Annotated in this window: 55 protein-coding genes; 37 read left to right on the top strand and 18 right to left on the bottom strand. The window is 70.4% G+C overall.

The features are described from left to right. The coding region (locus JHN45_RS17730) for an inositol monophosphatase family protein (RefSeq protein ID WP_307783126.1) at positions 1-416 on the top strand (416 nt) is incomplete at its 5' end. Between the two features lie 304 nt (positions 417-720). Here JHN45_RS17730 and JHN45_RS17725 read toward each other — a convergent pair. After that, positions 721-894: a hypothetical protein gene (locus JHN45_RS17725; RefSeq protein ID WP_019072956.1), complete on the bottom strand. Its 174-nt coding sequence runs from the start codon at positions 892-894 to the stop codon at positions 721-723. A gap of 415 nt (positions 895-1309) precedes the next feature. Here JHN45_RS17725 and JHN45_RS17720 point away from each other — a divergent pair, with 415 nt between their 5' ends. The 4 genes from JHN45_RS17720 (at position 1310) to JHN45_RS17705 (ending at position 4826) form a co-directional block, all read left to right on the top strand. Next, entirely contained in the window at positions 1310-1963 is a 654-nt protein-coding gene (locus JHN45_RS17720) for a response regulator transcription factor (RefSeq protein ID WP_010983842.1), read from the top strand. Between the two features lie 7 nt (positions 1964-1970). Then, positions 1971-3203 carry a HAMP domain-containing sensor histidine kinase gene (locus tag JHN45_RS17715; RefSeq protein WP_200717219.1) on the top strand — a complete coding sequence of 411 codons (1233 nt, stop codon included), beginning with the start codon at positions 1971-1973 and terminating at the stop codon, positions 3201-3203. A 395-nt stretch (positions 3204-3598) separates the two neighbouring features. Further along, positions 3599-3895: a DUF4193 domain-containing protein gene (locus JHN45_RS17710; RefSeq protein WP_005481602.1), complete on the top strand. Its 297-nt coding sequence runs from the start codon at positions 3599-3601 to the stop codon at positions 3893-3895. A gap of 13 nt (positions 3896-3908) precedes the next feature. Then, complete coding sequence (locus JHN45_RS17705; protein WP_200717220.1) at positions 3909-4826, top strand: hypothetical protein; 918 nt, start codon at positions 3909-3911, stop codon at positions 4824-4826. A 36-nt stretch (positions 4827-4862) separates the two neighbouring features. Here the strand turns inward: JHN45_RS17705 and JHN45_RS17700 are convergent, their stop codons facing one another. After that, the gene (locus JHN45_RS17700) at positions 4863-5327 is read right to left on the bottom strand and encodes a DUF3093 domain-containing protein (RefSeq protein ID WP_200717221.1); all 465 of its coding nucleotides are present in this window, start codon (positions 5325-5327) and stop codon (positions 4863-4865) included. A gap of 112 nt (positions 5328-5439) precedes the next feature. Between JHN45_RS17700 and JHN45_RS17695 the strand changes: the two genes are divergently transcribed. From JHN45_RS17695 to JHN45_RS17660, 8 genes are all read left to right on the top strand, one after another. Next, on the top strand, positions 5440-6024 hold the full coding sequence (locus JHN45_RS17695; protein WP_200716258.1) for a PaaI family thioesterase: 585 nt from the start codon (positions 5440-5442) through the stop codon (positions 6022-6024). Next, positions 6021-6542 carry a dUTP diphosphatase gene (gene dut, locus JHN45_RS17690; protein ID WP_019072962.1) on the top strand — a complete coding sequence of 174 codons (522 nt, stop codon included), beginning with the start codon at positions 6021-6023 and terminating at the stop codon, positions 6540-6542. Before JHN45_RS17695 ends, dut begins: the two co-directional genes overlap by 4 nt. 1 nt (position 6543) lies before the next feature. Then, entirely contained in the window at positions 6544-7296 is a 753-nt protein-coding gene (locus JHN45_RS17685) for a DUF3710 domain-containing protein (protein WP_019072963.1), read from the top strand. 157 nt (positions 7297-7453) lie between these two features. Further along, positions 7454-8635: an alginate lyase family protein gene (locus tag JHN45_RS17680; RefSeq protein WP_307783125.1), complete on the top strand. Its 1182-nt coding sequence runs from the start codon at positions 7454-7456 to the stop codon at positions 8633-8635. A 152-nt stretch (positions 8636-8787) separates the two neighbouring features. Beyond that, a complete protein-coding gene (locus tag JHN45_RS17675) occupies positions 8788-11358 on the top strand; it encodes a sensor histidine kinase KdpD (RefSeq protein WP_201049687.1) in 2571 nt (856 codons plus the stop codon). After that, a complete protein-coding gene (locus tag JHN45_RS17670; RefSeq protein ID WP_019061071.1) occupies positions 11355-12038 on the top strand; it encodes a response regulator in 684 nt (227 codons plus the stop codon). Before JHN45_RS17675 ends, JHN45_RS17670 begins: the two co-directional genes overlap by 4 nt. A gap of 45 nt (positions 12039-12083) precedes the next feature. Beyond that, entirely contained in the window at positions 12084-12482 is a 399-nt protein-coding gene (locus tag JHN45_RS17665; RefSeq protein WP_019072967.1) for an OB-fold nucleic acid binding domain-containing protein, read from the top strand. Between the two features lie 3 nt (positions 12483-12485). Next, on the top strand, positions 12486-13265 hold the full coding sequence (locus JHN45_RS17660; protein ID WP_201049686.1) for a DUF3159 domain-containing protein: 780 nt from the start codon (positions 12486-12488) through the stop codon (positions 13263-13265). Between the two features lie 86 nt (positions 13266-13351). Here the strand turns inward: JHN45_RS17660 and JHN45_RS17655 are convergent, their stop codons facing one another. Both JHN45_RS17655 and JHN45_RS17650 read right to left on the bottom strand, forming a co-directional pair. Beyond that, on the bottom strand, positions 13352-14029 hold the full coding sequence (locus tag JHN45_RS17655; protein ID WP_200716254.1) for a TrkA family potassium uptake protein: 678 nt from the start codon (positions 14027-14029) through the stop codon (positions 13352-13354). After that, complete coding sequence (locus JHN45_RS17650) at positions 14029-14700, bottom strand: TrkA family potassium uptake protein (protein ID WP_200716253.1); 672 nt, start codon at positions 14698-14700, stop codon at positions 14029-14031. Before JHN45_RS17650 ends, JHN45_RS17655 begins: the two co-directional genes overlap by 1 nt. A 381-nt stretch (positions 14701-15081) precedes the next feature. On the opposite strand from JHN45_RS17650, the gene JHN45_RS17645 reads away from it, so the two are divergent. The 3 genes from JHN45_RS17645 to JHN45_RS17635 all read left to right on the top strand — a co-directional run bounded on the left by JHN45_RS17645 (position 15082) and on the right by JHN45_RS17635 (position 19340). Next, entirely contained in the window at positions 15082-17133 is a 2052-nt protein-coding gene (locus JHN45_RS17645) for an APC family permease (protein ID WP_201049685.1), read from the top strand. Between the two features lie 128 nt (positions 17134-17261). Continuing rightward, on the top strand, positions 17262-18590 hold the full coding sequence (locus tag JHN45_RS17640) for a class I SAM-dependent RNA methyltransferase (protein WP_200717449.1): 1329 nt from the start codon (positions 17262-17264) through the stop codon (positions 18588-18590). A gap of 129 nt (positions 18591-18719) precedes the next feature. After that, positions 18720-19340 (top strand): hypothetical protein, encoded by a 621-nt coding sequence (locus tag JHN45_RS17635; RefSeq protein ID WP_201049684.1) that lies wholly within the window; start codon positions 18720-18722, stop codon positions 19338-19340. 182 nt (positions 19341-19522) lie between these two features. On the opposite strand, the gene JHN45_RS17630 is transcribed toward JHN45_RS17635, so the two are convergent. Both JHN45_RS17630 and JHN45_RS17625 read right to left on the bottom strand, forming a co-directional pair. Continuing rightward, complete coding sequence (locus JHN45_RS17630) at positions 19523-20416, bottom strand: hypothetical protein (protein WP_236583781.1); 894 nt, start codon at positions 20414-20416, stop codon at positions 19523-19525. 133 nt (positions 20417-20549) lie between these two features. Beyond that, positions 20550-20984 (bottom strand): MarR family winged helix-turn-helix transcriptional regulator, encoded by a 435-nt coding sequence (locus tag JHN45_RS17625; RefSeq protein ID WP_201049683.1) that lies wholly within the window; start codon positions 20982-20984, stop codon positions 20550-20552. 57 nt (positions 20985-21041) lie between these two features. Between JHN45_RS17625 and JHN45_RS17620 the strand changes: the two genes are divergently transcribed. Then, the gene (locus JHN45_RS17620) at positions 21042-21572 is read left to right on the top strand and encodes a DUF6790 family protein (RefSeq protein WP_201049682.1); all 531 of its coding nucleotides are present in this window, start codon (positions 21042-21044) and stop codon (positions 21570-21572) included. A gap of 54 nt (positions 21573-21626) precedes the next feature. Here the strand turns inward: JHN45_RS17620 and JHN45_RS17615 are convergent, their stop codons facing one another. Both JHN45_RS17615 and JHN45_RS17610 read right to left on the bottom strand, forming a co-directional pair. Further along, positions 21627-22280 (bottom strand): helix-turn-helix domain-containing protein, encoded by a 654-nt coding sequence (locus JHN45_RS17615; RefSeq protein ID WP_307783124.1) that lies wholly within the window; start codon positions 22278-22280, stop codon positions 21627-21629. Continuing rightward, entirely contained in the window at positions 22277-22960 is a 684-nt protein-coding gene (locus tag JHN45_RS17610) for a DUF998 domain-containing protein (protein ID WP_201049681.1), read from the bottom strand. The genes JHN45_RS17615 and JHN45_RS17610 overlap by 4 nt, the downstream gene beginning before the upstream one ends. 165 nt (positions 22961-23125) lie before the next feature. On the opposite strand from JHN45_RS17610, the gene JHN45_RS17605 reads away from it, so the two are divergent. The 4 genes from JHN45_RS17605 to JHN45_RS17590 all read left to right on the top strand — a co-directional run bounded on the left by JHN45_RS17605 (position 23126) and on the right by JHN45_RS17590 (position 27079). Further along, on the top strand, positions 23126-23713 hold the full coding sequence (locus JHN45_RS17605) for a hypothetical protein (protein ID WP_201049680.1): 588 nt from the start codon (positions 23126-23128) through the stop codon (positions 23711-23713). Between the two features lie 50 nt (positions 23714-23763). After that, positions 23764-24456, top strand: a complete 693-nt coding sequence (locus tag JHN45_RS17600) for an alpha/beta fold hydrolase (RefSeq protein WP_201049690.1) — start codon at positions 23764-23766, stop codon at positions 24454-24456. Between the two features lie 149 nt (positions 24457-24605). Beyond that, entirely contained in the window at positions 24606-26000 is a 1395-nt protein-coding gene (locus JHN45_RS17595) for a carotenoid oxygenase family protein (RefSeq protein ID WP_201049679.1), read from the top strand. Between the two features lie 119 nt (positions 26001-26119). Next, on the top strand, positions 26120-27079 hold the full coding sequence (locus JHN45_RS17590; RefSeq protein WP_201049678.1) for an RNA polymerase sigma factor: 960 nt from the start codon (positions 26120-26122) through the stop codon (positions 27077-27079). Here the strand turns inward: JHN45_RS17590 and JHN45_RS17585 are convergent. The 4 genes from JHN45_RS17585 to JHN45_RS17570 form a co-directional block, all read right to left on the bottom strand. After that, on the bottom strand, positions 27053-27649 hold the full coding sequence (locus JHN45_RS17585) for a cysteine hydrolase family protein (RefSeq protein ID WP_201049677.1): 597 nt from the start codon (positions 27647-27649) through the stop codon (positions 27053-27055). The genes JHN45_RS17590 and JHN45_RS17585 overlap by 27 nt on opposite strands. Next, positions 27646-29103 (bottom strand): MFS transporter, encoded by a 1458-nt coding sequence (locus tag JHN45_RS17580; RefSeq protein WP_201049676.1) that lies wholly within the window; start codon positions 29101-29103, stop codon positions 27646-27648. The genes JHN45_RS17585 and JHN45_RS17580 overlap by 4 nt, the downstream gene beginning before the upstream one ends. Beyond that, positions 29100-29570: a MarR family winged helix-turn-helix transcriptional regulator gene (locus JHN45_RS17575; RefSeq protein WP_200713637.1), complete on the bottom strand. Its 471-nt coding sequence runs from the start codon at positions 29568-29570 to the stop codon at positions 29100-29102. Before JHN45_RS17575 ends, JHN45_RS17580 begins: the two co-directional genes overlap by 4 nt. An 83-nt stretch (positions 29571-29653) precedes the next feature. Next, positions 29654-30544 carry an alpha/beta hydrolase gene (locus JHN45_RS17570; protein WP_201049675.1) on the bottom strand — a complete coding sequence of 297 codons (891 nt, stop codon included), beginning with the start codon at positions 30542-30544 and terminating at the stop codon, positions 29654-29656. Between the two features lie 146 nt (positions 30545-30690). Between JHN45_RS17570 and JHN45_RS17565 the strand changes: the two genes are divergently transcribed. Continuing rightward, entirely contained in the window at positions 30691-31563 is an 873-nt protein-coding gene (locus JHN45_RS17565; RefSeq protein WP_201049674.1) for a helix-turn-helix transcriptional regulator, read from the top strand. Here the strand turns inward: JHN45_RS17565 and JHN45_RS17560 are convergent. After that, positions 31551-32555, bottom strand: a complete 1005-nt coding sequence (locus JHN45_RS17560; RefSeq protein WP_201049673.1) for a D-glycerate dehydrogenase — start codon at positions 32553-32555, stop codon at positions 31551-31553. The two genes, JHN45_RS17565 and JHN45_RS17560, sit on opposite strands and share 13 nt — an antisense overlap. 124 nt (positions 32556-32679) lie before the next feature. After that, positions 32680-33594: a nitrogen assimilation transcriptional regulator NAC gene (nac, locus tag JHN45_RS17555; RefSeq protein WP_201049672.1), complete on the bottom strand. Its 915-nt coding sequence runs from the start codon at positions 33592-33594 to the stop codon at positions 32680-32682. A gap of 254 nt (positions 33595-33848) precedes the next feature. Here nac and JHN45_RS17550 point away from each other — a divergent pair, with 254 nt between their 5' ends. The 9 genes from JHN45_RS17550 (at position 33849) to JHN45_RS17510 (ending at position 41956) form a co-directional block, all read left to right on the top strand. Beyond that, entirely contained in the window at positions 33849-34631 is a 783-nt protein-coding gene (locus JHN45_RS17550) for a LamB/YcsF family protein (RefSeq protein ID WP_201049671.1), read from the top strand. 1 nt (position 34632) lies between these two features. After that, positions 34633-35373, top strand: coding sequence for an allophanate hydrolase subunit 1 (locus tag JHN45_RS17545; RefSeq protein WP_200713643.1), 741 nt, complete (start codon positions 34633-34635; stop codon positions 35371-35373). Further along, a complete protein-coding gene (locus JHN45_RS17540; RefSeq protein ID WP_236583779.1) occupies positions 35366-36421 on the top strand; it encodes a biotin-dependent carboxyltransferase family protein in 1056 nt (351 codons plus the stop codon). The genes JHN45_RS17545 and JHN45_RS17540 overlap by 8 nt, the downstream gene beginning before the upstream one ends. A 72-nt stretch (positions 36422-36493) precedes the next feature. Continuing rightward, positions 36494-37804, top strand: coding sequence for an MFS transporter (locus JHN45_RS17535; protein WP_201049670.1), 1311 nt, complete (start codon positions 36494-36496; stop codon positions 37802-37804). 71 nt (positions 37805-37875) lie between these two features. After that, complete coding sequence (locus JHN45_RS17530; RefSeq protein ID WP_200713645.1) at positions 37876-38619, top strand: SDR family oxidoreductase; 744 nt, start codon at positions 37876-37878, stop codon at positions 38617-38619. A gap of 4 nt (positions 38620-38623) precedes the next feature. Continuing rightward, a complete protein-coding gene (locus JHN45_RS17525) occupies positions 38624-39838 on the top strand; it encodes an aspartate transaminase (RefSeq protein ID WP_201049669.1) in 1215 nt (404 codons plus the stop codon). Between the two features lie 21 nt (positions 39839-39859). After that, positions 39860-40534, top strand: coding sequence for a 4-carboxy-4-hydroxy-2-oxoadipate aldolase/oxaloacetate decarboxylase (locus JHN45_RS17520; RefSeq protein WP_200713647.1), 675 nt, complete (start codon positions 39860-39862; stop codon positions 40532-40534). Positions 40535-40609: 75 nt separating this feature from the next. Beyond that, entirely contained in the window at positions 40610-41233 is a 624-nt protein-coding gene (locus tag JHN45_RS17515) for a hypothetical protein (RefSeq protein ID WP_201049668.1), read from the top strand. A 120-nt stretch (positions 41234-41353) separates the two neighbouring features. After that, on the top strand, positions 41354-41956 hold the full coding sequence (locus tag JHN45_RS17510) for a sigma-70 family RNA polymerase sigma factor (RefSeq protein ID WP_374195623.1): 603 nt from the start codon (positions 41354-41356) through the stop codon (positions 41954-41956). Here the strand turns inward: JHN45_RS17510 and JHN45_RS17505 are convergent. After that, positions 41939-42451: a MarR family winged helix-turn-helix transcriptional regulator gene (locus JHN45_RS17505; protein WP_200713649.1), complete on the bottom strand. Its 513-nt coding sequence runs from the start codon at positions 42449-42451 to the stop codon at positions 41939-41941. The genes JHN45_RS17510 and JHN45_RS17505 overlap by 18 nt on opposite strands. Before the next feature lie 113 nt (positions 42452-42564). Here JHN45_RS17505 and JHN45_RS17500 point away from each other — a divergent pair, with 113 nt between their 5' ends. Beyond that, positions 42565-43077, top strand: coding sequence for a YceI family protein (locus tag JHN45_RS17500; RefSeq protein ID WP_200713650.1), 513 nt, complete (start codon positions 42565-42567; stop codon positions 43075-43077). 7 nt (positions 43078-43084) lie between these two features. Here the strand turns inward: JHN45_RS17500 and JHN45_RS17495 are convergent, their stop codons facing one another. Continuing rightward, the gene (locus JHN45_RS17495) at positions 43085-44761 is read right to left on the bottom strand and encodes a hypothetical protein (RefSeq protein WP_201049667.1); all 1677 of its coding nucleotides are present in this window, start codon (positions 44759-44761) and stop codon (positions 43085-43087) included. A gap of 199 nt (positions 44762-44960) precedes the next feature. Further along, positions 44961-48989, bottom strand: coding sequence for a bifunctional nitrate reductase/sulfite reductase flavoprotein subunit alpha (locus tag JHN45_RS17490; protein WP_201049666.1), 4029 nt, complete (start codon positions 48987-48989; stop codon positions 44961-44963). Between the two features lie 198 nt (positions 48990-49187). Here JHN45_RS17490 and JHN45_RS17485 point away from each other — a divergent pair, with 198 nt between their 5' ends. The 4 genes from JHN45_RS17485 to JHN45_RS17470 all read left to right on the top strand — a co-directional run bounded on the left by JHN45_RS17485 (position 49188) and on the right by JHN45_RS17470 (position 51931). After that, positions 49188-49583, top strand: coding sequence for a cell division protein SepF (locus JHN45_RS17485; RefSeq protein ID WP_200689711.1), 396 nt, complete (start codon positions 49188-49190; stop codon positions 49581-49583). 100 nt (positions 49584-49683) lie between these two features. Further along, a complete protein-coding gene (locus JHN45_RS17480; protein WP_201049665.1) occupies positions 49684-50934 on the top strand; it encodes an AAA family ATPase in 1251 nt (416 codons plus the stop codon). Further along, entirely contained in the window at positions 50931-51257 is a 327-nt protein-coding gene (locus JHN45_RS17475; protein ID WP_019074832.1) for a nucleotide pyrophosphohydrolase, read from the top strand. Before JHN45_RS17480 ends, JHN45_RS17475 begins: the two co-directional genes overlap by 4 nt. Positions 51258-51457: 200 nt before the next feature. Further along, the gene (locus JHN45_RS17470) at positions 51458-51931 is read left to right on the top strand and encodes a DUF6099 family protein (protein ID WP_200713654.1); all 474 of its coding nucleotides are present in this window, start codon (positions 51458-51460) and stop codon (positions 51929-51931) included. A 32-nt stretch (positions 51932-51963) separates the two neighbouring features. On the opposite strand, the gene JHN45_RS17465 is transcribed toward JHN45_RS17470, so the two are convergent. Continuing rightward, positions 51964-52140 carry a hypothetical protein gene (locus JHN45_RS17465; protein WP_200713655.1) on the bottom strand — a complete coding sequence of 59 codons (177 nt, stop codon included), beginning with the start codon at positions 52138-52140 and terminating at the stop codon, positions 51964-51966. A gap of 244 nt (positions 52141-52384) precedes the next feature. Here JHN45_RS17465 and JHN45_RS17460 point away from each other — a divergent pair, with 244 nt between their 5' ends. Then, a complete protein-coding gene (locus tag JHN45_RS17460) occupies positions 52385-53308 on the top strand; it encodes an LLM class F420-dependent oxidoreductase (RefSeq protein ID WP_201049664.1) in 924 nt (307 codons plus the stop codon). Positions 53309-53352 lie beyond the last annotated feature (44 nt).

Below are 53352 nucleotides of genomic sequence, written 5' to 3'. Positions count from 1 at the left end.
GCGGCGGGGCGTGGGCCACGGGCGCGTGGGAGGGCGAACGCAGGCTCGCCTGCCGGCCCGCGCCGCCCCTCGAGCAGGCGTTGGTGTCGACCGGCTTCAACTACGTCACCGCGGTCAGGGTCCACCAGGCCGACGTGGCGCAGAAGCTGATCCCGCTGCTGCGGGACATCCGGCGGGGCGGCTCGGCGGCGGTCGACCTGTGCGATGTGGCCGCGGGCCGGCTGGACGGCTTCTACGAGCGGGGGCTGAACCCGTGGGACCTCGGCGCGGGGGACCTGATCGCCCGAGAGGCAGGCGCCTTGAGCGGTGGACGGCCCGGAGAGCGACCGGGGCGGGATCTGGCTGTCGTGGGGAGTCCGGGGGTGTTCGAGCCGCTTCAGGGGCTGCTGGAGGACTTTGGGGCTTGGCACGACTGAGGCGGTGTTGGGTAGGCGCCGCGTAGGTGGGCCGGCGTTGGGTAGGCGCCGTTCGCACCTCTTTTGGTTCGGTCGCCTTCGGGGCGCTGGGAGCCGGTGTCGAGAGGCCCACCGTGCTCGGCGCTGCGCGCCTCCGCGCGCTGGTCCTCTCGACACCGGCGCGCCCCTACGGCTCCCTCTCGGCCGGTGGCGTGGGGACAGTTCAAGTGGGTGGGCCCTTGCCCCGGGTTGTGGTGGGCCCGAACAGCAGCAAGACCCCGGCGCTGGATTCGCCGGGGTCCTGCTTTTCTGCTGTTTGCGCTGATCAGACGCTCGTCGCGCTGACCTCCACACCGTGGTCGGCGGCCAGGCGGCGCAGGTCGTCGAGCTCGGCCTGTTCCACCTCGACGAGGAAGTCGTCGCCCTCGTCACGAGCCCGCGTCAGGTCGGTCTCGGTCGCCCTTATGCGCTGCAGAAGTCCTGCGGTGAATGCGTCCATGCTGCGCCCCCTCGTCCTGGGTCGTGGGTCGGGTGGCACGGGGGTGTGCCGTTCGGAAGGGGCGATCACGTCTGCGGATGCGGGTGCCCAGCGCTGCCCTGGCTGGGCGGCGACGGTGCCGGACACCCACGCCCGCTCTGCGGAAGCGTTGGACGTACCACAAGGTGGCTTGCCACATGCAGAGCGTGATCGCGGGGTGTAAAGCCGTCCTCCCCGCGCTCCCTTCGGTGGAAACCTCAACCCATCGAGAAAATCCCGCATTCCCGGGCCTCATACCTGACCTTCATCTTGCGTCCGGCCGCCTTACAGCCGACTTATGGCCGAAAAGGGCAGGATGGAGGTCACACAGCCACGAAGACCCTGCCCGCGTGCGCCGAGACGCGCTACGCGGGTGGACAGAGGAAGGACAAGCGACGTGCGCGTACTCGTCGTCGAGGACGAGCAGCTGCTCGCCGATGCGGTGGCCACCGGACTGCGCCGGGAGGCCATGGCCGTCGACGTCGTGTACGACGGTGCGGCCGCCCTGGAGCGCATCGGCGTCAACGACTACGACGTGGTCGTCCTCGACCGCGACCTCCCGCTCGTGCACGGCGACGACGTCTGCCGCAAGATCGTCGAGCTCGGCATGCCCACCCGCGTGCTGATGCTCACGGCGTCCGGCGATGTCAGCGACCGCGTCGAGGGCCTGGAGATCGGCGCCGACGACTATCTGCCCAAGCCCTTCGCGTTCAGCGAGCTGACGGCACGCGTGCGTGCCCTCGGCCGCCGTACGAGCGTGCCGCTGCCGCCCGTCCTGGAGCGTGCTGGCATCAAGCTCGACCCGAACCGCCGCGAGGTGTTCCGCGACGGCAAGGAAGTCCAGCTGGCGCCCAAGGAGTTCGCCGTCCTGGAGGTGCTGCTGCGCAGCGAGGGCGCGGTCGTCTCCGCGGAGCAGCTGCTGGAGAAGGCGTGGGACGAGAACACGGATCCGTTCACCAATGTCGTGCGGGTGACGGTCATGACGCTGCGCCGCAAGCTCGGCGAGCCCCCGGTCATCGTCACCGTGCCCGGCTCCGGATACCGGATCTGAGTCCACTGTGGCGACGACCCCCGCGCCTCCCCAGGCGCCCCCGAAGCCCACGTGGGACCCCAGAAGGCCCGAACCGCCGTTCCCCTGGCTGCGCCCCACCATCCGTATACGGCTCACGTTGTTGTACGGCGGGATGTTCCTGATCGCCGGGATCCTGCTGCTGTCGATCATCTACCTGCTCGCGGCGCACGCGTTGAACGTGGGCAGTGAGCTGCCCTTCAAGGTCATCTCCGGCTCGGTCGGCAGCAGCACCTGCAACTTCCCGTCCGAGCCGTCGGCGACCACGCTCAACAACGCGATGAACGAGTGCGTCAACGAACAGCGCCAGCACGCCCTGGACGACCTGCTCAGCCGCTCCCTGCTGACCCTGCTCGGTCTCGCGATCATCGCCTTCGCCTTCGGGTACGCGATGGCGGGCCGGGTGCTGTCCCCGCTGGGCCGGATCACCCGGACCGCCCGCGCGGTGGCCGGCTCGGACCTGTCCCGCCGGATCGAGCTGGACGGCCCGGACGACGAGCTCAAGGAACTCGCGGACACCTTCGACGAGATGCTGGACCGGTTGCAGCGGGCCTTCACCGCGCAGCAGCGCTTCGTGGGGAACGCCTCGCACGAGCTGCGCACCCCGCTGGCGATCAACCGCACGCTCCTGGAAGTGCATCTGTCGGATCCTGGGGCCCCTGTCGAGCTGCAGCAGCTCGGCAAGACGCTGCTCGCCACCAACGAGCGCAGCGAGCAGCTCGTCGAAGGCCTGCTGCTGCTCGCCCGCAGCGACAACCAGATCGTCGAGCGCAAGCCCGTGGACCTCGCTGAGGTCGCCGAGCAGGCCGTCGACCAGGTCCATGGGGAGGCGAGCGCGAAGAACGTGGTCATCCGTGGCGAGCGCAAGCCGGTCGTCGTCCAGGGCAACGGCGTCCTCCTGGAGCGGATCGCCCTGAACCTCGTGCAGAACGCGGTGCGGTACAACGTGCCGGAGGACGGCTGGGTCGAGGTCACCACCGAGGTTCAGCACGGTCATGCGGTGCTGATCGTCTCGAACACGGGTCCGGTGGTCCCGGCGTACGAGGTCGACAACCTCTTCGAGCCCTTCAGACGGCTGCGTACGGAGCGAACGGGCAGCGACAAGGGTGTGGGCCTCGGTCTGTCGATCGCGCGGTCCGTGGCGCGCGCACACGGTGGCCATATCTCGGCCCAGCCCCGCGAGGGGGGTGGGCTCGTGATGCGAGTCACCCTGCCCATCTGAGATCATGTCGCCGACACACGAGGATGTTCGCTTTGCGCGGAATTTTCTGGCCGCATCTCCGGCACTCTTGTGTGTGATCGATCACAAGCACGATTTTCGGGGCATCTACTCTCCGTGATCATGCACCCTGTCGGAAAGCCGGGAAAATCCGGGTTTTCAGGGGTCTTGATCACGGGAAGTACACGGTGAGGTGCCTTTGAAGAGCGGCATGAGGACCGTGTACGGTCCCCTTCGCCATCCAAGCCGATCACTCTTGAGGGGTCCGGTTGGGTGTCGATTGAGTAACAGACCTTGATGTGAGGCAAAATCTCCGCCTCAGGTCGGGCACAAGTCCGGCCTCTCACGCGTTACGTGCGCTGGAGACACCGCAGACACCCAGAGGGGGAGAGCGCGACATGGCAACGGATTACGACACCCCACGCAAGACCGACGACGACGTCGACTCGGACAGCCTTGAAGAGCTCAAGGCGCGTAGGAACGACAAGTCGACTTCCGCAGTGGACGTCGACGAATTCGAGGCGGCCGAGGGCCTCGAACTGCCCGGAGCGGACCTCTCGAACGAAGAGCTGGCCGTCCGGGTGCTGCCCAAGCAGCAGGACGAGTTCACTTGCATGAGCTGCTTCCTGGTGCACCACCGCAGCCAGCTGGCCCGCGAGAAGAACGGCCAGCCGATCTGCCGCGACTGCGACTGAGGAGGGGTCGGCCGTGACTGGCTCGACCCCACCCTGGAAGCGCCGCTCCCTCAAGCCGGGAGCGGACGAAGGGCCGGCCGACGGCCCTCATGGCGCGCGTGACGACGAGCGGGGCTCATCCGAACAGGGATCAGCCTCGCTCGAACCGGCGGCCGACCGGGCTGACCTCCCGGTGCCCGCCGACGTTCCCGCAGCCGCCCCCGTCGCCAAACGACGGGCGGCGGTGATCCGGGACAAGGCCAGGGAAGGCGTCCGCAAGGGCGGCAGCCGGGCCAGGGCGGGCTTGGCGTACCTCGCCGACCGAATCATCGACATCGCCCCGAGGATCCCCGTACGGGACCTTGAGGCGCTTCGGCGACAGTTCCCGGGCCTCGGCCCCGAACAGCTCGCCGACAAGCTGGTGGCGGGCGCGGCGAACGCGACGTCGACCGTCGGCGCCGGGATCGGTGCCGCGGCGATGCTGCCCGTGCCACCCGCCATGCCCACCGAACTGGCCGCCGAGATCACCGGCGTCGCCGCGATCGAGCTGAAGCTGATCGCCGAGCTGTACGAGGTCTACGGCGTCCGTCCGCCCGGTGACCTGAGGCAGCGCAGCACCGCGTATCTGAACTCCTGGTCCGGGGAGCGCGGTATCGACGTGACCAAGCCGTCGACCATGAGCGCCGCGCTGAACGGCCACATGAAGCGCGAGTTGCGCCAGCAGATCATGAAACGCATGGTCCGCGACCTGCCGAACCTGATGCCCTTCATGGTCGGCGCCGCCGTCGGAGCGGTCATGAACCGCCGGGACACCAAGAAGCTCGCCGAACGCATCCGCAAGGACCTGCGCAAGGCCCAGGTGCCCTGGGACGCGCTGCCCGAACTGCCACCCCTGGAGACCCCGCCGGACCCGCTCAGGATGGGCGAGATCCCCAAGGAACTGGGTCGCTAGGGGCCCGGCCGGAGGGGGCCGGCCGGATGGCCGGTCCTAGACGGCTGCCGCCCGTGCCGCCTTCAGCGCCTCCGCCAGCCGCTCCGGCTCACGCGTCGACAGGTACAGGTACGGCGTTGGGTCGGCCGGGTCGGTGACCTCCACGCGCAGTGCCGTGGGGATGTAGGAGCGCAGCAGCAGGAAGGCGCGGGTGTCGGCCTTGTAGGTGCGCCAGGCGCGCGCCTCCTCCGGGTCCAGAATCTCCGCCTCGCCCAGGGCCGTCACCGGGATCTTCGCCTCGCCGGCGATCAGCGAGTCGCCCACGATCCGGATGCGGAGCGAGCCGTAGGAGCTGGCCGTGACCGCGGCGAAGGCGGTGCCGCCGACCAGGCCGCCGAGCAGCGGCAGGGTGCCGAAGGGCAGCAGGATCAGGGCGAAGGAGACGCCGACCAGGAACGAGATGAACCACCACGAACGGGGGGCGGTGAGGCGCTCGTCGTAGGGGGAGGCGGAAAGCTGCATGGAGCCAAGCTTGGCACGGTGTCGGGAACGTACCGGGAGCAGGGGGGCCAGCGCGTAGCGCTGTCAGGCAGGGTGGCGGTGGGTGACGGGCGGGCGGGTAAGGTCTGCGGCTGTGAGTGGTACTTCTCCAGCTCTTAAGCCTCCGTCCGACGCCGTGAAACCGGTGCGGCACCCTGACGCGCCCGCGCCCGGTGAGTTGCTGGGTGCCCACTACGAACAGTGTTTCGGGTGTGGCGGCGACCAGCCGCACGGGCTGCATCTGGCGGCGCGGGCCGGCGAGGGCGTGACCATCACCGCCGAGTTCACCGTGCGGGCCGCCCACCAGGGCGCCCCGGGCCTCGCGCACGGCGGAGTGCTCGCCAGCGCGCTGGACGAGACCCTCGGCTCGCTGAACTGGCTGCTGCGGACGATCGCCGTGACCGGCCGCCTGGAGACCGACTTCGTGCGGCCGGTTCCCGTGGACACCGTGCTGTACCTGGAGGCCGAGGTGACGGCCGTGGCGGGCCGGAAGATCTACTCGACCGCCACGGGACGCATCGGCGCTCCCGACGGGCCGGTCGCCGTCCGCGCGGACGCGCTCTTCATCGAGGTGAAGGTCGACCACTTCATCGACAACGGCCGCCCGCAGGAGATCCGGGCCGCCATGGACGACCCGGACCAGGTCCGGCGTACCCGTGCCTTCGAGGTGAACCCGTGAGCAGTGGCCGTAGTCCCCTGGACGTACTGATCCGGCGCGTCGACCCCGACGTACCGCTTCCGTCGTACGAGCACCCCGGTGACGCGGGCGCCGATCTGCGGACCACCGAGGGCCGGGAACTGAAGCCGGGTGAACGGGCCGTACTGCCCACGGGGGTGTCTGTCGCGCTCCCGGAGGGGTACGCGGCCTTCGTGCACCCTCGTTCGGGGCTCGCCGCCCGCTGCGGTGTCGCCCTAGTGAATGCCCCGGGGACGGTTGATGCCGGGTACCGTGGGGAGATCAAGGTGATCGTGGTGAATCTCGACCCGTACGAGTCGGTACGGTTCGAGCGCTTCGACCGGATCGCCCAGCTGGTCGTCCAGCAGGTCGAGAGGGTCCGCTTCCAGGAGGTCGCGGAACTTCCCGATTCGGCGCGGGCCGAGGGGGGCTTCGGGTCCACCGGCGGTCACGCCGCCGTGGGCGGCACCACGGGTGGGAATCGATACGCTTCGGTCGTATCCGACCGGGAAGGACAGTGACGTGTTCGGACGTCGCAAGAAGGGCACTGCCGCCGAGGACGCGGCGAGCGAGGCCGAGCAGGTCGTCGACGACGTCGACACTGAGGCGGACGCGGTGGAGCGCGTGAGGCTCGAACCGGAGCCCCGCCCCGACGGACCCTGGGACGACTCGGAGGTCGGCGATCCCGCCGAGGGCCGGGTGGACCTGGGCGGTCTGTTCGTGCCGGGAGTCGACGGCATGGAGTTGCGGGTCGAGGTCGCGGGTGACGCGATCGTCGCCGCCACCGTGGTCCTCAAGGACAGTGCCATCCAGTTGCAGGCCTTCGCCGCCCCCAAGCGCGAGGGCATCTGGGGTGAGGTCCGCGAGGAGATCGCCAGCGGCATCACCCAGCAGGGCGGAATCGTCGACGAGGTCGAGGGGCCGCTGGGCTGGGAGCTGCGCGCGCAGGTTCCGGTGCAGCTGCCGGACGGCACGGGCGGCTTCCAGGTGGTGCGGTTCGTCGGTGTGGACGGTTCGCGCTGGTTCCTGCGCGGGGTGATCTCCGGGCAGGGCGCGGTGCAGCCGCAGGCGGCCGGTCTGCTGGAGCAGATCTTCCGGGACACGGTCGTCGTGCGCGGCGAGGGCCCGATGGCGCCCCGCGACCCGATCGTCCTGAAGCTGCCGAACGACGCCCAGATGGTTCCCGAGGGCGTCCAGCAGGAGGAGGCGGGTTCCCGCTTCTCCGGCGGCATGGGCCAGTTGCAGCGCGGACCGGAGATTACCGAGGTGCGCTAGCCGGAACAGAAAGACACGAAAGGGTCGTACCCCTCCGGGGGTGCGGCCCTTCGTCGTGCGTGCGCTCTTGACGGCGTATTGGTCTGTACCTATGGTCTCGGCTCAACGCCCACGTTCATCAGGGTGCTCTTTGTTCACATACAAGAACGGAGTCACCGTGCGCCGCGCTGCCCTGCTCTCTGTCGTCACCGCGCTGGTCCTGGGCTTCTTCGCCCAGCCCGGCGCCACCGTCACCGCCCAGGCGGCCCCCGCCACCTTCGTCCACCCCGGAGTCGACGTCTCCAGGAGCCAACTGGACTTCGCCCGCACCGAGGTCCTCGCCGGCGCCCAGCCCTGGAAGGGCGCCTACGACCAGATGATGGCCAGCTCCTACGCCAGTCTGAGCCGGACCCCGAAGCCCAGAGCCGTCGTCGAGTGCGGCTCGTACTCCAACCCCAACTACGGCTGCACCGACGAACGCGAGGACGCGATAGCGGCCTACACCGACGCGCTCGCCTGGTACATCACCAAGGACGCGCGCTACGCCCAGAAGTCCATCGAGATCATGGACGCCTGGTCCGCCACGATCACCAGCCACACCAACAGCAACGCGCCCCTGCAGACCGGCTGGGCCGGCGCCTCCTGGCCCAAGGCCGCCGAGATCATCAAGTACACGTACACCGGGACCTGGACCAACTCGGCGCGCTTCGCGACCATGCTCCGCAACGTCTATCTCCCCGAGATCATCAACGGCTCCAATTCCAACGGGAACTGGGAGCTGACGATGATGGACGCGGCGATCGGCATCTCCGTCTTCCTCGAGGACAGGACGTCGTACGACAAGGCCATGGCGCTCTTCCGGACGCGCACGGCCGCGTACATCTACCTCGCCTCGGACGGCAGCGTGCCGAAGACCGTGCCGAGCCAGAACCTCGACACCACGGCGAAGATCGTCAGTTACTGGCAGGGCCAGTCGACCTTCGTCACCGGGCTCACCCAGGAGGCGTGCCGCGACTTCACGCACACCGGGTACGGCCTCTCCTCGATCTCGCACGTCGCCGAGACCAGCCGCATCCAGGGCACCGACCTCTACGGCACCGACGTCGGCGAGCGGCTGCGGCAGGCGCTCGGGTTCCAGGCCAAGTACCAGCTCGGGACGGCCGTGCCGAGTTGGCTGTGCGGCGGGTCGCTGACCCTCGGGCTCGGACCGGTCACCGAGGTCGGCTACAACGCCCTGCACAACCGTCTGGGCATCGCGATGACCAACACCCAGACCCTCACGCTCAACAACCGCCCGGCCGGCACCAACAACCTCTTCGTGGCCTGGGAGACCCTCACCCACGGCGACAACCCCAACTGAGCACCGCCACGCCCTGATGCCCGTACCGTGCCGTACGGGCATCAGGGTTGTGTCAAAGACGTCCTGGACCAGGCTCGCCACCCCTTTTGTCGGACTTATTGGCCGTAAAGTCGACGCTGCGTACACGGGTGTGACGGGAAGACAATGGGGCCATGGGACGCGGCAAGCTTCGGATCTACCTCGGTGCGGCACCGGGCGTCGGCAAGACGTACGCCATGCTGTCCGAGGCCCACCGCAGGGTGGAGCGGGGCACCGACTGCGTGGTCGCCTTCGTGGAGCACCACGGCCGGGCACGCACCGAGGTGATGCTGCACGGCCTGGAGCAGGTCCCGCGCGCGGAGCTGGCGTACCGGGGGACCGTCTTCACCGAGATGGACGTCGACGCCGTGCTGCGCCGGGCCCCCGCCGTCGCCCTGGTGGACGAACTCGCCCACACCAACATCCCGGGCTCCCGCAACACCAAGCGCTGGCAGGACATCGAGGAGCTCCTCGCCGCCGGCATCGACGTGGTGTCGACCGTCAACATCCAGCACCTGGAGTCCCTCGGCGACGTCGTCGAGTCGATCACCGGAGTACGCCAGCAGGAGACCGTGCCGGACGAGGTCGTCCGCCGGGCCGACCAGATCGAACTCGTCGACATGTCGCCACAGGCGCTGCGGCGGCGGATGGCGCACGGCAACATCTACCAGCCCGACAAGGTCGACGCGGCCCTCTCGAACTACTTCCGCCCCGGCAACCTCACCGCCCTGCGGGAACTGGCCCTCCTGTGGGTGGCCGACCGGGTCGACGAATACCTCCAGGAGTACCGCAGCGAGCACCAGGTCTCGGCCATCTGGGGCTCCCGCGAGCGGATCGTCGTAGGACTGACCGGCGGGCCGGAAGGGCGGACGCTGATACGGCGGGCCGCGCGGCTCGCCGAGAAGGGGGCCGGCGGCGAGGTGCTGGCCGTCTACATCTCCCGCAGCGACGGCCTGACCTCCGCCTCCCCGAAGGAACTCGCCCAGCAGCGCACCCTGATCGAGGACCTCGGCGGCACCTTCCACCACGTAGTGGGCGACGACATCCCGGCCGCGCTGCTCGACTTCGCGCGCGGGGTCAACGCCACCCAGATCGTGCTCGGCTCCTCGCGCCGCAAGACCTGGCAGTACGTCTTCGGGCCCGGCGTCGGCACCACGGTCGCCCGCGAGTCGGGTCCCGACCTGGACGTCCACATCGTCACCCACGAAGAGGTCGCCAAGGGGCGCGGACTGCCGGTGGCCCGGGGCGCGCGGCTCGGGCGGGCCCGGATCGTCTCGGGGTGGGTGGTCGGTGTCGTCGGGCCGGTGGGCCTCGCGCTCCTGCTGAACGCGATCCACCTCGGGCTCGCCAACGACATGCTGCTGTTCCTGTCGCTGACCGTCGCGGCGGCGCTGCTCGGCGGGCTGCTGCCGGCGCTGGTCTCGGCGGCCCTCGGGTCGTTCCTGCTGAACTACTACTACACGCCCCCGCTGCACCGGCTGACCATCGCCGACCCCAAGAACATCGTCGCCATCGCGATCTTCGTCGGCGTCGCCGTGTCCGTGGCCTCCGTCGTCGACCTCGCCGCGCGGCGCACCCAGCAGGCCGCCAGGCTGCGCGCCGAGTCGGAGATCCTGTCCTTCCTCGCGGGCAGCGTGCTGCGCGGCGAGACCAGCCTGGAGGCGCTCCTGGAGCGGGTCCGGGAGACCTTCGGCATGGAGTCCGTGGCGCTGCTGGAGCGCAAGAGCGACGTCGACCCCTGGACCTGCGCCGGCCGGGTCGGCGTCGGGGTGCCGCTGGAGCGGCCCGAGGACGGCGATGTGGACATGCCGGTCGGCGACCACATGGCCCTCGCGCTGACCGGCCGCGTACTGCCCGCCTCCGACCGCCGGGTGCTCGCCGCCTTCGCCGCGCAGGCCGCCGTCGTACTGGACCGCAGACGCCTCCGGGAGGAGGCCGACCAGGCCCGGGCCCTCGCCGAGGGCAACCGCATCCGTACGGCCCTCCTGGCGGCCGTGAGCCACGATCTGCGGACCCCGCTGGCCGGCATCAAGGCGGCCGTCTCCTCCCTGCGCTCCGACGACGTGGCCTGGTCCGAGGAGGACCAGGCCGAGCTGCTGGAGGGCATCGAGGCGGGCGCCGACCGGCTCGACCACCTCGTGGGCAACCTCCTCGACATGTCCCGCCTCCAGACGGGCACAGTCACGCCGATCGTCCGGGAGATCGACCTCGACGAGGTGGTGCCCATGGCCTTGGTCGGGGTCCCCGAGGGCAGCGCCGAACTCGACATCCCGGAGACGCTGCCCATGGTCGCCGTGGACCCCGGGCTGCTGGAGCGGGCGGTGGCCAACCTGGTCGAGAACGCGGTCAAGTACAGCCCGCCCGACCGACCCGTCCTGGTGTCCGCCAGCGCCATCGCCGACCGGGTGGAGGTCCGGGTGGTCGACCGCGGCCCCGGAGTCCCGGACGAGGCCAAGGACCGCATATTCGAGCCGTTCCAGCGCTACGGCGACGCCCCGCGCGGTGCCGGAGTCGGGCTCGGCCTCGCCGTGGCGCGTGGCTTCACCGAGGCCATGAACGGCACCCTGAACGCCGAGGACACACCCGGCGGCGGCCTCACCATGGTCCTCACGCTCCGCGCGGCGAAAGGCGTCGTGGAAGACGCGTATGACGGGCACGACGGGCATGACGTGAAAGACGTACAACCGGAAAGGCAGGTCTCATGACCAGGGTCCTCGTGGTCGAGGATGAGCCGCAGATCGTGCGGGCCCTCGTGATCAACCTCAAGGCGCGGAAGTACGAGGTCGACGCGGCGGCCGACGGGAAGACCGCGCTCGATCTCGCCGCCTCCCGCCACCCCGACGTGGTCGTCCTCGACCTGGGGCTGCCCGACATGGACGGCGTCGAGGTGATCAGGGGGCTGCGCGGCTGGACCCGGGTGCCGATCCTGGTGCTGTCCGCCCGGCACTCCTCGGACGAGAAGGTGGAGGCGCTGGACGCGGGCGCCGACGACTACGTCACCAAGCCCTTCGGCATGGACGAGCTGCTGGCCCGGCTGCGGGCCGCCGTGCGCCGGGCCGAGCCCACCGGGGGCGGCGAGGACGACGTCCTGGTCGAGACCGAGGAGTTCACCGTCGACCTGGCCGCCAAGAAGGTCCAGCGCGACGGCCGGGACGTACGGCTGACCCCCACGGAGTGGCATCTGCTGGAGGTGCTGGTGCGCAACACCGGGCGACTGGTCAGCCAGAAACAGCTGCTGCAGGAGGTGTGGGGGCCGTCCTACGGGACCGAGACGAACTACCTCCGCGTCTACATGGCACAGCTGCGGCGCAAGCTGGAGACGGACCCCGCGCACCCGAAGCACTTCATCACGGAGCCCGGGATGGGCTACCGGTTCGAGCGCTGACGACGCGGGTACGTCACTGTCGGTGGACCCCGGTACGCTTCAGATATGAGCGCTGTCTCCCGTTCCGAAAAGCCGGCCGGCCGGTTCCGGCGCATGCTCGACCGGCTGTCCTCCTCGCAGGAGGACCTGGAGTCCGAGGAGCTGCGTGAGGACTCCGAGACCGAGGGCTGTGTCCGGATCGGCGACTGCCACGACCGACAGATCGTGACGGTTACTGGTACCTTGCGCACGGTCACGCTGCGCCCCCGGGCGGGAGTCCCGGCCCTGGAGGCCGAGCTGTTCGACGGCTCCGCCGCCCTGGACGTGGTGTGGCTCGGCAGGCGTTCCATCGTGGGCATAGAACCGGGGCGCAAGCTGATCGCGTCCGGCCGGATCTCCATGAGCAGAGGCCGCCGGGTGCTCTTCAACCCGAAATACGAACTGAGACCCCTCGGACGGGAGTAGCCGGTGACGTCGCTCGACAAGCCGACCACAGAGACCGTGGACGCCGAAGACAGCGAGCAGGATGTCCGGGCGGTGACCGAGGCGGCCCTCTTCGAGGCGTTCGGCGGGCTGCGCGGCATGATCGAAACGGTCCTGCCCGGCCTTCTCTTCGTCACCATCTTCACGATCAACAAGGACCTGCACTGGTCGGCGATCGCCGCCCTCGCCGTGTCCCTGGTGCTGGTCGTGGTCCGCCTGGTGAAGCGCGACACCGTCAAGCACGCCTTCAGCGGTGTCTTCGGCGTCGCCTTCGGTGTCGTCTTCGCGATGATGACCGGCAACGCCAAGAACTTCTACCTCCCCGGCATGCTCTACACGCTGGGCCTGGCGCTGGCCTACATCATCACGACCCTCGCGGGCGTCCCGCTGATCGGCCTGATCCTCGGCCCGGTCTTCAAGGAGAACCTCTCCTGGCGGACCCGCAACCCCGGCCGCAAGACGGCCTACGCCAAGGCCAGTTGGGCCTGGGGCCTGATCCTGCTCGCCAAGTGCGCGATCCTGTTCCCGCTCTACTGGTGGGCCAACACCGCCCAACTCGGCTGGGTCCTGGTCGCGTTGAAGATCCCGCCGTTCCTGCTGGCCGTCTGGCTGACCTGGGTCTTCCTCGCGAAGGCACCCGCTCCCATCGACGTGTTCGCGGAGATGGAGGCGGAGGAACAGGCCGAGAAGGAACGCAAGGCGGCGGCCGAGGCCTCCGGCGAGAGCCAGGACGTCACGTCGGGACGCCACCGTCGCGACGCATGACCTTCGCTTAACCTTCGCTGCTTCCGCTACGACGATGAGGGCGCCCCGAGATCTCGGGGCGCCCTCATCGTCGTAGAACAACCGGACTAGCTCGCCGCGTCGTCCCGGCGCACCGACAGCAAGTCCTCCAGCTGCTCCTCGCGCGCCTGGGCCGCGACGAACAGCAGTTCGTCGCCCGCCTCCAGGGAGTCCTCGCGGGACGGGGTCAGGACGCGGGTGCCGCGGATGATCGTGACCAGGGAGGTGTCCTCGGGCCACTCCACGTCGCCGACCTGGGTGCCGGCCAGGGCCGACTCCTCCGGGAGGGTCAGTTCCACCAGGTTGGCGTCGCCGTGGCTGAAGCGCAGCAGGCGGACCAGGTCGCCGACCGAGACCGCCTCCTCGACCAGGGCCGACATCAGGCGGGGGGTGGAGACGGCCACGTCGACGCCCCAGGACTCGTTGAAGAGCCACTCGTTCTTGGGGTTGTTGACGCGGGCGACGACGCGCGGGACGCCGTACTCCGTCTTCGCGAGGAGGGAGACGACGAGGTTGACCTTGTCGTCGCCGGTCGCGGCGATCACCACGTTGCAGCGCTGGAGCGCCGCCTCGTCCAGGGACGTGATCTCGCAGGCGTCGGCCAGCAGCCACTCCGCCTGGGGGACCCGCTCGACCGAGATCGCGGTCGGGGCCTTGTCGATGAGAAGGATCTCGTGACCGTTCTCCAGGAGCTCTCCGGCGATCGAACGTCCGACCGCGCCGGCTCCGGCAATGGCGACCCTCATCAGTGACCGCCCTCCTCTTCGGGACCCTTGGCGAACGCCGCCTCGACCTTGTCGACCTCGTCCGTGCGCATCATCACGTGCACGAGGTCGCCCTCCTGCAACACGGTCTGCGAAGAGGGCAGCATCGCCTCGCCGAGACGGGTGAGGAACGCCACGCGGACGCCCGTCTCCTCCTGCAACTTGCTGATCTTGTGGCCGACCCAGGCCGCCGAGGCGTGCACCTCGGCGAGCTGGACACCGCCGGTGGGGTCCCGCCACAGCGGCTCCGCGCCCGAGGGCAGCAGCCGGCGCAGCATCTGGTCGGCGGTCCAGCGGACCGTGGCCACGGTGGGGATGCCCAGGCGCTGGTAGACCTCGGCACGGCGGGGGTCGTAGATACGGGCCGCCACGTTCTCGACGCCGAACATCTCGCGGGCCACCCGCGCGGAGATGATGTTCGAGTTGTCACCGCTGGAGACGGCCGCGAACGCGCCCGCCTCCTCGATGCCCGCTTCGCGCAGCGTGTCCTGGTCGAAGCCGACCCCGGTGACCCGGCGGCCGCCGAATCCCGGGCCCAGCCGACGGAAGGCGGTGGGGTCCTGGTCGATCACGGCGACCGTGTGCCCCTGTTGCTCCAGGGTCTGGGCGAGAGCGGAACCCACTCTGCCGCAGCCCATGATGACGATGTGCACGACCGTCCTTCCGGTGTCCTGAAATCAATGCTCAGCCCCATCAGGGTCTCAGACCGAGGCCAAAGTACACACGTCCGGCCCTTCCGGGGCACCCCTGTGCGTCAGCGGCGCCCGATGCTGCGCACACTGGCCAGGGTGAGGATTCCGAGGCCGGCCAGGGCGGCGAGGGCACCGATCAGCTCTGCGGTCGAGGACATGGAACCTCCAGGGGGCGGGCGGGAGCGGGGTTTTGTCATATAGACACGGAGTCGCCACTCCCGACGGAATCCGCAACTCCACTCGTCACCGATTTCACCCGTGAGGCAGATGAGAGGCAGATGACATGGCTCAGGCAGGTGGCGAGTAGAGGATCGCCTGTTCGAAGGCCTACGATCCTCTGTTGTGTCCAAACTGACCGACGTGCCCAAGCGCATCCTCATCGGGCGCGCACTGCGCAGCGACCGGTTGGGCGAAACGCTCCTGCCGAAGCGCATCGCACTCCCCGTCTTCGCTTCCGACCCGCTGTCCTCCGTCGCGTACGCGCCCGGCGAGGTGCTGCTGGTCCTCTCCATCGCGGGCGTGTCGGCCTACCACTTCAGCCCCTGGATCGCGCTCGCGGTCGTGGTGCTGATGTTCACCGTGGTCGCCTCCTACCGACAGAACGTCCACGCCTACCCCAGCGGCGGCGGCGACTACGAGGTGGCCACCACCAACCTCGGCCCCAAGGCCGGCCTCACCGTCGCCAGCGCCCTGCTGGTCGACTACGTCCTCACGGTCGCCGTCTCGATCGCCTCCGGCATCGAGAACCTCGGCTCGGCGATCCCCTTCGTGGTCGAGCACAAGGTGATCTGCGCGGTCGCCGTAGTGGTGCTGTTGACCCTGATGAACCTGCGCGGGGTGAAGGAGTCCGGCTCGCTGTTCGCGATCCCGACGTACGTCTTCGTCGCGGGCGTCTTCGTCATGATCGCGTGGGGCGCCTTCCGCGGACTCGTCCTCGGCGACACCATGCGCGCCCCGACCGCGAGTTACCACATCAAGGCCGAGCACCAGGGCCTCGCGGGCTTCGCGCTGGTCTTCCTGATGCTGCGCGCCTTCTCCTCCGGCTGTGCCGCCCTCACCGGCGTCGAGGCGATCTCCAACGGCGTCCCCGCCTTCCGCAAGCCCAAGTCGAAGAACGCGGCGACCACCCTCGCGGCGATGGGTCTGCTGGCCGTCACCATGTTCTGCGGGATCATCGCGCTGGCCATGACGACCAAGGTCCGCATGGCCGAGAATCCCGCCACCGACCTCCTCCACAACGGCGTCGCGATCGGCTCTGGCTATGTCCAGAACCCGGTCATCTCCCAGGTCGCCGAGGCGGTGTTCGGCAAGGGCAGCTTCCTGTTCGTCGTGCTCGCCGCGGCGACAGCGCTGGTCCTGTTCCTGGCCGCCAACACGGCGTACAACGGCTTCCCGCTCCTCGGCTCGATCCTCGCCCAGGACCGCTACCTCCCGCGTCAGCTGCACACCCGCGGCGACCGCCTGGCCTTCTCCAACGGCATCGTGCTGCTCGCCAGCACCGCCACCCTGCTGATCGCGATCTACGGCGCCGACTCGACCCGCCTGATCCAGCTCTACATCGTGGGCGTGTTCGTCTCCTTCACCCTCAGCCAGACCGGCATGGTCCGGCACTGGAACCGCCACCTCGCCACCGAGAAGGACCCGGCCAAGCGCCGTCACATGGTCCGCTCGCGCGCGATCAACACGTTCGGCGCGTTCTTCACGGGTCTCGTCCTGGTCGTCGTCCTGGTCACGAAGTTCACGCACGGCGCCTGGGTGGCGCTGCTCGGCATGTGCATCTTCTACGCCACGATGACCGCGATCCGTAAGCACTACGACCGGGTCGCCGAGGAGATCGCGGCCCCCGAGGGCCCCAGCGACGACAGCCTCCGCCCCTCCCGCGTCCACTCGGTCGTCCTGATCTCCAAGATCCACCGCCCGGCTCTACGGGCCCTGGCCTACGCCAAGCTGATGCGCTCGGACACGCTTGAGGCGCTCAGCGTCAACGTGGACCCGGCCGAGACCAAGGCGCTGCGCGAGGAGTGGGAGCGGCGCGGGATCGACGTGCCGCTGAAGGTGCTGGACTCGCCGTACCGGGAGATCACGCGCCCGATCATCGAGTACGTGAAGGGCCTGCGGAAGGAATCGCCGCGGGACGCCGTCTCCGTGATCATCCCCGAGTACGTCGTCGGCCACTGGTACGAGCACCTCCTCCACAACCAGAGCGCACTCCGACTGAAGGGCCGGCTGCTGTTCACGCCGGGTGTCATGGTGACGTCGGTGCCGTACCAGCTGGAGTCCTCCGAGGCGGCGAAGAACCGCGCCCGCAAGCGGCAGGAGTGGAGCGCGCCGGGTGCGGTGCGACGGGGGCCCGCGGAGGAGCGGCACAGGGAGTCCTCGGACACCAAGGGCTGAGCGCTTCGCGGCTCGCTTTGTAGCTCGATGTGTGGCTCGCTTTGTGGTGAACGGTCGGGCAGGGCCCACGTAGACTGGTGGGCTGTTGTCCGGCCGTTCCCCCTTTGACGTTGTGGAGTCACCCCGCCATGCAGGCAGAACCGAAGAAATCGCTGGTGGGGGAGGAGTACGAGGTCGAGGTGGGCCCCGTCGCCCATGGCGGGCACTGCATCGCCCGTACGGCCGAGGGCCAGGTGCTGTTCGTCCGGCACACACTGCCCGGTGAGCGCGTGATCGCGCGGGTCACCGACGGCGAGGAAGGCGCGCGGTTCCTGCGGGCCGACGCCGTGACGATCCTGGAGGAGTCCAAGGACCGCGTCGAGGCGCCCTGTCCCTACGCGGGCCCCGGCCGCTGCGGCGGCTGCGACTGGCAGCACGCCAAGCCCGGCGCCCAGCGCCGCCTCAAGGGCGAGGTCATCGCCGAGCAGCTGCAGCGGCTCGCGGGCCTCACACCCGAGGAGGCCGGCTGGGACGGCACGGTGATGCCGGCCGAGGGCGACAAGCTGCCCGCGGGACAGGTCCCGCAGTGGCGCACGCGCGTCCAGTACGCGGTCGACGTCGACGGCAACGCCGGTCTGCGCAAGCACCGTTCGCACGAGGTCGAGCCCGTCGAGCACTGCATGATCGCGGCGCCCGGGATCAGCGAGCTCGGCATCGAGGAGCGTGACTGGTCCGGCATGGCGTCGGTCGACGCGATCGCGGCGACGGGCTCCCAGGACCGCATGGTGATTCTGGAACCGCGTCCCGGCGCCCGCCTCCCCCTGGTCGAACTCGACCGCCCCGTCTCCGTCATGCGCGTCGAGGAGCACGACGGCGGCATCCACCGCGTCCACGGCCGCGCGTTCGTCCGCGAGCGGGCCGACGGCCGTACGTACCGGGTCGGCAGCGGCGGCTTCTGGCAGGTCCACCCGATGGCCGCGGACACCCTCGTCAAGGCCGTCATGCAGGGCCTGCTGCCGCGCAAGGGCGACATGGCGCTGGACCTGTACTGCGGCGTCGGCCTCTTCGCCGGCGCCCTCGCCGACCGCCTCGGCGACAAGGGCGCGGTCCTCGGCATCGAGTCCGGCAAGCGTGCCGTCGAGGACGCGCGGCACAACCTCGCCGGGTTCGAACGGGTGCGGATCGAGCAGGGCAAGGTCGAGAGCGTCCTCCCGAAGACGGGCATCAGCGAGGTCGACCTCATCGTCCTCGACCCGCCGCGCTCCGGAGCCGGCAAGAAGACCGTGGAGCACCTGTCGTCACTGGGGGCGCGGAAGATCGCGTATGTGGCGTGCGATCCGGCGGCGCTGGCCCGGGATCTGGGGTACTTCCGGGACGGGGGGTATCGGGTGCGGACTCTGCGGGCGTTCGATCTGTTTCCTATGACTCATCATGTGGAGTGCGTCGCGATCCTTGAACCGGTGGCCAAGGTGTCCTGACCTGGGGTTTTGCGCGTGCGCGGTATGTGACGCCAGAAGCGGTGTTCAGCCATGTGTGCGGAGTGCCCAACAGGGTCTTGGTCTCTGCACGCGAGTGGTCGATGGGGTTGCTGACAGGGGCGAATCTCGGTGACGTCATCAAGTTACGATCGGCGACGTGCGGAAGAGGACTCGGCCTCCTTTGATCCGATCCGGCGTCTGACGGCGCTGGTTGCCCCGCCCGCCCAGCGCGGGAACAGCGTCGACTGGTCTGTCGTGGCGGCCGAATACCCCCATGGTTTCCCGGACGATTACCGCGTATTCATGGACGTATACGGGCAGGGGGCTTTCGACGGCTTTCTGCTTGTGGAGCCGCCGGTCCAGGAGGTATATCCGCTCGACGCCAGTGCGACCGTCCGCGGTGAGACAGCCGACGCCCAGTACACGGCCGAGGAGACGGACTTCGATCGCCCTGAGCTGCTGATCGGATGGGGAACGACGGTGGACGCCGACCTGCTGTGCTGGTGGGGGGAGTCACCGGACCCCAACGCGTGGACCACGGTGGTCTGGCGCCGGCAATGGTTGTCCTGGGATCGGTTCGACTACGGCATGTCGGAGTTCCTCTGTCGTTACGCTGCGCGTGATCTGCCCGGGGTATGGACCTTCGACCTGCCGTACGACGGTTGCAGATTCGTGCACGACCGCGACGCGAAGCGGCTCCGCGCGCTGAAGATCGACCCCTGGGGGCCGGAACCGGTGGCGGGGACGTGAGGACTCTGAGCACCGACGACACATGAGGCTCGCACGAACGCTTCTGGGAGGGCTTCGGTCGGGCGAGGAAGTCGCCTCTGAACTGCATGTTCGCTGGAGCAGGCCACTCCGCACCGCGGTTTTGCGTGAAGGGGAGAGTGTCCGACCGGGCACCCTCCCCCCGTCACGAACCGCCTACCTCCTCATCGCGAAGTAAGCCCGCTGATCCGCCACAAGCCGTCGCTCGCGGTGTACGCGTCGCCCGATGCCGCCAGGGAGAAGCTGAAGGCGTTTATCCCGAGGAGGTTGGTGACGTGGGACTGGACTCCGGTGGTGGGGTTCACTCGCTTCACCTCGTCGCTCACCTGGAAGTAGACCAGGCCGTCGCCGCCGACCGAGATCGACGTGGGTTCGTAGGCCTCGCTTGCCAGGACCCGGGTTGCGCCGGTGGTCACGTTCGTCTGGAGGATGCGGCCCTGGCCCATGTCCGCGGTGTAGGCGAGGCCCGTCCTGTCGAAGGCGAGGCCGTAGGAGAAGCCGAGGCCTGTGGCCACCACGTGGGCGGTGCCGCCGTCCGGGACGGCGACGATCTCCCCGTTGCCGTCGGTGACGTAGGTCGTGGTGCCGAATCGTGCCACGCCGAAGAGGGAGGGCAGGCCGGCGGCCAGGGTGCGTCGGCTGCCGGTGGCGAGGGAGACCTGCTGGAGCGTGCCGTCGAAGTTGGTGATGTACGCGTTGCCGTCGGCGACGGCCACTCCGCGGAGGTTGCCCAGACCGGTCGTGACCGTGCTGAGCGCTTCACTGGCCAGGTCGAGCTTGAGCAGGTCGCTGCCCGAGTACGCCAGGTACACCGAGCCGGCGTTGTCGGGGGCGATGGCGACCGGGGAGCCGGCCGCCGGGGCGATCCGCACGCAGTCCGCGGACGGGCACTTGACGTCTCCCGTCGCGGCAACTGCCGGAGCGGCGAGGGTCATTGTCGCTCCCGACGCCAGCAACGCGCCGAGGGCCAGTGCCGCGCCCAGCGTGCGGGCCCGTCCGGTGAGCGAGCGGGTGGGACGGTCGAGCGGGGGTCGGGTCGCGGTCGTGGATCTCGTCATTGAGTCATCCGTTCCTGTCCGTCGACGATCGGTGGGCCCGCGGGATCGCCGCGGGCACTGCACCGGACACGTAGCCGGGGCACGGAGAGGTTCACCGAGACGGTCGCATCGGTCGCATCGGCCGGATACCGATTCAGGGGCGGGACGCTCGTGCGGTTTCCAGGATCTCGGCCAGTCTGAGGGTGTCGGCGAGGTAGCGGTCGTAGGGGAAGTCCTGTTCCTGCAGGCCGCGTCGGAGGGTGTCGGCGAGGGGTTTTCCGTTGGCGTGGTAGGTCGCGCGGCCGGTGGTGGTGAGTTCGACGAGGCGGCGTCGTGCGTGCTGCGGGTCGGGGGTGACGCGGACCAGGCCGTCCTCCTCCAGGGGGCGCAGGGCGCGGCTGATCGCCGGGTCGGAGACGCCCAGGGCCTGTGCGAGCCGGTGTTGGGTGGCCGGTTCCACGTCTTCGAGCGCGCCCAGCAGTCTGATCTGGCTGTAGCTGAGGCCGCCGTCGGGGTCGGTGTTCCGGCGGGCGAGATCGCCCAGCAGGGAGACCACGCGGTGCAGCAGGTCTGAGAGTCCGTCGTCCATTCGTGCAGCGTACCTCAATGTTGCAAAGTTAATATTAACCATGCAAGACTCGATGTCATGGACAACGCCTCGTACCTCGCGAAGACCGCACTCCCGATGCTCTGGCTGCTGGTGGCCGTCACCGGCGCACTGATCCGCACCCGGCACAGTCCCTCCCCGCAGGCCGGGCTGGAGACCTGGCAGCGGTGGTGGGCGATCGGCGCACTGGGCTGCGGAAGCCTGTGGATGACGGTCTCCTTCCTCGGGATCCCGGACACCATGGCCACCGCGATCGGCTTCCGGCGGACGCCGTTCGAGTTCGAGATCGCCTTCGCCAACCTCGGGCTCGCCGTCATGGGCCTGCGCGCCGCCTCGTCCTCGGCCACCGCCCGGGAACGCGTCACCATCGGCCTGGGGGCCGGAATGTTCCTCTGGGGCGCGGTGATCGGCCACCTCTACCAGTGGTTCGCCCACGGCGACCACGCCCCGGGCAACACCGGGGGAGTCCTGGTCTACGACCTGCTCATCCCCACCGTCATGATCGTCCTCGCCCGGCGCCAGCAGCGGTTCGCCGTGATCGAGCGGACGGGCGTACCGGCCCTCGCCTGAACGGCACCGCTCTACCTGGGCCCCCGCGTTGTGACAGGAACCGCCAGGCAGGTCCTAGCCCTGCCCGCCCGAAGGCTTCGGCCAGCTGTCGAGGAGCTGGTCGTCGGTCATGGCGGTCGGGTGCGGGGCCGGTGACGGATCGAGGCCGAAGCCCACCATCAGGGCCTCCGCGTAGCGACGCCAGGCGTCCGGAGCGACCTCGTTCGTGCGGTCGGCCACGGCGCCGATCATGTAGAGGAAGGCGTACACGTCGGCGCTGGCGAAGTCCTCGCGGACCGCGCCCGCCGCCACCGCCCGGGCCACCAGACCGTCCACGAGCCGGCCGAGCTGGTCACGCGTCCGGGCGGTCGTCCCCTTGGTGAAGTCGGCGTTGGCCAGGACGACTTCGAGGGCGCGGTCCTCGGCCCGCAGCCGCGCCGCCGCCAGCAGATAGTGCCGTAGCGCCCCGGCCGGGTCCCGCTGCTCCGCGGCCGTGGTCGCGAGGTGCAGGAACACCGTGAACCGCTCGGTGAACAGGGCGTCGATCAGTGCCTGGAGGTCCGGGAAGCGCCGGTACACCGTGCCGACGCCGAGGCCCGCCTCGCGGGCGATCTCGTTGAGGGGGACGGTGGTCCCGCGTCGGGCGAACAGGCGGTCGGCCGTCGTCATGATCAGGCGGCGGTTGCGTTCCGCGTCCGCGCGCAGCGGGCGTTGTGTTTCGGGGCTCACGCCGGGACATTCTCCGGCATCCTCGCCCCGACCGGTCGGCGCAGGTGCCGTACCAGGACGCAGACGCCGGTGACGGCGCTCCACAGCAGCCACGAGTAGACCCCGCCCCGCTCGAAGATCCCGGCCGTGCTCGTGGAGGCCCCCACGAACGCCTCGCTGAGCAGTCCCAGGGCGCCGACCGTGATGCTGAACACCCGGTAGGCGTACGGCAGTTGGAGGCTCCGCAGGGAGCCCGCGAGGATCACGACCGTGTTCGCGCACAGGATGGCGACCGCCGCGCCCCCGACATGCAGCGCCAGGCTGTAGCCCGGGCCGTCCGGGGAGCCGTGGAACAGGCCGACCAGCACGAAGCCCACCGCGTGCGCCGCGGCGAGGGTGATGACGACCCGGCGTGCGCGGCCGGTGAGCAGGGCGAGCGCCAGCAGGATCGCGCCGGTCGCGAACAGGACGCCCTGCGCGATGAACGACGTGTTCATCAGCGCGTGATCGGGCGAGCAGATGGTGCGGCCCTGGTAGTGCGTGCCGCATTCGGGGACGCCCAGGTCGCTGATGTAGTTCGTGGCGTAGCTGTACGGCGGTGAGGTCCAGGCGGCCGCGGCGACCGCCTCGGACACCACCCACTGCACCGCGTTCAGCAGCAGGACGGCCGCCGCCAGTGGCAGCCGGTTCTTGCGTGACATCACGACTCCTCTCGATAGGTCAGGCGCACCACCCTACATTAAGTGGATAGATCTATCCGGTTAGGGATCGGTCGTCACGTGACGAGCGTCACAAAGCGAGGTTCGAACTTCGGGGGCCGCCGCGCATCTAGTCGGCGTCCACTCCACTCCACCGAGGAACAATCAATGTTGGCTTATCTGCCCGGATTCGCCCCCTGGATCGTCGCGGGCGTCCTCTCGTCCTTCGACTGGCGCTGGGGCGCGCTCGGCGGTCTCGTCACGGGGCTGCTGATGATGCTCAACGACCGGCGCCGCGGGGTCGGCTTCGACGCCCTGGTCCTGGAGATCAGCACCCTCGCCTACTTCGTGGTGATCGGCGCCGTCTCCGTCGCGAAGCCGGACTCCTCCCTGTCCGGCCAGACCGACGTCATCTCCTTCGTCTGGCTGGGCGGCACCGCCTGGGGCAGCCTGCTGCTCCGCAGCCCCTTCACGCTGGGGATCGCCAAGCGCCAGACCCCCCGCGAGTACTGGGACATGCCGGAGTTCGTCCAGGTCAACAACCTCATCACCAGCGCCTGGGGAGTCGGCTTCACCTTCATCGCCGTCAGCCTGGCCGTCTCGAACGCGGTGGACGCCCCGGCCTGGGTGGGCATCACCGCCCATGTCGTCGGCCTGGTCGCCCCCGCCGTCTTCACGAAGGTCTATCCCGCCCGCGTCCAGGCCAGGTTCATGGCCCTGGCGCAGGCCCGACCGCCGGTGCGGGCCGTTCAGTGACCCCGCGGACCAGCACCGAAGCACCCACCCCACAAAGGAGTTGACGCATGGTGAGCATCGCGAAGAACATCGTCCTCGTGCACGGCGGATTCGTCGACGGATCCGGCTGGCGGGGCGTCCACGACGCACTCCGCGCCGACGGCTACCGCGTGAGCGTCGTCCAGAACCCCACGCTGTCCCTCGAGGACGACGTCGCCGTGACCAAACGGGTCCTCGACGCCCAGGACGGCCCGACGGTACTCGTCGGACACTCCTACGGCGGCGCCGTGATCTCCGAGGCCGGGAACCACGAGAACGTGTCGGCGCTCGTCTACATCGCGGCCTTCGCGCCCGACAAGGGCGAGTCCGTGAACACCCTCATCGCCGACCCGCCGCCCGGGGCCCCGGTCCCGCCGATCCTGCCGCCCGTCGACGGCTTCCTCTTCCTCGACCGGGAGAAGTTCGCCGCGTCCTTCGCCGGGGACCTGCCCGAGGCCGACGCCCGGTTCCTCGCCGACTCCCAAGTCCCGTGGGGACTGGACGCGTTGGGCGGCGCGGTCAACCGGCCCGCGTGGCGTAGCAAGCCGAGCCACTACCTCGTCGCCACCGACGACCGCATGATCCCGCCGCCCGCCCAGCGGGCCATGGCCGAGCGCGCCGGGGCCACGGTCGCCGAGACCGGCGGCAGCCACGCCGTGTACGTGTCCAAGCCCGCCGAGGTCGCCGCGTTCATCGGGAAGGCGGCGACCGGCACCACCGCGTGAGGCCTCCGCGCAGGCAGTCGTGGCGGCCGTGGTGCTCAGCGCGGCCGTCGCAACCGCGGCGGCGGACGCCCCGCAGATGTCCGCCGCCGCGGCCAACTCCCGCCCGGACCAACGCGGTTCGGGTGCACTGCTCGACAAGGAAAGCACCGATGACCGACGAGACCACCACTCCGCTGTATCTCCGGGGCCGCTTCGCCCCGGTCCCCGAGGAGCACACCGCCGCGCGGCTCACCGTGCGCGGTACCCTGCCGCCCGAGCTGGACGGCCGCTATCTGCGCAACGGCCCCAACCCGCTGCCCGGCGAGGACAAGGGCCACTGGTTCACCGGCCCCGGCATGCTGCACGGCATCCGGCTGCGTGAGGGCCGCGCCGAGTGGTACCGCAACAGGTGGGTCCGGACAAGGGAGTTGGAGGGGCACCCGTTCGTCCGCGAGGACTTCAGCATCGACCTGGCCGCGACTCCGGCCAACACCCATGTGATCCGGCACGCCGACACCGTGCTCGCGCTGTGCGAGGTCGGCCTGCCCTACTGGGTCACACCGGAGCTGGACACCATCGGGCCGTACGACTTCGGCGGGAAGCTCACCACCGCGATGACCGCGCACCCCAAGGAGGACCCGGTCACCGGTGAACTCCACCTGTTCGGGACCGGGTTCGCGCCGCCGTACCTCACCTACCACCGGGTCACCCCGGAGGGCGAGCTGCTCGACAGCAGGCCGATCGACGTGCCGGGGCCGACGATGATGCACGACTTCGCGATCACCGAGCACCACATCGTGTGGATGGACCTGCCCGTGGTCTTCGACGCCGAACTGGCGGGGCGCGGCGGCATGCCGTACCGCTGGGCCGAGGCGTACGGCGCCCGGATCGGGATCATGTCGCGCGAGCCCGGTGTCACCGAGGTGCGCTGGTTCGACGTCGATCCCTGCTACGTCTTCCATGTGGGCAACGCCTACGAGGACGCGCAGGGCCGGGTGGTGCTGGACGCGGTGCGCTACGACGACGCCGGGTTCCGGAAGGTCTGGGGCGACATCGGCGGACCCACCGGCCAGGGCACCCCCGGCGTCCCGAACGGGCAGGTCGGGGTGCGGGAACCCGGCCACACCCAGGCGCCCTCCGTGCTGTACCGGTGGATCCTCGACCCGGTGGCCGGCCGGGTCTTCGAGTCCCAACTCGACGACCGCGAGGCCGAGTTCCCCACCCACAACGAGACCCTCACCGGTCGCCCGAACCGCTACCTCTACACCGTCAACGGCGACGGCATCGCCAAGCACGACCTCGCGCGCAGGACCGACGACGTCCACAAGACGCCCGGCAGCCGCTACTCCGGCGAGGCCGTCTTCGTACCGGCCGCCGACGGCACGAACGAGGACGAGGGCTGGCTCCTGTCGCTCCTCTCGGACGACGACGGCGCGGCGGGCGAACTCCTCGTCCTCGACGCCGCGGACCTCTCGGTGCAGGCGGTCGTGGAACTGCCGTACCCGGTCCCGTCCGGCTTCCACGGCAGCTGGCTGCCCGAGGCCGGCAGCCGGTCCGAGGACTGAGAACGCCCTTGCCGAGGAGCCGCTCCGGCGTATCTTCCTCGGCAAGGGCCCCTCGACCCGATGCGCGAGGCCCTGGCAGCACACCGTTCGCGATGCGTCGTCATGGAGGCTTCGGACTCATGGTGCCCCTCAACCACCCCACGGACGAGGAACTCACCCGCAGGGCCCAGGCGGGCGACTCCGGTGCCCTGGGACTTCTGCTGACACGCCATCAGGCGCCCATGCGCGCCGTCGCGTTGAGCCTGCTCGGCTACGGCCCCGACGCCGAGGACGCCGTACAGGATGCCGCGCTGACCGCGCTGCGGCGCATCGGTGACGTGCGGGAGCCGGCGGCCGTGGGGGCGTGGCTGCGGGCGATCGTACGGAACTCCGCGCGGATGCGGCTGCGGGCCAACCGGGAGCTGCCCGGGCTCGACGGGCTGGAGCAGCTGCGGCTGCGGGACGACGAGCCGTCGCACCCCGAGCGGCTGATCGAGCAGCACGCGATGCGGGACTGGATCTGGGACGCGGTGGAGGAACTGCCGCAGCAGCAGCGGCTGGTGCTGATGCTGCGGCACTTCAGCGGGATCACCTCGTACCAGGAGATCGCCGAGGCCTGCGAGGTGCCGGTCGGCACCGTGCGCAGCCGGCTCAACCAGGCCAGGGCGAAGATGGCCAAGGTGCTGCTGTCCACCCGGACGCAGGGCCACGAGGACGCCGCCGCGATCACCGAGGACAGCCGGCAGGAGGCCGAGGTCACCCTGGACGGTGCCATGCGTGGTCAACTGCCCGGCGAGATCCTGGAGTTGTGGCCGGCCGAGACCGAACTGGTCGGCGTCCTCAACAAGGAGGGCGGACGCGTCCACCCCTTCCCCGCCATGCAGGAGACCCGCACCAAGGGCGTGACCCAGCATCTGCTCCATGTCGTGGCCAGCCGCGACATCGCCATCTGGGAGATGGAGGCCGTCAACCCCACCGGTATCTCCAACCCCTGCCCGCCCAGCCTCGCCTGGCTGATGTTCCGCGAGGACGGGCGGGTGCGGAAGCTCCGGGTGGTCTTCCCGGGGAAGCCGTCAGGCGGCGCCCAGCAGCCCTCGTAGCGCCGCCGTGTCGATGACCTGGGACCGGGACGGGAACACCTTCTCGACCAGGACCCGGTGGGTCTCGGCGTCGGGGTCGGCGACGCCGTCGGACAGGACGAGGACGCGGTAGTCGCGGTCGGCGGCGTCCATGACGGTGGACAGGACGACACCGCTGGTGCTGATCCCGGCGAGCACCAGGGTGTCGATGCCGCGGTCGTCCAGCTGCTGGTGGAGATCGGTGGTGGAGGCGGAGCCGTAGCGGATCTTGCGGACGACGACGTCGCCGTCCTCGGGGGTGAGTCGCTCGTCGATCTGGGTCGAGGCGTCCTCGTGGTGCAGCATCTTCGCCCCGGCGACGCCGCTGAAGGTCGGGTTGTGCTCGGGGACGGCCGTCCAGTCGTCCTCGGTGAAGGCGACGCGGACGTAGCCGATGGTGCCGCCGGCCGCGCGGACGTCGGCGATGGAGTCCTTGACCCGCTCGACGAGGGCGTCGGAGTCGGGCACGGCGGGGACGATCCCGTTCTGGAAGTCCATGACCAGCAGGGCGGTCCGCGCGGGGTCGATCGTGGGGAGGGGGGTGGTGCTCACGAGGGGTTCTCCTTGGTGGGGTTTTCCATATGTGCGGGGGAGTTGGTCGTGTCGCGGCCCATCAGGCGGCGGTCCAGGACGGTCAGCAGGAGGACCACGACGCCCGCCCCGACCAGGACGAGGCCGAGGATGTGCAGGCCGTGGTCGCTCGCGCCGTCGCGGAAGACGATCCCGCCGATCACGGCGGACGTGATGGTGCCGAGGTAGCCGAAGGTGCGGAACAGCCCGGAGGCGGTGCCGATCTGGTCGGGCGGCGCGGCGAGGTACAGGGCCGTCTGGTTGCCCACGGTCGTGGCGGCCGAGGTGACGCCGAAGACCAACGACACCAGCACGAGCGCGACGGCCGGGCTGTCCGAGGTGAGCAGCATGATCCCGGCCGAGCCGATCAGCATGGTCACCGCCGAGGCGATCAGCGGGCCGCGCACCAGATTGCGGCTGGCCAGCGGGCGCGAGAGCAGCGCGGAGACGGCTCCCATCGGCAGCAGCAGAAGTCCCGCCGTCACCGTGGAGTACCCGTGCGCGGCCTCCATCCACTGCGTCATGCCGTACATCACCGAGTAGGTGCCGAGCAGGGTGAGCCCCTGGCGCAGATAGGTGCGGGTGAGGGCGCCGTTGGCGGCGAGGCCGCGGAAGTCGAAGAACGGTGCCGTCCTGCGCAGCTCCCACCGGACGGTGGGGACGGCGGTCAGCGCGAAGACGGCGAGGGCGATCCAGTCGAGCCGGGGGAGGGCCGTCAGGAAGATGACCAGCGCGCTCATCGTCACGGCGAAACCGAGGATGCCGAGCAGGTCGATCCGGTCGGCGACCCTGCGGAACCGCCGGTCCGCGCGGTCGAGCACCGGGTCCTTGGGCAGCCAGCGCACCGCCATCGCCATCGCCATCGCGGTGACCGGGATGTTGATCAGGAACGCCCAGCGCCAGCCGGCCGCGCCGACCAGCAGCCCGCCGATCGGCGGTCCGACGGCGGCGGTGGCCATGCCCGCGATCGCGATCCCGCCGAGCACCCCGCCCGGCGGCCCGTCGAGACCGGCGTCCTCGGCGCGGCGCCGGATCAGCACCATCGCGCAGGGGAACGCGGCCGAGGTCCCGATGCCGACCAGGACACGGGCGACGGTCAGCATCGCCAGGTTCTGGCCGAGACCGCCGACGACACCGCCGAGCAGCACCAGCACGATCCCGGCCAGGAAGATCCGGCGCGCCCCGAGCACCTCCGCCAGCTTGCCCGCGGTGGGCTGCGCTATCGCGCTGGCCAGATACAGCGAGGAGACCAGTACGGCGGTGCTGCCGACCGAGACATGCAGCTCGGTGGCGATCGGCACCAGCGCGGTCGCGATGATGGAGCTGTTGACCGGGTTCAGGCTCGCGCCCACATAGAGCGGGGTCGTGAAGGTCCAGGCGAACGGCTTGCGCGCGAGGTCGCGCGCCGCGACGGCTTTGGTGGCGTCGGCGCTCATATGCGGCCGTCGTCCAGCTCGGCCCCGGCCAGACGCTCCAGCAGCTCGATGGCCTTGTCCACGTCCTTCCGCTCCTCCGGGGCTACCAACTGGTCGATGGCCCTGGCCAGGAAGGTGGCGCGGCCCCGCAGCAGCTTGTCGATCAGCTCGGCGGCGGACGGATCGGCACTCATCAGCTTCTTGCGGCCGTCCCGCGCGTCGGGCTCGCTGTGCACCAGCCCGGCGGCCTTCAGCACGGCCAGGCTCTGCGCGATGGACTGCGCGCTGACCCGCTCCAGCGCGGCCAGCCGCGCCGCCGTGACGGGCCCTTCCCGTACGACGCTCCCCAGCACGGCGAGCTGCGTGGGCGTGAGACCGGTCGCGTGCTGCCCCGACTCGGTCCGCAGCCGTGCCCGCAGCCGGATGATCGCGTCGCTGAGCCGCTGCGCGGTGGCGACGGTCGGTTGCGGCCCGGGGTTCGTGTTCATGACCCCACCGTAAAACTGCACAAGTAACTTCGCCAAGTTACTTGTGCAGTTTGGACTGTCTACTGGATCACATGTCTGCGGGATCACATCCCCGACCGCGCGCCGAAGAAGCCGCTCAGCTTCTCGACGGCGGGCGTGACGTACTCGTCCCGGTCATAGAGATCCACGTGCGAGGCACCCTCGACCCAGACCAACTCCTTGTCCCCATAAGCCTTTTGATACGCCTCCACACTCATCCAGGACGTCACGGCAGCTCGCCCGGCGATCAGCAGCACGGGACGCGGCGCGGCCAGTCCGAGGGACGAGAACGCGTCGAAGCCGGCGATGCGGTCGACGCTCGACCAGGTCAGGGACTTCGCCGAGCGGGGGTGCCGCGCGCGCGGAGTGCAGTAGTACTCCCAGCCCTCGTGGACATGCGGGCCGCCCGCCCGCGCCTCCTCCTCGGTGGCCGGGAAGAGAGGGAAGCGCTCGACGCCCGTACCCCGCGCCTCCGCCGCCGCGGCCAGCAGACCCCGTACGACGGCCGGGTCCTGCCCGCCGTCCGCACCGAGCCGGAACTGCCGCGAGATGTCGACAGCGCTCACCGTGGCCACCGCCCGAATACGCGGGTCGGTCGCGGCAGCCGCCAGGGCGTACCCACCGGAGGCACAGATGCCCAGCACCCCGATGCGATCGGGGTCCACCCCGTCCAGGCTGCCGAGGAAGGAGACCGCGGCCTTCAGGTCCTCGACCCGCTGGCCCGGGTCCTCCAGGCCGCGCGGCTCTCCCTCACTCTCACCCTGATACGCGGCGTCGAAAGCGAGCGCGACGAACCCCCGCTCGGCCAGCCGCCGCGCGTACAGCCCGGCGGCCTGCTCCTTCACCCCACCACCGGGATGACCGACCACGATCGCGGCCTGCGGAACCCCGGCCGGGCGGTACAGATGACCGGCGAGCTTCAGACCGGCACTGGGAAAGACGACGTCACTACGCATGGGGAGCACTCCAGTCGGAGAGGAGGGAAGCCGTTCTACGGCCATGCCCCCACCGTCGGCCCGCCCGCCCCGGTGCCACCAGGGACGGCTCTGCCTATGCGGTTCTGTACCAGGCACGCGCACGCGGCCCCGACGACACTGGAGGCATGACAGACCCCGACGCGTCCCTCTCCGGCAACGAACTGGGCGACTTCCTGCGCGCCCGCCGCGCGGAACGCGACCCGCACGAGGCGGGCTTCCCCGACGACGGCCGGCTGCGCCGGGTACCCGGGCTGCGCCGGGAGGAACTGGCCCACCTCGCGCACGTGAGCGTCGACTACGTGGTCCGCCTGGAACAGGGCCGCACCCGCCGGGGCTCCCGCGCGGTCCTGGACGCGCTCGCCGACGCCCTGCACCTCGCACCGGACGAGCGCGCCTACCTCTTCACCCTGGCCGAGGTCGCCCCCGGCCCGCTCGCCCGCCCGGCCGGACGCCCCGAAGTGGCGCCCCGGCTACGGCAGTTGCTGGACACGATGCACGACGTCCCGGCGATGGTGCTGCACCGGGGCATGGACGTACTCGCCTGGAACCGCGCGGCCTCGGCACTCCTCACCGACTTCGGCGCGCTGCCCCCGGCCGAGCGCAACCTGATCCGGCTCACCTTCCTCGACGCCGACTTCCGCGCGCTGTACGCCGACTGGCCCCGGGCCGCCCGCGAGTGCGTCGCCGTCCTGCGCATGGAGGCGGGCCGCACCCCGCAGGACCCCGCGCTGACCGCCCTCGTCGCCGAACTCGGCGCCCGCGACCCGGACTTCCGTACCTGGTGGGCCGGCCACCAGGTGCGCGGACCGCGGCAGCTCACCAAGACGTACGTCCATCCGGTCGCCGGTGAACTCACCCTCGACGTCCAGCAGTTCACCGTCGACACCCACCCCGAGCAGCTGCTCGTCGCCTACACCGCGCCGCCGGACTCGGCCTCGCAGGAGGCGCTGCGGTTCCTGTTGCAGTGGGCGGGCCTCAGCAGCACTCAGGCGGGGTGAGCGTTCAGCTGCGGCGTGCCCGCCACCCCCGTACTGCCCGGAAGGGGCGTACGGGCGGGCCGTTCGGCCAGCACGTCGAGGATGTTGTCCACCGCCAGGTCGACCATCGCCGCCCGGGTCGCCTCGGTGGCCGATCCGATGTGGGGGAGCGCGATCACGTTCGGCTCGGCCACCAGCGGGGACAACTCCCGCCCCATCGGCTCGCGTTCGAAGACGTCGAGCCCGGCGGAGTGCAGCCGTCCCTCGCGCACCGCGTCGAGCAGCGCCGCCTCGTCCACGACTCCGCCGCGCGAGGTGCTGACCAGTGTGGCCGTGGGCTTCATCGCGGCGAGCTCGCGGGCCGAGATCAGATGGCGGGTCTCCTCGGTGAGTGGTACGTGCAGCGACACGACATCGGCGTCGGCCAGCAGCGCGGCCAGGCCGACCGAGGTCGAGAGGTCGTCGTCGGGGGCGTACGGGTCGTGGTGGATCACCCGCATCCCGAAACCGTGCGCCCGGCGGGCCACCGCGCGGCCGATCTGGCCGTAGCCGATCAGGCCGAGGGTGGCGCCGTGGACGTCCAGGCCGAGGTAGTCGTGCATGCGGAACAGTCCCCAGGAGCCCTCCGCGAGGCTCGCCCCGGCCGCGCCGAGCCTGCGGCGGGCGGCGAGGATCAGCGCGAAGGTGAGGTCGGCGGTGGTCTCCGCGAGGACGCGGGGCGTGTGGGTGACGACGATGCCGCGTTCCGCGGCGGCGGCCCGGTCGACGTTGTCGAAGCCCATGCTGGCCAGGGCGATCACGCGCAGCGAGGGGCCCGCCGCGTCCATCAGGGCGGCGTCGACCGGGTCGTTGCCGAGGGCCAGTACGCCGCTCACCCCGGGGGCGAGGCCGGCGAGGTCGGCGGGTCCGGGCTTGTCGGCGCCGGGCCAGGCCACCAGTTCCGCGCTCTCGGAGAGACGGTCCAGACCTCGGCCGGGCAGGTTCTCACGGGTGGCGAGGACACGCTTCTTCATGTGATTCTCCAGTGACGAGCCGTGTATTACCGACCGGGCGAACGATTTCGAAGGGGTTGCCAAGACATTTCGAAAAAAGCTAGCCCCGGCGGTCACCGGAAACAAATAACGGATTTGTGTGACGCTATTGGTCGTCCTTATTCTTGTCGCTGTCGATCAGCTCCAGGAAGAGATCGTGCACGGCCAGCGCGGGTTCCGAGAGCGGCTGATTGTCCGAGGTGACCACGGACAGTTTCACCGTGGTGACGGGATCCACGATCCGTCGTACGGACAGGGCGCGGACATCGAGAATGGCGCGGGCGGCCGACCACGGCAGGACCGTCGCGCCGAGGCCCGCGTCCACCGCGTTGACGAGGGTCAGCGCCGACTCCACCTCGCCCACCACGTTCAGCCGCAGCGACGCCTGCTGGAAGGCCGCGTCCACCACCTGCCGGATCGTGTGGATCCGGCTGGGCAACAGCAGCGGCAGATCCGCCAGTTCCGCGAGCCGCACCTCGCCCCGCCCCTGTGGCGCCGTGTCACCGGGCGCCTCGATCAGGAAGAGATCCTCGGTACGGACGGGCTCGAACTGCACACCCCGCAGCGGCCCGGCGCCGTAGATGAACGCCATGTCCATCCGGCCCGTCATGATCGCCTCGCTGATCACCCCGCCGAAGTTCTCGTTGATGTGCAGCAGGATGTCCGGGTAGCGCTCGCGCACGCTCTTGAGCAGCGGCAACGCGAGGGCCGCGCCCAGGCTGTACGGCGCAAGGCCCACCGACACGCTGCCCGCGGGCGCGCGGCCGGAGACGTCCACGGCCGCCTGCGCGAGGTCCACCTGCCGCAGGATGAGCTGGGCGTGCCGGTACAGCGCACGGCCCGCCTCGGTCGGGGCGACCCCACGCTTGCTGCGGATCAGCAGCTGCTGCCCGAACTGCGCCTCCAGAGCGGACAGTTGCTGGCTCAGCGCCGGCTGGGCGATGTGCAGGATGTCGGCCGCGCGCGTGATGCTCCCCGCGTCGATGATCTTGATGAACGAGTAGAGACGTCTGGTGTCCATGCGCGGGGCCTTCCGGGTGGAGCGAAGCCTCATCGTAGGGAGGGATCATCCCGAAGCACAGCCCCGGTGAGCGGCGGGTGTGAGGGGAGTCATAGCGGTTCGCGATAACGCCAGACCGAACGGATATTGGCGATCACGCGACGGGCGGAATAAGTTGTGCGGAACATCCAGGGCATCCCCATACCGGAATTACCCTCCCGCGGAATTCCCTTTCTCGGAGTTCCCCGTTCCCGCATTCTCTCCCGGAGGACGTCATGACCCCCATGGTTGATCTCGTCGCCGATCTCGGCGAGGGATTCGGCGCCTACACGATGGGCGACGACGCGGCCCTGCTGGAGATGCTCACCTCCGCCAATGTGGCCTGCGGATTCCACGCCGGCGATCCCCGCATCATGGACGCGACCGTGCGGACCTGTGTGGAGAAGCAGGTCGCCGTGGGCGCCCACCCCAGCTTCCCCGACCTGGTCGGCTTCGGCCGCCGTGCGATGGACCTCACCCCGGACGAGGTCCGCACCGACGTGCTCTACCAGATCGGCGCCCTCCAGGCCTTCGCCGTCGCCCACGGCACCCGGGTGCACCACATCGCCCCGCACGGCCGCCTCGGCAACCTGGTCGCCGTCCGCGCCGACTACGCCCGCGCCGTCGTCGACGCCGTGGCCGCCCTCGACGAGTCGCTGTTCGTCCTCGCGCAGGACGGCGAACTCGCCGACGCGGCCCGCGCCCGCGGCCTGCGGGTCGGCATCGTGGGCATCGCCGACCGCGCCTACCGCGCCGACGGCACCCTCGTCCCGCGCTCCGAACCCGGCGCGGTGATCCACGACCCGGACGAGGTCGCCCGCCGCACCCTGCGCATGGTCACCGAGGGCGTCATCCGCAGCGCCGACGGCACGGACGTCCAAGTCGCCTGCGACACCGTCCTGTTGCACGGCGACAGCCCCGGCGCCATCGCCCTGGCCGGCCGCATCCGCGAGCAACTCCTCGCCGCGGGCGTCGAGATCACCTCGCTGGACAAGGTCCTGACCGGCAAGGGCGCCTGACATGAACGGCAATGTGGCGATCACCGACTGCGGCGACTCCGCCCTCGTCGCCAGGGCCGTCGGCCTGGACGCCGAACCCGCCTGGCGGCTCGTCCACGCCCTCGCCGACGCCCTGAACGCCGTACAACTCACCGGTGTTCACGACGTGGTGCCCACCTACGACGCCCTCCTCGTCGAGTTCGACTGCGCCACCACCGACCATGCCACCGTCCGCCGAGTCCTGGCCCACGAGGCGGCCCGCCTCGGCCCGCACCCCGCGCCGACCACACCCCCGCGCCGCTTCGTGGTCCCCGTCGTCTACGGCGGCGAGCACGGACCGGACCTGCCGGAGGTCGCCGCCCAACTCGGCCTGTCCGAGGGCGAGATCGTCGCCCTGCACTCCGGTACCGACCTCACCGTCCGCTGCCTCGGCGCACCCGCCGGAGCCCCCATGACGGACGGCCCGCCCTTCCCGAAACCGGTACCGCGCCTCGCATCGCCCCGCACCCGCGTCGACGCCGGTTCCGTCGCGGTCGCCGGACGACAGGCGGTCATCTGCCCGATGCCGTCACCCGGCGGCTGGCCCCTCCTGGGCCGCACCCCGGTACGCGTCCTCGACCTGCACAGCGACCCGATCACCGCGTACCGCCCCGGCGACACGTTCCGTTTCGTGTCCATAGAGCCCCAACAGTGGGACGAATACGCGGACTTGGCCCTGGGGGACTGCGCGGATGCACCGGACCTGGTGGTCGGCCATGGCTGACACCCTCACCATCCGCACCGCCGGTCTCGTCACCGTGCAGGATCTCGGCCGCGTCGGCCGCTCCCGCTACGGCCTGCCCGCCAACGGTGCCGCCGACCAGCACTCGGCACGCGTCGCCAACGTCCTGTGCGGCAACGACGACCGCGCCCCGCTGCTGGAGATCACGGCCCTCGACTTCGCGTGCGTTCCGTCCGGCGACATCCTGATCGCGGTGACGGGCGCCCCCGCAGACGTCACCGTCGAAGGTGTCGTACGACCGCAGTGGGAACCGGTCCCGGTCCGGGCCGGCGAAACCGTCCGCGTCACCGGCATCCGCCAGGGCCTCCGCGTCTACCTGGCCGTACTCGGCTCGTTCAAGGCGGACTTCCTCCAGGGCAGCTGCGCCCCCGACACGATCCTGGGCTTCGCCCCGCCCCTGCGCGCAGGCGACGAACTCGCCCTGCGCACGGCCTGCCCGCCCATAGACCACCCCTTCTCGCGGATACCGCTCTTCCGCCTGAACGCACCCGTCCCCCCGTTCCCCACCAGCTGGACCATCGACGTCACCGACGGCCCCGACCGGGCCGAGTTCGGCGACACGGGCCGGCGCCTGTTCGACGCCCCCTTCACGGTCACCCCGAGAAGCAACCACATCGGCCTGCGCCTCCAGGGGGCGGTACCCCGCCGAGTCACGAAGGGCGAGGTGCTCTCCCGGGGCGTCCCCATCGGGGCGGTGGAGGTACCCGCAGGCGACGAACTCCTCGTCCTCCACCGAGGCCGCGGAGTCACGGCCGGCTACCCCGTCCTGGCCGTGGTCACCGCCACCGGCCTGTCCGCCCTCGGCCAGGTCCGCCCCGGCCAGACCATCCACTTCCGCCACCGCACCCTCGACCAGGCGATCACGGCCCACCGCGCACAGCGCCAGGCGATCGACGCCCTGAGAACGAGGGTGCGCACAGCCTTCGAGGCACTGCGTATCCAACACGGGTCAGCCCTAAAGGGGCGCGGGGAACTGCGCGCCCAGCCCCAACCGACCCGCACGCCACACCAAACCGCAACTAACGCCTGAAGAAACCCACCCGCACCCGCTCACCCGCTGAAGCATCCCCCGCCTGCTGCCAACGCTCAGACAGGAGAAGCCATGAGTACCGTGGCCGCTCAACCCGTCCCCAACACGGTCGACCCCAGAACCGCCCGCAAGGTCACCCTCGCGGGCTGCGTAGGAATCTTCGCCGAGCTCTACGACAACGGCATCTTCGGCTTCATGGCCGGATCCCTCGCCGCCGTCTTCTTCCCCGGCTCCGACAACGCCGTCCAGCTCGTCTTCCTCGGCTACGCCGTCTCCTTCTTCTTCCGCCCGCTCGGCGCGGTGATCTGCGGCCACCTCGGCGACCGCATCGGCCGCCAGCGGATGCTGGTCTTCGTCATCCTCCTCATCAGCGCCGCGACCGCGGCGATCGGAGTACTGCCGAGCTACGCCAGCATCGGCGTGGCCGCCCCCGCCCTGCTGATCCTGCTCCGCGTCGCCCAGGGCTTCTCCGTCGGCGGCGAGGCCTCCGGCGCGATGAGCTTCCTCGCCGAGCACGCCCCCGAGGGCAAGCGCGGGCTCTACACCAGCTACGCGCAGATCGCCTCGTTCCTCGCCCTGCTCACCGGCACGCTCGTCGCCGCCGCGATGACCAGCGGACTCGGCAACGACCGTATGGAGTCGTGGGGTTGGCGCATCCCGTTCCTGCTCGCCGTGCCGCTCGGCATCGCCGGCATCTACATCCGCAAGCGCATCAGCGACACCCCCAACTTCACGCGCCTGAAAGAAGAGGACGGCCTCTCCAAGAACCCGCTCAAGGAGGCCTTCGCGTCCGCCGAGCACCGCCGCGCGATGCTGCTCGCCCTGTTCATCCCCCTGATGAACGGCTCCGGTTACTACGTCCTGTTCAGCTACATGCCCACCTTCATGAGCAGCGAGCTGAACTTCAGCAAGGTGCAGGGCCTCCTCGTCACCGCCTCCAGCCTGGTCGCGATCTGTATCGCCATCCCCTACATGGGCCGCCTCTCCGACCGCGTCGGCCGCAAGAAGGTCCTCGCCGGAGCCGCCGTCGGGATGGCGATCGTCGGCATCCCCTGCTACCTGCTGATCGGCACCGGCAACGTCGGCCTCGCCGTGATCGGCGCCTGCGTCATGGCAGTTGTGTTCGCCGGCCACACGGGCGTCATCCACATCCTCCTCGTCGAACTCTTCCCGACCCGGGTGCGCTACTCCGCCTACGGCCTCGGCTACAACGTCTCCTCCGCCCTCTTCGGCGGCACGGCCCCGCTCCTGATGACGTACCTCATCGACCGCACGGGCAACGTCAACATGCCGGCCTTCTACGCCGTGATCACGGCCCTGGGCACGCTCCTCGCCGTGTCCAAGGTGAAGGACCGCGCGCACCTGCCCCTGCGCGACGCCTGACAGCCCCACGGACTCCCCGCACCCGCACGTCCGTCGCACCCCCCACCCCGCACAACAAGGAGCACCTCAGCATGCCCATCTCCGACTACAGGACGGCCCTCGTCACCGGAGCGTCGACCGGCATCGGAGCCGTGGTCGTCGAACGGCTCGCCAAGCGCGGCCTCGAAGTACACGCCGTGGCCCGCAACGCCGACCGGCTCAACACCCTTGCGGACGAGACCGGTTGCATCCCCCACGCCGTCGACATCACCGACACCGAGGCGCTCACCGCCGTCCTCGACGGCCTGGAGATCGACGTCCTCGTCAACAACGCGGGCGTCTCCCGCACCGGCAACATCCTCACCGCCGACGAGTTCGCCGTCGACGAGCAGATCGCCGTCAACATCCAGGCCGTCCTGCACCTGGTCCGCCTGCTGATGCCCGGCATGGTCGAGCGCGACCTCGGCCACATCGTCAACATCAGCTCCATCGCCGGGGTCTACAACTTCGGCGGCAACACGATCTACCACGCCACCAAGGCCGCCGTGCACACCCTCTCCCGCCAGCTCCGCGTCGACGGCTACGGCCGCCGGGTCCGCGTCAGCGAGATCTGCCCCGGCCGGGTGGAGACGGAGATCTTCGGCCGCCTCCTCGGCGACATGGAGGCCGCCCAGCGCGAGTTCTACGACGGCTACGAGTCCCTGAAGCCCGAGGACATCGCCGACGCCATCGAGTTCGCCGTCGACGCGCCCCGGCACGTCAACATCGGCCACATCGAGATCCTGCCCACCTTCCAGGTGCCCGGCGGTCTCAACTTCGAGCGCAGGGAGGGCTGATCACATGAAGACGGCAGAGCGCCTGCACCGCATCAAGCCCTCGCCCAGCACGGCGGCGGCCCAGCGCGTACGCGAGCTGAAGAGCCAGGGCCTCACCATCCTCGACCTCACCGTGGGTGAGCCCGACTTCGACACCCCCGACCACGTCAAGGCCGCCGCGATCCGTGCCATCGAGGCGGGCGAGACCAAGTACACGCCGGTGAACGGCACTTCGGCCCTGCGCGCGGCGATCTCCGGCAGACTCCGCGAGCGCCACGGCCTGGAGGTCCCCGACTCCCGCATCACCGTCGGCGGCGGCGCGAAGCAGGTCATCTTCCTCGCCCTGATGGCCACTCTGGACGAGGGGGACGAGGTCGTCGTCCCCGCCCCGTACTGGGTGTCGTACCCGGACATGGTCCGCGCCAACGACGGCACCCCGGTCATCGTCGACTGCCCGGAGTCGGACGGCTTCAAGCTCACGCCCGAACGCCTCACGGCGGCGATCACCGAACGCACCCGCTGGCTCGTCCTCAACACCCCGGGAAACCCCACCGGATCCGCCTACACCACCACCGAACTCCGCGCTCTCGCCCAGGTGTTGCTGGCCCACCCGCACGTCGGCGTCCTCACCGACGAGATCTACGACGAGATCTGGTACGGCGACCAGGACGCCCCGTCGCTCGCGGCCGTCGAACCCCGCCTGGCCGACCGGGTGTTCCTCACCAACGGTGTCTCCAAGACGTACGCGATGACGGGCTGGCGCATCGGCTACGGCGTGGGCCCCGCCGACCTGGTCACCGCGATCAACACCCTTCAGTCGCAGACCTCTTCGTGCCCGTCCTCGGTGAGCCAGGCCGCCGCTGCCGCCGCGCTCACCGGACCGCAGGACTTCGTCCACGACACCGTCCGCGTCTACCGCGCCCGCCGCGACGAGACCGTGAAGCTCGTCAACGATGTACCGCGGCTCAGCTGCACGGTCCCGGACGGCGGCTTCTACGTCCTCGTCAACTGCCGGACGGCGATCGGGCAGTTCACCCCCTCCGGCACCCGGATCGAGAACGACCAGGACTTCGCCCTGCACCTTCTCGACAGCCAGCAGGTGGCGGTGATCCACGGAGCCGCGTACGGCGCGCCCGGCTACTTCCGTATCTCCTTCGCCACTTCGACGGACGTCCTCACCGAGGCCTGCGCACGCATCGCGACGGCCTGCGCCGCACTGACCGACGCCCCCTCCGCCTGAAAGCCAGTCCGAAAGGTCGTCATGATCCGCGTCAGCACGAAGTTCGACCGGCCGGAGCCGGCCCTCGTCAAGCAGCTCAGCGCCTTCTCCTCGGCCACCGTCCACGAGGCACAGGGCCGCCTCGGCGCACTGGACTCGGCCATCAAGCCCGTCGACCGCAGCATGTCCCTGTGCGGCCCCGCCTTCACCGTCCAGTGCGCCCCGCGCGACAACCTCATGCTCCAGACCGCCATCGCCTACGCCCGCCCCGGCGACGTCGTGGTGGTGTCCGCCGGCAACTACGAGGAGGCGGGCTCCTTCGGCGACGTCCTCGCCAACGCCTGCCAGTCCAAGGGCCTCGCCGGTCTGATCACCGACACGGGCGTCCGCGACACCGAGGATCTGCGCGCCCTCGGCTTCCCGGTCTTCTCCCGCAGCGTCTCCATCAAGGGCACGGTCAAGGAGACCGTCGGCCCGATGTGCGAGCCGGTGACCGTCGGCGGCGTCCTCGTCCGCCCCGGCGACATCGTGCGCGGCGACGCGGACGGCGTGGTCGTGGTCCGCCGCGAGGACGCCGCCGAGGCGGCCGCCGCCTCGCAGGAACGGGTCGACGCCGAGGCGGGGTACATCGCCGCGTACCGGGCGGGCAGGACGGTGATCGAGATGTGCGGCCTCGCCCCGGTGCTGGCGGCGAAGGGCCTTGTGATCGAGGAGTAGGACCGGCTGAGTACCGCGCCTGTACATTCCGTACCCACGGCTGAGACCCAGGTTCGGATGCCAGGATGAGGCGCCATGACGGCAGGGTGGGGTGCGCGCACGGTACGGTCCGCGGTGTTCGCGGCCGTCTGTGTGGTGCTCGCCGCCCTGGGACACGTCCTCATGTCCGGCCGCCATGTCCCCGCGTGGGCACTGGCCGCCGGACTGGCCGTGACCGCGGGTGCCGCCTGGTCCCTGGCGGGCCGTGAACGCGGCCTCCCACTGATCGTGACCCTCGTGGTCGCCACCCAGGCCGCGCTCCACTCGGCCTTCTCCCTGGCACAGCCCGCGACACAGCGGACGGCCATGGACATGGGCTCCATGCATATGGGTGCAGCCGACTCCATGGATATGGGCCATATGTCGGTGGCCCCCACCACCAGTGCCACGTCCTCGCCCGGCATGCTCACCGCCCACCTCCTCGCCGCCCTGCTCTGCGGCCTGTGGCTGGCCCACGGCGAACGCGCCGCGTTCCGCCTGCTGCGGGCCGTGGCCACCCGCCTCGCGGCTCCGCTACGACTGCTGCTGGCACTGCCCGCGCCGCCGCACCGCCCGCGGCTGCGTCCGCGCCGCCCCCGTTCCGACCGGGCGCCGCGGCTTCTCCTTCTCGTCCACGCGATCACCTCTCGGGGCCCGCCCCTGGGGACGGCTGTCGTCTGACGACAGCCGGCACCCCGGGGCCGCTCCCGCGCGCCTCGGGCCCGGCCGTACCCCCGCGCCCTTTCCCGGCGCCGCAGGACGGCCGGATCCCCTTTCGCGGATGATCGAGAAGGACTTCTGGTGATCACTCCTGTCCTGCCCGCCGTGCCCGATTCGATGGAGTCGAGCGACGAGTCGGTGACCAACTGGGCGCTCGCCGCCCGCCACGGCGACCCCGTCGCCGTCGAGCATCTCGTGCGCGCCCTGCACCGCGACGTCCGGCGCTATGTCGCCCATCTGGGTGCCGATCCGCAGGCGGTGGACGATCTCGCGCAGGACACGTTCCTGCGGGCGCTCGGCAGCCTGCGCCACTTCGAGGGCCGGTCCTCGGCCCGCACCTGGCTGCTGGCCATAGCCCGCCGCGCGGTGATCGACAGCTACCGCCGTGCCGCCACCCGCCCCCGTCTGTCCGACGTGCAGGACTGGCAACTGGCCGTCGAACTCGCCCAGCCCCGGGGCCTGCCCGGCTTTGACGACGGGGTGGCGCTGCTCGATCTGCTGGACCTGCTGCCGGACGACCGCCGTGAGGCGTTCCTCCTCACCCAACTCCTCGGTCTGCCCTACGCGGAGGCGGCGGAGATCAGCAACTGCCCTGTGGGCACGGTCCGTTCACGGGTGGCCCGGGCGCGTGCCACGCTCCTGGACCTGCTGACGGAGGAGGGCGCCTCATGCCGAAGCCGATGAGCCCTGCGCGTCGGCGGCCAGATCCGGCAACAGGGCGCACATCGCCTCGCGTTGGGCCGGGCCGACGAACTGGGTGAGGGCCCGCTTGACCGTCTCGGAGAGGGTCTCCGACGCCTCCGTCAGCAGGCGTCGGGCCTTCTCCGTGAGGGCGACCTCGACCCCGCGCTTGTCCCCGCAGACCGACTTGCGGGTGACCAGGCCCGCGTGCTGGAGACAGGCGATCTGATACGTCAGCCGGGTCTTCGGGCGGCCGAGCAGCTCGGCGATCCGGGTCATGCGCAGCCCCTCGGGCTGCTCGGCCAGCAGGCACAGCACCAGGAACTCGTCGTGCGAGACGTCGAGGTTCCCCTTCACGACCGAGCGCAGCTCCTGTTCCACCGCGCCGGTCGCCGCCAGCAGCAGCATCCAGGCGCGCAGCTCGGGCGGGAGCAGCCCGCCGCCCTGCGAGGAGGGACATCCGGGCTGGTCGGCAGGGTGCTCAACAGGGTCGGCCATGGTTCCGAGTCTACCTGTTGTCCAATTTTGGAGTAGGTGGTTGTCCACTTTTGGATAATGGGCTAGCGTGTGGCTCATTCAAATTTGGACTACTGGAACCAGCGGGAGAGATCATGACCGTCGCCGTCGAAACCGGGGTGTGGCAGCTCGACCAGGCCGCCTCCACCGTGGGCATCAGCCACAGGACGATGTGGGGCCTGGTCAATGTGAAGGGCACCTTCGGCACCGTCACAGGTCAGGGCGAGGTACGGCCCGACGGGTCCGCGATCGGCACGCTGACCCTGGCCGCCGCCTCCCTGGACACCAAGAACGCCAAGCGCGACAAGCATCTGCGCTCCGCCGACCTGTTCGACGTCGAGAAGTTCCCGGAGATCACCTTCGCGGTGCGCAGCGCGGAGCTGACCGGCGACACCGTGCACGTCGTCGGTCAGCTGACCGTCCACGGCATCAGCCGCCCGCAGACCTTCACGGCCCGCCTCAAGGACGCGAGCGCCGAAGCGCTCACCCTGGACGCCGAATTCACCGTGGACCGCGACCAGTTCGGCCTGGGCTGGAACCAGATGGGCATGCTGCGCGGCCTCACCACGGTGACGACCACGCTGCGTTTCCTGCGTACCGCCGCCTGACGAACCGTCAACCCGCGGGCTGCAGCCGGACGTCCGAGCTGGACAGCGTCTGCGGGGTCGCCGTGAACGCGCGCACCCGGATCCGGACCTTCTTGTGGGGGAGGGTGAACTTCCCCCCGGGCGCCCGGAGTTCGACGCGCCGGGTGCTGTGCGCGGGCAGGGTCGTCGGGCCGCCCACCTGGGACCAGAACCTGCTCATGCCCTGACCCGTGGTGAGCATGTAGTGCGGCGAGAGGGCGCTGCCGGACGAGTTGGTGACCTGGACGGTCAGCCGGGTCACGACGGCGGGCCCGGCGCGCCGCACCCCGGCGAGCTTCATGCTCATCGGCGGTGCGCCCGTCGCCGCCACGGCGGCGCTCGCCAGCGCGGGCGTGAGCAGCAGCACGGCCGCCGCGACCCTGACCCGGCGGCGGTGCGGGCCGGACAGCGCCCGGGGGCGCGGCTGCCACGCGTCGCGGAACTCGGAGAGCGGTGTGGTGACCGCCGCCGCCAGCCACAGCGGGGTCATCATCAGGTAGTAGCCGTCCTGCGAACGGGTCGCCAGATAGAAGGCGCACCAGGGCAGCACGGTCGCGGCCGGGCCGAGCCGCCGTACGAACAGCATGAACACCGCGAGCAGTCCCGCCGCCAGCAGCATGCTCGCGTGGGAGTACCAGTCGAGCCGGTCGCTGCCGTTCGTGAAGTACAGCGAGATGTCCACCAGGCCCTGGCCGTGCACCACCGCGCCCTGGGTCAGCGGCAGCGCGATGCCCGCGATCCAGGTGCTCGGCTCGTGCACGATGAAGTACGTGTTGATCAGCAGCCACACGGTGAGCGCGACCCCGACGATCCGCAGCAGTATCAATGCCGCCTGCCTGGCGCCCAGTTCACCGCGCCGCACGGCGTAGATCCCGGCGAGCAGGAACGGCGTGAGGAACCAGGGGAGTTGCTGCGCCGCGCAGGCCGCTCCCAGACACGCGGCCTGGGCGATCCCGGCCGGGCCGAGCCGGCCGCCCCTGCCGATCCGGGGCCAGCGGATCACCACCGAGATCAGCAACGCCATGGCCAGGACGGCGGGATAGCCCTGCCGACCGTAGGTCGGCAGCAGGCCGAGGCCCAGGCAGGCGATGGTGGCCGCCGAGCGCCACTGGGTGGGCAGCAGCCGCCACATGAGGACCGCGCCCGCGATGAGCGCGGCGGTGGCGACGGCCGTCGCGGGGGCTCCGCCGTGCCCGATCCACAGCAGGGGCGCCGTCAACAGCGTTTCCAGCGGCGGATATCCGTAGGTGTAGTCGTAGCCGCCGGTCACGGTCGGGGTCAGCGCGACCCCCTGGCCGGAGTGGAAGAGCCACGGCCAGGGCTGTCCGTAGATCGGGTGCCCGGCGACCAGTTCCTTGGCGGCCTGGGTGGTGAGGACCGCCTCGTCGCCGCCGTTGTGGAACACGGACCAGGCGGACAGCGTCAGCAGCACCGCCGTCACCAGGACGACGAGATCGATCCGGGCGAGCGACCGCGACCGGCGCACCACCAGGGCCAGTACGCCGCACACCAGGATCGAGACGTAGCAGAGGGAGACGGCCGCCGCCACGACGAGCCGGTGGCTGGCGGCCTGCGTCCACACCGGGCGGACACCGATGAACAGACTGATGTCGGCGAGCAGGGTGAGGATGCGATGCCACTGCGCGGGAGGTTCCGGGGCGGACACCGCCGACTGTGTCCGCCGACCGGGTGTCACCTGAGGTGTTTCTGCCAAGTGCACGACACAGGAGGCTATTCGGCGCTGGTGAGCGGGGTCTCGCGCATCGTGAAGAGTCGGGTGTGAGGGCGGTAAGAAGTCCGGTTTTGTGGCAGGAAAGCAGCAAAAGCGAACGTCATTGTTCAACTGGCCGAAGCCATCAGTTCATTCAGTAAACATCGCGCACATACCGTTTCGCCGCCGCCAGTTGCTTCACGTACGAGGCCGCCTCGGCCTCGTCGAGACCGCCGTGCGCGACCGCGATGTCACGCAGCGCACGGTCCACGTCCTTCGCCATCCGCGAGGCGTCACCGCACACATAGAAGTGGGCGCCCTGCTGCAGCCAGTGCCACAACTCCGGCCCGTGCTCACGCATCCGGTCCTGCACGTACACCTTGGCCCGCTGGTCCCGGGAGAAGGCGGTGTCGAGCCGGGCGAGCGTGCCCTCGTCGAGCAACTCCGTGAGTTCCTCCTCGTAGTAGAAGTCCGTCGCGCGGTGCTGCTCACCGAAGAACAGCCAGTTCGGCGCCGCGTGCCCGAGCGCGCGCCGCTCCTGGAGGAACCCGACGAACGGCGCGACTCCCGTACCCGGCCCGACCATCACCATCGGCGTCGCCGCGTCGGCGGGCGGCCGGAAGTGCGGTGCGCGTTGCACGAACACGGGTACCTCCGTGCCTGCCTCGGCATCGGCCAGGAACGGCGAGCAGACCCCGCCGCGCGGACGGCCGTCGAGATTCTCGTAACGCACCACCGACACCGTCAGCGAGACGCTGTGCGGGTCGACGAGCGGGCTGGAGCTGATCGAGTACAGGCGCGGCTGAAGCTTCCTGAGGACTCCGGCCCAGTCCTCCGCGGCCGCCTTCACCGGGTACTCGGCGAGTACGTCCACCGCCTGCCGCCCCCAACTCCACTGCGCCAGCCGGTCCTTGTTGTCCGGCCGCAGCAGCCTGCGCAACTCCCGGTCGTCCCGCGCCCGTTCGGCCACGAAACGCAGCAGGTCCGGGGTGATCCGGGTGATGTCCAGCTGCCGGTGCAACGCCTCGGCGAAAGGGAACTCGCCGACACCCGCCACCTCTACGACGGTTGCGGCATCGGTGCCGGTGGCGGCGAGCCACTCGTCCACCAGGGAGGGCGAGTTGACCGGCCGCACGCCCAGGGCGTCACCGGTCTCGTACGTCAGGTCGGTGCCGGAGGTGTCGAAGGTGAACCGGCGGACCTCCTTGCCCGCGCCGGGCCGGCTGAGCAGCCGGTTGCCGACGAGCCGGGCGAGCGTGGGGGCGGGTTTGGGGGCGCGGCGCGGTGCTTGCGGGACTTCGGGCTCGGCGCCCAGCGCCGTGATCACCTGGCCCAGCCACGCGTCCGCCGACGGCTCGAAGTCCGGCTCGCAGTCCGTGCGCGGGGCCAGCCGCACCCCGCCCAACTCGTCGAGCCGCGCGTCCAGTCGGCGCCCGTGCCCGCAGAAGTCGTCGTACGACGAGTCGCCGAGGGCCAGCACCGCGAACCGCACTCCGTCCAGCCGGGGCGCCTGTTCGCCGGAGAGCGTGTCCCAGAAGCCCGAGCCGTTGTCGGGGGCGTCACCGTCGCCGAACGTGCTGGTGATGAAGAGCAGATCGGCGTCGGCCGGAAGCGTGCCGGCGTCCGCCTGGTCCATCCCGAGCAGGCTCGCCCGGTGTCCGGCCGAGCCGAGGCGCTCCGCGGTGGCGGCCGCCAACTCCTCGGCGTTGCCGGTCTGTGAGGCCCACAGGACGACGATCTGCCGCCCGGCCCGCGGCTGTTGCTGCCGTTCCTGTGGGGGAGCGGTCGTCGACCTCGAATACATGCCGGCGAGAACACCGTTGACCCACAAGGCGTGTTCGGCGCTGAACGGCGCGTCCGGCGGAAGCGTCGGCACACCCGGGGCGCCGGACTCGATCCCCGCGAGGAAGCCGGTCAGATAGAGGCGTTCCTGCGCGGTGAGGACGGGCGGCGGGGCGGGATCGAGCCCGAAGGGATTCGCGCCCGGGGTCACGGAAGTCGGCTCAAGTGCCTTGGGCTGTACGTCTGTCGGACTCGGTGGCGCGCTCGCCACCTTCGCCAGCGACACCGCGCACACCTTGAACTCGGGCTGGAACGACACCGGATCGACCGCGTCGCTCGTCACGGCGTTGACGCTCAGATACTCGCCGAAGAGGTCGTTCCAGTGGAACGGCGCGAAACAGTCACCGGGCCGCACCCGGTCGGTCACCACGGCGGGCAGCACCGCCCGCCCCCGCCGTGACGCGACCTCCACCGAGTCGCCCTCCGCGATCCCCAACTCCCGTGCATCCCGCGGGTGCAGCTCGACGAAGGGCCCGGGGTTCAGCTTGTTGAGTTTGGCGACCTTGCCGGTCTTCGTGAGGGTGTGCCACTGGTGCTGAAGGCGTCCGGTGTTGAGCACGAACGGGTAGTCGTCGTCGGGCAGTTCGGCGGCCGGCATGTGAGGGCGGGCGTGAAACACCGCCCGTCCACTGGCCGTCGGGAACCGCAGCTCACCGCCGCCCACATACCGGATCGGATTGCGGTCCGGCCCGTCCTCCGCCGCCGGCCACTGCACCGGCGTGGATCGCAGCCGCTCGTAGGTCACCCCGCGCAGATCCCACCCGGTCAGCGGGTTGTAGAACTGCCGTATCTCCTCGAAGACCTCCTCCGCGCTGTCGTAGGAGAAGCCCTTCTCGTAGCCCATCGCGCACGCCACGGCCGCGATGAGCCGCCAGTCGGACGTGGCCTCGCCGGGCGGGTCGACGACCGGGCGGGCGAGGGTGAGGGTGCGTTCGCTGTTGACGAGGACGCCCTCGGACTCGGTCCACAGGGCGCCGGGGAGGACGACGTCGGCGTAGGCGTTGGTCTCGGTGTCGGTGAAGACGTCCTGGGTGACGACGAACTCGGCTGCTTCCAGGCCCTCGATGACGGTCCGCCGGTTGGCGACCGACGCGACCGGGTTGGTGCAGATGATCCAGCAGGCCTTGATCTCGCCGTCGGCCATCTTCTGGAACATCTCCACGGTGCCCCGGCCGACGCCGTCCGCGCGGAGGGTGTCGGGCGGCAGACCCCACACTTCCTCGGTGAACTCCCGTTCCCCGTCGACCAGTACGGACCGCTGGCCCGGCAACCCCGGTCCCATGTAACCCATTTCACGGCCGCCCATCGCGTTCGGCTGACCGGTGAGGGAGAACGGCCCGCTGCCGGGGCGGCAGATGGCGCCCGTCGCGAGATGCAGGTTGACGAGGGCGTTGGTGTTCCAGGTGCCGTGCGTGGACTGGTTGAGCCCCATCGTCCAGCAGCTCATCCACTCGCCCGCCTCGCCGATCAGCCGGGCCGCCGTACGGATGTCGTCCTCGGCGAGGCCGGTGAGGGCGGCGACCGCGTCGGGCGCGTAGTCCGCGAGGAACTCGGGCAGCGCCTCCCAGCCCTCGGTGTGCGCGGCGATGAACTCCGGGTCGGTGTGCCCGTTCTCGTGCAGCAGCCGCAACAGGCCGTTGAGCAGGGCGAGATCGGTGCCCGGCGCGATCTGCAGGAAGAGGTCCGCCTTCGCCGCCGTGGCGGTGCGGCGCGGGTCGACGACGATCAGCTTGGCGCCCGCCTTGACCCGTTCCATCATCCGCAGGAAGAGGATCGGATGGCAGTCGGCCATGTTCGAGCCGATGACCAGGAACGCGTCCGCCCGCTCGAAGTCCTCGTACGAGCCCGGCGGCCCGTCCGCGCCCAGCGACGACTTGTAGCCGGCACCCGCACTCGCCATGCACAGGCGGGAGTTGGACTCGATCTGGTTCGTCCGGACGAACCCCTTGGCCAGCTTGTTCGCCAAGTACTGCGCCTCCAGGCTCATCTGCCCGGAGACGTAGAAGGCGACCGCGTCCGGCCCGTGCTCGTCGACGATCCTCCGCAGCCGGCGCGCGGTCTCGGCGACGGCGTCCGCGACGGGGGCGGGCGTCGGCTCCGCGCCCCGGTCGTCCCGGACCAGCGCGCTGGTGAGCCGGCCCGGCGCGGCGAGCATCTCGGCCGTGGTCGCGCCCTTGGTGCAGAGCCGTCCCGCGTTCGCCGGGTGCGCCTTGTCGCCGGACGCCTTCAGGACCGTACGCCTGCCGTCGGGACCCGCCCCGACGTCCAGCAGCATGCCGCAGCCCACACCGCAGTACGAGCAGACCGTTCGTACCTGCTGCGTCCGAAGGCTCGTCGTCATGCCGTAGACCGTACGAATTGCCCGTTACGCCGATGTCACGCGGCTCGATCATGAGGGGTTACGCGCGCTGCACAACCGGCCGGGGGCCGGTGTGAGATGCGGCCGATCTTGTCGCGGAGTGTGTCGCTGTTGGGCCGAACGGGTGACAGTGCGCAACAATTGCCGGATGCAGACTGCCAGCGCGACCCAGGACGGAGCATGCCGGTGAACAGCCACGATGTCACCGACGAACAGTGGGAGGGGCTCGCGCAGGTAGTGCCGCTGCGGGGGCGTGACGCCTGGCCGTCCGCCGTGAGCCACCGTGCGATACCCGAACCCGAGACCGAGCCCCGCCGCCGCTTCGTCGTCCTCCGCGTGAACGTGTTCGGGGACGCCCGCGAGGTCGCGGAGACCCTGATGGCGGGCATACCGGTGCTCCTCGACCTGACCGGCGCGGAGACGGACGTCGCCAAGCGGGTGCTCGACTTCAGCACGGGCGTCGTCTTCGGCCTGTCGAGCGGGATGACCCGCGTCGACCGGAATGTGTTCCTGCTCACACCGCCCGGGACGGAAGTGCGGGGGCTGATGGAGGGGGCGGGGGTTCCGGGCGTGTGAGTCCGTCCGGTGACGGGGGTGGCGCGGGCCGGTCCCTCGATCGTAGGAAGGTCGCGGGGACGGAACGGTTCGCCTGACGGCGGAGGCCTACGGTCCGGATATGGCCGTGTCCCCACAGTCCCCACAGTCCCCACAGTCCGCTCCGCCGGGTGAGCCCCGCGTGCCGCCGCAGGCACAGTCGCCGCAGGCCGCCTTACCCCGGCCTTCATCGGCGAGCCCCGGGAGCCCCGAGTCCTTCCCTGGCCGGCCGCACCTCACCGAGCTACGCCTGTCGGCGTTCGCCACGCACCGAGGCGCCGGGTTCCCGCTCGGGCCGCTCACCCTCTTCGCCGGGCCCAGCGGCTGCGGCAAGACGAGCGCGCTGCGGGCGTACGAGGCACTCGCGCGGCTCGGCGGCGGAGGCGAGGTGGGGGAGGTCTTCCCGGACCCGGTCGCCTGCGTCCCGGACCGGGCCCGGCCCGACGCCCAGCGCCGGCGCGGCTTCCGCATCGGCTGTACGGCGGACGGGCCCGAGGGGCCGGTACGGCTCGACGTCGCCGTCCAGGCCGAGCCCGAACTGCGCATCGTGGGCGAGCGGTTGACGTCCGGCGGCCTGGTCCTCCTGGAGACCGCCCTGCGCGACCCCACCCGCCGCTCGGTGCAGGCCGCCTGGCACACGGCGGGTTCGTCACCGGTCACCCGCGCCCCGCTGCCCGACGACCGGCTCGGCACCGCCCTGCTGCCGCTGCGGGTCGCGGGCAAGACGGACGGACAGCGCCAAGTCCTCGCCGCCGCCGAGCAGATGGTGGTCGCCCTGCGTTCCGTCTTCGCCTGCGACCCGGCGCCCGAGCGGATGCGCGCACCCGTGCCGATCGGCGACGGGCGGCTGCTGCGGGACTGCGCCAACCTCGCCGACGTGCTGTGGCGCACCCGGAGCGAGTGCGGGCGACGGCACGCCCAACTCGTCACGGCCGTCCGCACCGGATGCGCCGGAGCCGTCGCGGACGTGCTCGCGGAACCGCTGGGCGACGGCCTGATCAGGGCCGTGCTCGACCGGGGCGACCGCGCGCGCACCGGCTTCGAACGGCTCGGTGACGGTGAACTCCGGTACGCCGCCCTCGCGTTGGTGCTCCTCACCGGCCCCGGCGTCCTGGAGGTCGACCCGCCGGGCGAGGTCCCGGCCGCGATGCAGACCCTCACCGTCCTCGCCGACGGCCTCGACCGCGCGCTGGACGTACGGCAACGGGCCGAACTGCTGCGGCTCGCCGCCCGGATGTGTGAGCGCGGACACATCCGGCTGGTCGGCGCGGTGAGCGACGCGTCCTGGGCCGACCGGATCGAAGGGGTCACGGTGGTACACCTGGTGCCGTGACAGAACATCTCGACGTGGCGAAACTGCAGCGCAGACTGGCCGAGTTCGCCGCCGCCAGGAACTGGCAGCCCTACCACACCCCCAAGAACCTCGCCTCCGCGCTCAGCGTGGAGGCCTCCGAACTGGTCGAGATCTTCCAGTGGTTGACCCCCGAGGAGTCCGCGCGCGTCATGGACGATCCGGACAGCGCACACCGGGTGCGGGACGAAGTCGCCGACGTGCTCGCCTACTTGCTGCAGCTGTGCGAGGTGCTCGGCGTCGACCCGCTCGCCGCGCTGGAGGCGAAGATCGACCGGAACGAGGACAGGTTCCCCCGGCCGTAGCGGCCGTAATGGACAAGTTGGGGGAGCGAGCGCGTCCATTTTCACTCTCCGGAGTCATTCATCTGTCCGCAACCGATTTGTTGTCCACAGATTTCCGCCTTCCTCTGGCTTTTCGTCTCAGGGACTCTCACTCTGGGTAGTGGACAAGGGAGTTCGGGCGGACGTGCGACCGGCACGTCGGGATATGACGGGGGCAGTGCATGGACGCGATGCGGCTCATCGTGACGAGCAGGCGCGCCCTGGCCGGAAGCGGGGATGTGCCGGGGACCATGACCGAGGTGTGGCAGGCACAGGCCCTGGCCCAGGCGATCGGCAGCCGCCTCGCGGTCTTCGGTCCGCCCGAACTGCGCGGCGAGGCACTGGGGTTGACGGAGCTGGCGGGCCGGGGCTGCGGCGTCCTGGACACCCCGGTGCTCGCGGTCGAAGACCTACGGGCGGCGCAGCTCACGGAGTTGGGCGACGCGCGCCTCGCGCTCCTCTGCCTCGGCGGCCTGCTCGGCGAGGTCGGTATCGCCCTGGTCGGCATCGCCTGCGCGGCGGACGACGAGGGCACGTACTGGCAGTGCATGGAGGCGATCGACGCGGCGGACGAGTCGCGGGACCGGGTCCTGGAGATGCTGCGAAGACTGGCGGACCGGGAGCGGGCGGAGATACCGGAGCGGGAGGCGGGGTGAGAGAGACGTCCGCCTCCGGCGCCGCAGAAGCGTCAGGCGGTCGCGCCGCCCTCCTCGGCGGACACCGACCCCGTGCTTCCGGCCGACTGCAGATCCGCGTCGAGAGCGGACAGGTCGGCGTTCAGTGACGCCATCAGCTCCTCCATCTGCTGCAACAACCCCTTCGGTTGCGCAGGCCCGCCCTGCTGCGGCACGGCTTCTTCGGACATGACGGCCTCCTCGGCCCGTGGCCTCCGAGAGCGGAGGCCGATGCGGGTGACGCCCCGACGTCGCCTTGCCGGTGCGGGAATCCGGGCGGTCCGGCTCCGCCCGAGCCAACGATCATCACCGTGGCCGGTCACTGGCACGGGCAGTCCCCGTGCGCACGGTTGACGCATTTTCACCCGACCGGGCAGGAGTGGGGCCGGAGGGACCGGTGGGGTTGACCGGTGGGCCTGTGTGCAGGATGGAGGCATGGATCTCCGCATCTTCACCGAGCCCCAGCAGGGGGCCACCTACGACACCCTGCTCGCCGTGGCCAAGGCCACCGAGGATCTGGGCTTCGACGCCTTCTTCCGCTCCGACCACTTCCTGAGCATGGGCTCCGGCGACGGCCTGCCCGGCCCCACCGACGCCTGGCTCACCCTCGCCGGCCTCGCCCGCGAGACCAAGCGGATACGCCTCGGCACCTTGATGACGGCCGGCACCTTCCGTCTCCCCGGTGTCCTCGCCATCCAGGTCGCACAGGTCGACCAGATGTCGGGCGGCCGGGTCGAACTCGGCCTGGGCGCGGGCTGGTTCGAGCAGGAGCACAAGGCGTACGGCATCCCCTTCCCCAAGGAGAAGTTCGCCCGCCTGGAGGAGCAGCTGGCCATCGTCACCGGCCTGTGGGAGACCAAGCCCGGTGACACCTTCGACTTCCACGGCACGTACTACGACCTGACCGACTCGCCCGCGCTGCCCAAGCCCGCGCAGTCCAGGATCCCCGTGCTGATCGGCGGCCACGGCGCGAGCCGTACCCCGAGACTGACCGCGCAGTACGCGGACGAGTTCAACATGCCGTTCGCCTCGATCGAGGACAGCGAGCAGCAGTTCGGCCGGGTCCGCGCCGCCGTGGAGGCGGCCGGCCGCAAGGCCGACGACCTGATCTACTCCAACGCCCTCGTCGTCTGCGTCGGCAAGGACGACCAGGAGGTCGCCCGCCGCGCCGCCGTGATCGGCCGCGAGGTCGACGAACTCAAGGCCAACGGCCTCGCGGGTTCCCCGTCCGAGGTCGTCGACAAGATCGGCCGCTACGCCGAGACCGGCTCCCGGCGCATCTACCTCCAGATCCTCGACCTCCACGACCTGGACCACCTGGAGCTGATCTCGTCCCAGGTGCAGTCGCAGCTGTCGTAGCACCGCGCGGGCGGGGGCGCGGGGCTACGACAGCTGCGACTGCA

Origin of the sequence: Streptomyces sp. MBT53 (genome assembly GCF_016654115.1) — a bacterium.
Lineage (GTDB): Bacteria > Actinomycetota > Actinomycetes > Streptomycetales > Streptomycetaceae > Streptomyces.
Note: the sequence above shows the minus strand (reverse complement) of the source record. Positions and strands in the feature narration are given on the sequence as shown.

Bases quoted from the DNA above. Each gene is read 5' to 3' on its own strand.
- JHN45_RS17565 (WP_201049674.1), top strand. From the start codon at position 30,691: ATGACAGACCCCGACGCGTCCCTCTCCGGCAACGAACTGGGCGACTTC.
- JHN45_RS17580 (WP_201049676.1), bottom strand. From the start codon at position 29,103: ATGAGCGCCGACGCCACCAAAGCCGTCGCGGCGCGCGACCTCGCGCGC.
- JHN45_RS17465 (WP_200713655.1), bottom strand. From the start codon at position 52,140: ATGTCCGAAGAAGCCGTGCCGCAGCAGGGCGGGCCTGCGCAACCGAAG.
- JHN45_RS17560 (WP_201049673.1), bottom strand. From the start codon at position 32,555: ATGAAGAAGCGTGTCCTCGCCACCCGTGAGAACCTGCCCGGCCGAGGT.
- JHN45_RS17470 (WP_200713654.1), top strand. From the start codon at position 51,458: ATGGACGCGATGCGGCTCATCGTGACGAGCAGGCGCGCCCTGGCCGGA.
- JHN45_RS17640 (WP_200717449.1), top strand. From the start codon at position 17,262: ATGCAGGCAGAACCGAAGAAATCGCTGGTGGGGGAGGAGTACGAGGTC.
- JHN45_RS17490 (WP_201049666.1), bottom strand. From the start codon at position 48,989: ATGACGACGAGCCTTCGGACGCAGCAGGTACGAACGGTCTGCTCGTAC.
- JHN45_RS17605 (WP_201049680.1), top strand. From the start codon at position 23,126: ATGTTGGCTTATCTGCCCGGATTCGCCCCCTGGATCGTCGCGGGCGTC.
- JHN45_RS17535 (WP_201049670.1), top strand. From the start codon at position 36,494: ATGAGTACCGTGGCCGCTCAACCCGTCCCCAACACGGTCGACCCCAGA.
- JHN45_RS17545 (WP_200713643.1), top strand. From the start codon at position 34,633: ATGAACGGCAATGTGGCGATCACCGACTGCGGCGACTCCGCCCTCGTC.
- JHN45_RS17625 (WP_201049683.1), bottom strand. From the start codon at position 20,984: ATGGACGACGGACTCTCAGACCTGCTGCACCGCGTGGTCTCCCTGCTG.
- JHN45_RS17710 (WP_005481602.1), top strand. From the start codon at position 3,599: ATGGCAACGGATTACGACACCCCACGCAAGACCGACGACGACGTCGAC.
- JHN45_RS17575 (WP_200713637.1), bottom strand. From the start codon at position 29,570: ATGAACACGAACCCCGGGCCGCAACCGACCGTCGCCACCGCGCAGCGG.
- JHN45_RS17665 (WP_019072967.1), top strand. From the start codon at position 12,084: ATGAGCGCTGTCTCCCGTTCCGAAAAGCCGGCCGGCCGGTTCCGGCGC.
- JHN45_RS17570 (WP_201049675.1), bottom strand. From the start codon at position 30,544: ATGCGTAGTGACGTCGTCTTTCCCAGTGCCGGTCTGAAGCTCGCCGGT.
- JHN45_RS17630 (WP_236583781.1), bottom strand. From the start codon at position 20,416: ATGACGAGATCCACGACCGCGACCCGACCCCCGCTCGACCGTCCCACC.
- JHN45_RS17540 (WP_236583779.1), top strand. From the start codon at position 35,366: ATGGCTGACACCCTCACCATCCGCACCGCCGGTCTCGTCACCGTGCAG.
- JHN45_RS17590 (WP_201049678.1), top strand. From the start codon at position 26,120: ATGGTGCCCCTCAACCACCCCACGGACGAGGAACTCACCCGCAGGGCC.
- nac (WP_201049672.1), bottom strand. From the start codon at position 33,594: ATGGACACCAGACGTCTCTACTCGTTCATCAAGATCATCGACGCGGGG.
- JHN45_RS17530 (WP_200713645.1), top strand. From the start codon at position 37,876: ATGCCCATCTCCGACTACAGGACGGCCCTCGTCACCGGAGCGTCGACC.
- JHN45_RS17520 (WP_200713647.1), top strand. From the start codon at position 39,860: ATGATCCGCGTCAGCACGAAGTTCGACCGGCCGGAGCCGGCCCTCGTC.
- JHN45_RS17505 (WP_200713649.1), bottom strand. From the start codon at position 42,451: ATGGCCGACCCTGTTGAGCACCCTGCCGACCAGCCCGGATGTCCCTCC.
- JHN45_RS17515 (WP_201049668.1), top strand. From the start codon at position 40,610: ATGACGGCAGGGTGGGGTGCGCGCACGGTACGGTCCGCGGTGTTCGCG.
- JHN45_RS17500 (WP_200713650.1), top strand. From the start codon at position 42,565: ATGACCGTCGCCGTCGAAACCGGGGTGTGGCAGCTCGACCAGGCCGCC.
- JHN45_RS17610 (WP_201049681.1), bottom strand. From the start codon at position 22,960: ATGTCACGCAAGAACCGGCTGCCACTGGCGGCGGCCGTCCTGCTGCTG.
- JHN45_RS17550 (WP_201049671.1), top strand. From the start codon at position 33,849: ATGACCCCCATGGTTGATCTCGTCGCCGATCTCGGCGAGGGATTCGGC.
- JHN45_RS17595 (WP_201049679.1), top strand. From the start codon at position 24,606: ATGACCGACGAGACCACCACTCCGCTGTATCTCCGGGGCCGCTTCGCC.
- JHN45_RS17460 (WP_201049664.1), top strand. From the start codon at position 52,385: ATGGATCTCCGCATCTTCACCGAGCCCCAGCAGGGGGCCACCTACGAC.
- JHN45_RS17700 (WP_200717221.1), bottom strand. From the start codon at position 5,327: ATGCAGCTTTCCGCCTCCCCCTACGACGAGCGCCTCACCGCCCCCCGT.
- JHN45_RS17480 (WP_201049665.1), top strand. From the start codon at position 49,684: ATGGCCGTGTCCCCACAGTCCCCACAGTCCCCACAGTCCGCTCCGCCG.
- JHN45_RS17655 (WP_200716254.1), bottom strand. From the start codon at position 14,029: ATGAGGGTCGCCATTGCCGGAGCCGGCGCGGTCGGACGTTCGATCGCC.
- JHN45_RS17670 (WP_019061071.1), top strand. From the start codon at position 11,355: ATGACCAGGGTCCTCGTGGTCGAGGATGAGCCGCAGATCGTGCGGGCC.
- JHN45_RS17485 (WP_200689711.1), top strand. From the start codon at position 49,188: ATGCCGGTGAACAGCCACGATGTCACCGACGAACAGTGGGAGGGGCTC.
- JHN45_RS17675 (WP_201049687.1), top strand. From the start codon at position 8,788: ATGGGACGCGGCAAGCTTCGGATCTACCTCGGTGCGGCACCGGGCGTC.
- JHN45_RS17620 (WP_201049682.1), top strand. From the start codon at position 21,042: ATGGACAACGCCTCGTACCTCGCGAAGACCGCACTCCCGATGCTCTGG.
- JHN45_RS17725 (WP_019072956.1), bottom strand. From the start codon at position 894: ATGGACGCATTCACCGCAGGACTTCTGCAGCGCATAAGGGCGACCGAG.
- JHN45_RS17525 (WP_201049669.1), top strand. From the start codon at position 38,624: ATGAAGACGGCAGAGCGCCTGCACCGCATCAAGCCCTCGCCCAGCACG.